Source organism: Gracilibacillus timonensis (assembly GCF_900086715.1).
GTDB lineage: Bacteria > Bacillota > Bacilli > Bacillales > Amphibacillaceae > Gracilibacillus > Gracilibacillus timonensis.
This window is the reverse complement of record NZ_FLKH01000009.1, coordinates 1-57671: the sequence shown is the minus strand read 5'-3', so window position 1 is coordinate 57671 and position 57671 is coordinate 1. Positions and strand designations below refer to the sequence as shown.

Here is a 57671-nt window from a genome sequence, read left to right as displayed (position 1 = left end):
CTGGCATTATAAGAATCGTGAATAAAATAAGGGTACATAAATGGCTTCCCTTGCTCATCCGTTAAAAAGGTGGACTTATAAGGCGGTTCTGCTGCCATTCCTTGAAAATCTGGATGTAGGAATTGCTTCGTGCGACCATACTCCTGACCAGCATGAAGAAATGACGTCCCTTGTGCCATCAGAACCATCAGATTGCCTAGTCGAATACGCTGATGAATTTCTACCGAATGATCTTTTGGATCCTTTTTTATCGATTGGGCAATCACATCGTGCAAGGTTAAATTATCATGTGCTGAGATATAAGACACAACATCGCCTGGATTCGTTACTTGAAAGTTGTTAGGATTAGCTGTCATATTGCGAAAGATCGTTCCAATATGGCGAGCGCCACCAGTTAGAAATCGAGGTTCTCCCTCACTACCATAACCCGACTTCAACTCATTACGGAATTCATCAGAAAATGAGCCGACACTGTTCGTATCCTGCATCCAATGTTGGTCGGCCGCCTGCACATCCGCATCGTCTTCGTCTCCGGCATATGTCAGCCAACCTTCCCCGATCATCACAATATGAGGATTCCGTTTTTTTGCTTCATTGTAGGCTAGTTGAATCGTTTTCGCGTCATGATCTCCCATCATATCAAAACGAAAACCATCGATTTTAAATTCCTCTACCCAATAAACAATCGAATCGAGCAGTAAGCGACGTGCCATTTGGTGGGTTGTACCTAATCGTCCTCCGCCAAAGCTTTCACGCGCTGTTCCATCGGCGTTCGTAAAATGATAATAATGAGGTTCTAAATCTTCCAGGATATGCAATTGCGCCGTATGATTATAAACGACATCCAACATAACCCCCATCCCTCTTGTATGGATTTCATGAATTAGACCTTTAAATTCTGCTATTCTTTTTTCAGGATCTGCGGGGTTTGTGGAATACATTCCTGATAATGAAAAATAACTATGTGGATCATACCCCCAATTATAATTGGCATAAGCAGCTTGCCAATCGGACATGCGCTTATTGTTATCTAATTCATTGATAAAATAATAATTCATAACCGGTAACAATTGGATATGAGTGACCCCTAAATCCTTTATATAATCCAATTTATCAATAAAAGAACAAAAGGTGCCAAATGGTGCTTGCAGCTCTTCACTAATCGAAGGATCAGAGGTAAAATCACGGACATGGATTTCATATATAATTGCGTCTTCTCGTTTTTCAAATCCTTCAATAGATGCATACATTAATTCAGGCCCTAATGCACTGGGATCTACAATCGCTGCCTTACCAATATGATTATCTGGATCATTGCTATTCCACGCAGCCATGGATTTAGCATATGGATCAAGCGTGAGCACCCTCTCTCCCTCACGTTCTATGGCAACATGATAAAAGTAACCCATCAACTCATTTATGCCTAATGTCTCTGCATCTAATTCTACTAGCCAAACTCCTTGTTTCAGACGCGTCATTGGTATGTCATCCCTCACGATTTGTTTGGGATTATCCTTATCATACAAGACGACTGCTACGTGATCTGCACTTGGAGACCATAGTCTCAAAGTGACATGCTTGTCATCATGTATTTCCAACCCTAATTTGCCTTTATAACCAAACTGATCGTCTTTTATCCTCCAGTTTGCATTTGCATCTGCTTTTTGCTCTTTATGCCCCACTCTCTCCATCGTTATCGCATCTGTTCTCATTATTGCCCCACCCTTTATTTCTACGCTTATTTAGTCAAAGTGGAAATCCCACTGTCGTTCTATAAACCGTTGTCACCAGTACTTTTATTATCATCAAAAGTTTACCCCTATTAAACAACTTTTAATCATTGTACATCTAGGATAAACAAGCCTGTACTACAGTAAATTCCAATGAAAATATGAGTCCTAAACGATTTTATCCGGCAAAATGTTTGTTATTTCCCAGGAAATGAACGGCATGATTTGCACTGTATCTACTTATATGCGAACTTGTTCTCGGTTTTTCTGCTTTATTACCATATCATATGCTACCAATAAATAATAGTTAATTGTTTTTTACATCCGCTCATCAAGAATGCTGACTCCAAAACAAGGAAGTCAGCAAGAATTGCCAATTTATTTGGTTGTTACTAAAGGGAGCTGGTTGCACCGCCATCGACAGGAAATTCCGCTCCTGTAGTGTACGACGAATCATCAGAAGCAAGGAACAGGACGGTTTTCGCTACCTCCGATCGCTTGCCTAAACGACCAAGGGGATAATCTTCACCCAGTTCTTCGGTCGTAGTTCCTTGTTGTTCTGCGCCGTAATCAGCCATTTGTGTATCAATATACCCTGGATGAATCGAATTAACACGAATTTGTTGCCTGGCTACCTCCATGGCTACATCCTTTGTCATGATGCGCACTGCTCCCTTGCTAGCGCCGTACAAGGCATGGCCTGGTGCACCTCGGAGGCCCGCTACCGAAGAAGCATTAATAATCGAACCACTATTTTGCTTTTGCATGACAGGCAGGACATGCTTCATTCCTAAAAAAGTGCCAGTCACATTAATAGCCATTAATTTATTCCATGTATCTAACTCCAGCTCTGTAATTGGTTTAATAATATAAATACCGGCATTATTGAATAAAACATCGATCGTTCCGAATTGGTCAACCGCCTTCTCAACGGCTTTCTGCCAGTCTTCTTCCTTACTCACATCATGTTTTATACTGATTGCCTCTGCACCTAATTCCTTTACTTCTTTTTCCGTTTCCTGCACCGCATCTACAGCCACATCTGTTAAAACTAATTTAGCGCCTTCCTTCGCAAATAACAAGGCTGTTTCTTTACCAATACCTGAACCAGCTCCTGTTATCAACGTTACTTTGTTTTTTACTCTCATATTGCTTTACCTCCTTGATATTTTCACTAATACCCTGTTATTCTTTCCAAGATATCCATGATTACTCATAAGAAGCAGCATAGAGTGTACAGTTAACAAAATAGAGAGAGCTTCTCTGAAAAAAGAAACACAACCAACAAGGACGACGCATAGAGTAAGCAATAGGTGAATTACCTAAAAATATTATATCAATAAATGAGGTGGCGCATTTGTATCATCCTAATTATCAGTACCAGCAGCAAGGGAATATGCATGCTGCGATGGATAATCAGCCAAATAGGAACCAAGGAAATGGGGCTCAACAAGTATTAGCAACGGTAGAGCCCGTCGTTCGGCATGGCCTAAATGAAGCTCAGCAGCTCGGTGTTCCCCATGCGATGACAGAAGCTGTTGCCATTGCCTATTTGATGGGGCAAGGTCAAGATTTTCAATCGGCGTGGTCTACGGTAGAATCCTGGTGGCGACCGCAATTCCCATCACAGCCCAATACTTTTTATTAAATAAGTGCGAGAGAATCATCGATATGCAACCAGACAAATATTCATGATCTTTGATCTTAATAACCCTTTACCATATCCACTTTGTTTGGAAGGGGGTGTTTGTTTTCAATATGCTGCAAAGTTTCAACAAAGCACGCCACCGCTTCTTCCGGAGTAGTTATCGCTGCAATATGAGGGGTCATTCTGATCTTTGGATGTCGCCAAAAAGGGTGATCTGCTCCCAATGGTTCGTGAGCAAACACATCCAGTATGGCACCTCGCACATGTTCGGAAGTTAACGCCTCCAGCAGATCCTTCTCACAAACAGACTCTCCCCTGCCTACATTAATAAAAAGCAGTTGAGAAGTATACTGAAATAAGGTGCGATTGAAGATTTGATCTGTTTTTTCTGTTAATGGCAACGTATTAATCAGATAATCCATTTCTGTTATCTTTGAAAAATGATCAGAAAAGGAAGTCACGGTCTCAAAATTCGGCTTGCTATTTCCACTTAAGGACACACCATATACCTTCATTCCTAGAGAAGATAATACTTTGGCAATATGTTGGCCGATCTTTCCTGTCCCATAGATCAGCACCTTGGCTTCTGATAAGAGCCTTGGTGCTTTTGGCTGCCATGTAGTTTGTGCTTGTAATTCACTAAAAGGAGTATGACATTGCAGATCTGCTAAGATATAACTAAGACAATACTCCGTAATCCGCTGGCCAAACGGGCCAGTCATTCTCGTTAACAATACTTGTTCATCCCATGACTTTTTATATAAAAAATGGTCCACACCTGCCCCAAGGGAGTGTACCCACTTCACCTTACTAAAATCATAATCCTCACTTAATTGGAAGCTGACAAAGGCATCCGCCCAATCTAAATCCGTTTCACTAAGCTCTGCTTCCGTCACAAAACGATACGACTGAGTCAGGTGGTAGCTGTTCAGGATGTCTTTTATTTGAGGATTCATCTCACTTACAAACAAAATATGGTTGATATCCATGTTGTAACTCCTTTTTATTTAACATATATCATGCCGCTGAAATCCGTTATCTCTATGAGCTTACATAGGATCCCCATCGAATAAATCCGTTTGAATGATTTGAAGTAACCCTGCTTTCAAGACGTTTTTTTCCTGATCACTTAGGTTCTGCAATACGGTTTTATCCATTTCAAGCGTTATCTTCTCAACGACATGTCGGATTTGCTCTGCCTTTTCTGTACTGTTTACGACCACATGCCTTCGGTTATGAGAGTCTACCTTCCGTTCAATCAACTCTCGTTTTTGCATTTTATCCAGTATACCTGATACCGTGGGTGCCTCCAGATAAAGCAACTCTCCTATTCGTTTGGGAGAAATCTTCCCCTCCGTCCACAAACAGTTTAAGACGCCATATTGAGCGGGAGTGAGGTTATATTCCTCTAAACATGTTCGAAAATAGGTAAATACTTTATGCTGTGATACGCTCAATAAAAAATTGATACATTGATGTAAATCCACGACAATCACCTCCATCTTGACAATGATATCATAACATGATACGTTCACTATAGAAATAGTTTTGTCACAAAAATATACTAGCATAAATTAGGAGGATATCATGGATTCCTTTCAAGCGATGGTTGTAAAAAAAACGAATGACGATGTCAAATATAACGTAGAAAACGTAACACTCGCTCACCTATCCGATGGCGAGGTATTAATCAAGGTTACCTATTCCTCGGTAAATTATAAAGATATGCTTGCCGTCCAACCAAATAGTGGTGTCGTGAGTGATTATCCAATGATTCCAGGTATTGATTTGAGCGGAACCGTCGTGAGTTCTGCTAACGATCAATTTGCAGAGGGGCAAGAAGTATTAATTACTGGCTTTGGAACGGGCGTTAATCATACAGGTGGGTTTTCTGAATATGCCAGAGTTCCTGCCGATTGGATAGTGCCACTACCGAAAGGACTGACTTTAAAAGAGGCCATGATTTTTGGCACCGCTGGCTTTACAGCAGCTTTATCCCTGCAGGCATTAGAAAATCAAGGGATGACACCTGAACACCACCCTCACATTTTGGTTACCGGTTCAACGGGAGGCGTGGGAAGTATCGCTGTACAAATTCTATCAAAAATGGGATATCCGCATATTAGCGCTTTAGTTCGTAAAGAAAAGCAAGTAGCTGTTGCCAAATCATTGGGAGCAACCGATGTTATATTTGCTTCTGAACTTGGAGATGGCAAGAAGCCACTAAACAAACAAACCTATGATTATGTGTTGGATACAGTCGGTGGAGATGTAGTGGCTCGTCTGATTCCACAAATTCGTTATGGTGGCAGTATGAGTATGTGCGGTAATGCCGGTGGGTTAAAGCTATCGACCAATGTGCTTCCTTTTATTCTTCGAGGTATCAACCTGTTAGGGATTGATTCCGTAAACGTCCCTATTACAGATCGCCCTGCCATTTGGAAAAAGTTAGCTAATGAATGGAATGTTGCCGCAACAACGGTAAGCAATGACGTAACGCTTCAGGAATTGACTGACACCATAGATGCTGTAAAAAATGGACAGCATTTAGGAAGAACGGTAGTAGACCTCTCATGAGTTTGCATGAGAGGTTTTTACTTTATTGTTTTTCATCTGATTGTTCCATATCATAACTCAAAAAAACAAAAACAAACACTTGTTCTTTTTAGTGATAGATGCTATACTAGTCTTAGAACTTCACCACGATCCATCCTCCTATAACCTCGCAAAGGACGTGCCATAATGACCGTACTCTCACTCGTTCGTGAAGCACCTCAGACCTACACCAAACATGACCAACTATTCAAAGAATTGATCCACCACTTTTTTGAAGAATTTCTGGAGGCCTTTTTCCCTGATGTCTATGCTTATTTAGACTTTGCAACCATCAAGCCCCTCTCGGAAGAAGTATTTTCCGACTTGCATGATGGAGACGCCCGTCGCCTGGATATTGTCGTAGAAGCCAAGTTGAAGGAAAGCGATGCCGTTCTGATTATCCATGTCGAACCACAGAGTTACCAGCAGTCGAATTTCCATGAGCGCATGTTTCTTTATTTTAACATGCTGTATAATAGGTATAGAAAACCAATTGTGCCGATTGCCGTTTTTAGTTACGAGGAAGACTGGGAATATGATCAATATACGATGGCTTTCCCTTTCCATCATGTGTTAACCTTTAACTATAGGATCCTTCATTTGCGCAAAAAAGACTGGCGCGACTATATTCAGTCGGACAACCCTGCAGCGGCAGCCCTTCTGAGTAAAATGGGCTATTCCGAAGAAGAAAAGGTAGAAGTGAAGAAAGAATTCCTGCGTATGCTGGTACGAATGAAACTGGATCCAGCCAAAGAACGCTTGATTTATGGCTTTTTTGAAAGTTATTTAACCTTAAATGAAGAAGAGGAGGAAGAACTAATGGAGGAAATCAAACGATCGGACGATGCCGAAAAGATTTTGGAGCTTCCTATTTCGTATGAGGAGAAAGGGAAGGAAATAGGGAAAGTGATGGAAAAAAAAGAGGTCGCCTTAAAGATGTTGAAGGAGGGCTCTGCTATTTCTTTTATTTCAAAAGTCACCGGTTTAGAAAAAGACGTGATCGAGGCGTTAAAAGAGGACCTCTAAATAATATGCCTATCCCAAGTTCATCATGATACTTGGGATAGGCGGAAACAACGTATATATGGACAAGGAGGGCTGTAATTAGCCAATAATTCATTTGACTGCATTATCAATCACCATTTATCATCTTTGTAAGATATCTGGATTAGATCCTTTCATTTCTATATTTTCAAAAGGCTCCAAGATATCTGACTATCGCGCGGAATAAACAGTAATCTACTAACATGGATCCAATTTTACCCCATTCTTATCTTTTTGAAGCTAATTATTTCAAGTTCCCTTAACGCTCGTCCTGATCACTCATATCTACCGCACCTGCTTCTTTCATTTTGGAAATCGCCTCTTGAACTTCTTGCATCTTGTCTTTATCTAATTGATAGAACTTCATCGCAATGATCGAAATCAACCAACCGATTATTGGTACACCAAATGAAGCAATCAATGTCATAGCAAACAAACCAGTCGTTAACGATTCGCCGATTTGCGGAAATTCATTGTGATAACCAATAAGCGCTACCAGAAAGCCTACAATCGCTGGTGCTAAGGAAGATACTACTTTATCTACCAAAGAGAATAAGGCAGACATCATACCGGGTACAAACCGTTTACTCCTATATGTTTCATAGTCTGCTGCGTCAGCAATCATCGGAATCACGATAGCTGGCGTTAACGACGCAACCCCGCGTCCTAAACTATACAACAATATAAAAATAATGGTTACCAGCCCGAAATTATCAAAATTTGCGATTGTTGGATCATCGACTAGCAGAAACATAACAATAAGAAGCGAGAATGCCACCACACCTATCCAAGAAAATCGAACTAAAGAAAGTTTCATTCCCTTTTTTCTAGCATAGCTAACGCCAAAGTATGTCATGATTAGGCTTGGTATAATAATAATCAAATTGAAATGCCCACTTAAGGCGTAATTTCCTAGCATAATACCAAAAAGCATCACATATACCGGTTGCTGCTGCATTACTTGTGAAGCCAGTTTATCTGTAGAAGCAGATAAGACAAGCATTTGCATTGGTCGGTTATTCTTTAAGACTGGCCAATAATCACGAAATCTTGTTTTCGCATTAACATTTGCGAGTCCATAGAACTCTTTGCGATCCTTCGATTTAATAGCAATCATCGAAAGAATAGTAAAAATAAACGAAGCAATGACAACAAACGTGTTTAACTCTAGAAATACCTCCATCGTGAAATCTCCGCCGTGTTTTGGGACCAAATAATTAGATACAACCACTTGACCTCCAGAAAATATAAACACGTTAAAAATGGAGTCAAACAAACTGAATATCGGTCTTTGCTTTGGGTGGTTGGTTAAAACCGTTTGCGCTGCTCTAGTGACGGTCGTTTGCATCGTATACCCCAAGATATAAATCGCGTGGATAACAATAAACGCTATGATGCGAAAGCCCTCTGGTAAATGATGCAAATTGTACATCGTAATAAAGGAAATAATTAATATAATATTTCCAATCAATTGGATAGGTCTGAATTTACCAAACTTTGATTCTATTTTATCCAAGATAAATCCGATAATCGGGTCTGTAATACCATCAAATACTCTCATCGTCGTTAAAATCGTACTTACTACAACAACTGTCAGACCAGCGATACCGGTTGCATAATAAGTAACAAACCCTATCGCAAACAGAAATAAATTGGTTGCTGTATTATTTAAAGTGAATAAGGCTATTTGCCAAATTTTTGCCGTATGATAATTTGAATTCATGGCTGCTTCTTGATTCGTCATGATGTAAACTCACCTTTCGCTAGTAAAGAATTACTTATTAGAATTCGCTTTCAATTACTTTTCATGATATTTTTTAAAAGATATAGCGCTTTCCAAGATAAAAAAAGACCGCTGAAAAACATATTCACGCTTTATTTAACAAGAAATAGTAATAAACCTATTCCTAGCGATGATTACATGAAATCTAAAAATGTTTTTCAGCAGCTCTTGGAGGCTTTGTCTTAAAACCAGTCCGCATATCCCATGTTGCGCAAGTTATCGGCAGAAATTTGTAAAGACTCAAATGGATCACGACCATATGTATCATCTTGTTCAATTAAGAAATATTGTGCTCCTGCCTCTAAACTGGCGTCTATAATAGCTGGCATATTCAGGTTTCCTTCTCCTACTTCAGCAAATTCAATCAGGTTAACGAATTTATCAAAGAATTTCCCCATATCTTTAAGATCATCGTCGGTTACGTTCAAATCACCAATGCGATAATCTTTGAGGTGAATCAAAGATACACGACCTTTATACTGTTTAATAAAGTCAACTGGATCTACCCCAGCTCGCTGGATCCAATGGACATCCAGTTCAAATCCTAGTTTCGACGTATTTTCTTTCATCAAATCTAATACATATTTTCCGTTTTGACGTTGAAACTCAATATGATGTGTATGGTAATAAAGTTGAATCCCTTCTTGTTCCAGCTTACCTGCCATTTCTTCCGCACGAAAGATAAAATCCATTATTTTATCCTTATCCCCCATGATACGCAAAGGTAACATACCAATGCGGATAAATTGACAATTTAATGCCTTACAATCGGCAATCATTTTGTCGAAGTGATCAGTAAGATTTTCAGCCTTATCTTCTGGATGATTTGGTTCCAACGGTGCAGAAATAGCTGTGATATCAATGGTAAAGTCGTCACTTGCTCTTTTTAATTCTGCAACATTTTCTGAAGTCATTGGAATTTGTGAAATCTCAACCGAACGATAACCTAATTCATGTATTTTTTTCATCGTTTCATAGGCACCTAGATCTTCTACTTTTCCTTTGAGCATCATCATTTGCACGCCAATTAATCCTTTACTCATTATAAAACCTCCATTTTTTACTTTATTATGCTTGTGCTAAGCATAGTCCTATCGCTCTTGGCTTCTTCGTTTATTTAATTCTTCTAAAAATAAGTCTTCATCAATCGGTAACGAAACTTCTTTATTTAACCAGCTAGACAAGTGGATGGCATTCGCTAATGCTACACCATGAATTCCATCCCTTCCTGGTGCAATTAGTGGTGTATTATGGAGGATATTTGCTGCAAAGTTTTCCAGTACTGCCACATGCTGACCTCCCCAAACACTTTCAAACTCTAAAACCTCTTCCTCATAAATCGAGTCTGGTCCATCTCCCTGAAATAAGTTCATGACATCTCCCATCGACATCTTATCGCTCATCTCATTCTCGGGTGTGTTTAAACGTTTAATATTTATGGTCTTACTATCGTTTACGACAATCTTTCCTTTATCTCCATGTATCTCCAGACGATCTGTGCCAATTACATCGTGCGTACATGTAATAAACACACCTGTTGCACCGTTTCCATAATCAAACAAAGCCGTTACATCATCTTCTACCGGTATGTTGCGTTGATAGCCATATTGTGCTTTGGTATATACTTTTTCAGGCATACCGCATATCCATTGCATTAAATCAATTTGATGTGGAGCTTGGTTAACTAACACACCTCCGCCTTCACCATCCCATGTTGCTCGCCAAGAACCAGCATCATAATAGCCTTGCGGGCGCCACCAAGTAGTAATAATCCAGTTCGTCCTGCGAATACCACCAATTTCTCCATTATCAATTACTTCTTTTACTTTTTGATAAAGTTGATTGGTTCGTTGGTTAAACATAATCGCATAGGTTAATTCCGGCTTGGTTACAGCAAAATCATTTATTTCCCGCACTTGCTTGGTGTACACACCGGCAGGCTTTTCTAATAACACATGAATATCACGCTTCAATGCCTCTATCCCCATGTTGGTATGATCATAATGTGGGACACAGGTGACAATTGCATCAATATCTCCACTCTCTAGCATCTCTAGATAATTATCGTAAAAAGGGGTACCTGGATACTCTTTCTCTGCACCCATTCTCTTTTTTGGATCGATATCACAGATCGCCCCTATTTCCATCTCAGAAACACGGCCCTCTTTAATAAATTGCGCATATGCGCCACCTTGCTGTCCTAAACCAATAATACCCAATCTTACTTTTGACATGTGTCATTCACTCCTTTTCTGTATTTGCCATTGATTCTCTCGATATTGTTTAGGTGTGATTCCTTCATTCCCTTTAAAAAATCGAGTAAAATGTGCTGCGCTTTCAAAACCGCATTCTTTTGCTATTTGTTGTAATGTCTTGTTCGTTTCCATCTCTAATAGTAACTTTACCTGCTGTAGTCTCACTGCCATCACATATTCCATTACTGCAAACCCTGTCATTTCTTTAAAAACATGAGAAACATAAGATGGACTTAATTGGACCTCGTTGGCAATCAACTCAAGTGATAGTTTATTTTGAAAATTCGCTCGAATAATTGATGTGATTTTTTCTGCTTGTCGTGCTTTGTCGTTGTGAGCAGAGGTTTCCTTTTGAGACGTTATTTGCCCTAAATGATTGACCTTAATTAAAACATGGGTGAGTAAAATCTTTAATACCCATTCTTCTTGCTGCGCAGTGCCTTCTTCAGACTGAGCTTCATTCATTTTCTTGAAAAGTGATTCTAAACCTTCCAACTTATTTTTTTCCGTTGGTCGTATGAGACAATGATGCAGCCGATGAAATACATTTAATAATTGTGTAGCTCCTAATGATTCTAAAATGGGTGCAATATAATTGGGATCGAAATGGATATGACTTCTGATATAGTCGCTATCGTCCGGAACATTTGGTTTGTGCAATGCCAGACCATCCATTAACAGAATGTCTCCCGACTTCAAATCATAAATATGATGATTGATTAAATAACGACAATTCCCTTGGTGAAAGAAAAAAATCTCATAATGTTGATGAGAATGTGATTTGATTTCTTCTTCAAATCCCTTCAACCGATAAGTAACGGTGATTGGATTGTTAAAATACTGCACTCCTTGCACAGTCATGGTCATCACCTAATTTCTTAAGATTGATTGTATTATAAACAATTAGATAATAAAATAGCATGGATTGTTCTATATTACCCTTATAATTGACTGGTTAAGCTTTCCTTAAAAAGTAAATTATTTTGGAACGAGTAAATTATTTTTCTCAAGATGAGGGTGTTGTTTCGATAAGATGGAATCACGCAGGGGATTTACTGGGAAAGGCATTATAAAAAAGACCCTTTCCGTGGATGAGTAACCAAAGAAAGGGCTTTTGCTGATTAAGTTTTTCAAACAAAAATGCGACTCATGTCTTTTTTTGTTCTATTCATTTACGTTTATTTCAACTTACCACCAAATACAGGCATATCACTCGCGTCACCATAATCTTCAATGCGCTCTACATTTTTCAAGAATTCCATATCTTGATCAGAAATAGTAAAGTCCACTTCGGCATTGTTTTTCATATGATCAGGTTTTGCCGTTTTAGGTAGTGGAAGCAGCCCAAGTTGTAAGGTATAACGAATACTTAATTGTGGGATAGACACACCATATTTTTCTGCGATTTCGGCAACTTTCACGTTTTTGAACAATTCACCGTGTGCAATTGGGGAATATGCCTCAACTAAGATATCTTGTTCTTGTGAATAGGCAATCAAATCAAATGGTGTGTTACTAATATGAGCTAAAATTTGATTTACCATTGGTTTAACCGTACCATTACTTATAAGGTTATCCAGATCCTCTTTTTGGAAGTTCGATACCCCAATAGCACGAAGTTTTCCTGCTTGATAGGCTTCTTCCAGAGCTTGCCAAGCTTCTTGATTTCCTTCAAAAAATCGGGCCTCTTCGCCAAAATCCATCCATGGTTGTGGGCTGTGAATGATCATCATGTCAATATAATCCAGACCCATTGTCTCTAACGATTGATTAATGGAGGCAACGGCTTCTTCGTATGATTTCACTTCTGCAGCAAGTTTTGTCGTAATAAATAAGTCTTCACGGTTCACACCACAGGCTTTAATCCCCTCACCAACACCACTTTCATTACCATATGCTTGAGCCGTGTCAATATGGCGATAACCAATTTGCACCGCGTCTACTACGGCCTGTGCAACATCGTTATTATTGATAAACCATGTACCCAGTCCAATTTTAGGAATCTCCACTCCATTAGCCAGCTGAAAATTTTCGTTTAATATCATATGACCATCTCCTTGTATAAATTTCCATAAAGTACATGTTGGTATTATATACTTTATGTTTATTCTAATACTTAAAGTTAACTCTAAGTCAACTGACTTCATCATTTTTATCCTGGTAACACCATTCATAATCCTTCACTTAAGCTGTGAGGTTTGGTTATTGGAGTATCATTTAAGGAGGAGTGCGGTACATATGCGTGAAACTCATGCTCTTCTATTGCAAAAAGCTACGTATGGGACTGTTGATAGGATAGCAGCATGGTCCTTGTTATGAATGTGGTTTCAACTATTCAAGATTAAAGCTGTTCTACTACTTATAGTAGTGCGAATTTTATACTTTTTTACACATCAAAAAAACCGCAAAGCAAATTGCTAAACGGTTCAATGATTTATTTATCATGGTCTTGACGCCATTTATTAAATTCCAGATATTCTTTGAATTGTTCCTTCGAGACTCCTGATTCCATTGCCTCTTTCACAATATTCATCCATTCACTATCTAACTCTTCATCAGCGATTGGACGGTCTTCATTTATCAATTCATTCACTGAAACTCCTAGTACTTGACTGATTTTTTCCATAAACTGGATTGATGGATTAGATTGAAGGTTTCGCTCAATTGAACTTAAATAGGATTTTGCTATTCCAGCTTTTTCAGCTAGTTCGGAAAGAGACATCCGCTTTTCATTGCGGAGCTGTTTTATTTTTTCACCAATCAAGTTCTTCACCTACCTTCTATGCGATTATATCATAATTTTGGTGAAGAGTTCTAATATAATTAGAGGATATTCAAAAAATGTTCGTTTATGGACGATTAACTGTCACAATAGAGGTATACCTACGCTTCACAAATAAATGGAGATCGTCATTATGGACTTCATATGTTAGCACAAGGATAACATAACAACGCTCCGGCAAACCACTCCGGAGCGCTTGTCTTGCACAGAAAAATAGACTCGTTCACAGCCACTCTCTTATTCAGAAGAGTGGTTCTACGTATCGTAAAGCCAGCCACTACTAGTCTTAAGGGTTTTCGTTGCACAAGACCTGTACTGGTGCAGGCATTGCGATTGTCGTCGCGGACTCCGTTTGTTTCTACATCCTCGACTAATGTTATCCCCGTTGTCCTCACTCATTTTTTATTCCTCTGGCAGCTTGAAGTGGGGACTCGAACGATTATAACACTGTGATAAAATGCACCTCCAACTTATATCAATTAAATGGCTTTATCAGAAACAAATGAGCAGTTACCCTTATGGAAATAATGAGGTAAAATGATGTTTAGTTTGATAGCGAATAATCTTGTACTCTTTTTGTCTGAAGAGCATTAAACACGCAAACCCAAACGATATCAACCAGGATTATTTAGGCTGTTAGCAAATTGGAGAAGCCAGCCAGAAAGATCTTTTACCTACCATCTATCTTTCTGCTTTCTGTGTTCATCAATAATTCGGAACATACTACAAATCCATGTAAAGCTGGAATGAGGACCATTCCTACTTTACACATCCTCCTATACTTCATTTACTTTTTACTTAAAGGCAGGAATGATTCTGGCTTATTAAGAAATTCCCTTATTTCTTCTTTAGTTATGCCAAGTTTATGTGCTTCTAAAATTAGCTCAGCCCATTCAGCATCTAAATCCCTTGAAAAAAGTAAGTTACTGCTCACGTGTCCCCCCTTTCTGTAGTCCAGCCACCATAGTCGAAAAACGTTAGGTCTGTGACTTTGCGTCTCAATCTTTAGATTGATTTGCCTTTATTTAGTTAAATTAATTTTATTACCGGTAAAGCGTTTCATTATATTTATAAGCATATCAAAGATATTGCTTATTTCATACTGAGGAATGTTAATAATTTGCTAACTTTTAAAAGATATGCGACAAACACCACAAAAATGACACGCAGGTTGACTGCTTCAGGAAATCTTTACTCTATGTTGGCTGCTGTCTTTAATCGAACCAGATTGATTTCAGGAGGATTAAACAGCCGGAATTTGCTAAAGGATAACGCGCCGCTGCTGCCAAGACCTGTACTCACGTATTGTTTCGTTCCTTTATACTCCCATAACCCCTTGACACGATCTTGTGGAGGAAAGATACCGTTTGGTTCATACCAAGGTTCTGGAACGAAGAGAGCGCCAACCAACGGTACACGAATCTGCCCGCCATGATAGTGCCCTGCCATGATCAAATCATAATCCCGCCATGTTAAATGAGGATTAGCTTGGATATGATCAACTCGAATATCAGGTATTGGATAATGATTTAGAGCAACCATAACATCCGCCTCTTTTCGTTGATCGAGTACGGATAATTCTTGCCATCGTGCTGCTTGATATAATTGATAGTTTTCATCATTTACGTACTCCGGCTGCAAAATACCTTGCACATTCGTTGCATACTGTGGAGTTTTTAAAACGGATAATTCAAAGTTAACCAAATATACCGTACCTTCCCCCGCCGTAAGGCCTTGAATAGACTCTAATAGTTCCACCCCTCTTGCTTCCATCCCACTGATAAACGGGCTTTTTTCTACCTTTTGTTCAACATGATAATTGGCAGGATCCGTATTTCCAGCTACATAGAACGCATTGTCTTTATTATCGATTCCTTCAATCAATGAATAGAAACGATCGTAATTAGTGCTTTCTGATTCATCCAGCATATCCCCCGTGAACACAATGGCATCATAATCAATTGAATTAATTGCGGTTACTAATCTTTTTTGATTTTTACCAAATTGTTTTTCATGTAAATCACTAACCTGAAGTATGCGGAATTCGTCTAACTCTTCTGGAAGAAGATCGATTATGATTTCTTGTTCGACAACCACAAATCGATGATTATCCCAAATCGTATATAATGTGATCACAAGGACGAGACAGCCGATTCCCTGAATTATTCTCTTTATTATTTTATCCATCAGACTTCCCCTACCTGACTGCTTCCATCTGGTTACGTAACAAATGGTGGAACATACTTTTCGTCTCTTGGGAAAGCTCGGCAAAACCACCTTGCTGAATGATCTGTCCTTCTTCTAAGACAACGACCTGATCGGCATGTCGAATCGTTGATAATCGATGGGCAATGATGATTATCGTCATCTTGCCCTTCAGCCGTTCCAAAGCAGATTGAATCTTGACTTCATTCTCCGTGTCTAGTGCACTGGTTGCTTCATCCAAAACAAGAATGGATGGCTTTCTTAAAATGGCACGTGCTAATACAAGCCGCTGCCTTTCTCCACCAGACAACTTAATACCGCGATCACCGATAATGGTGTCTAGTCCTTCTGGAAGCTGTTTGACAAAGGTAATAGCAGAAGAGAATTCCAGCGCCTGCCACATTTCTTCTTCTGTGGCACCTGCCTTTACCATGGTTAAATTTTCTCTGATACTGGTGTGAAATAGAAACGGTTCTTGTGGCACATAGCTGATAGATCTTCTCCAAGCAAATAGATTTTCATCAGTAAGTGGTACCCCATCGATTAAAATCTCTCCACACTCTGGACGATTCAGACCCATTAATAAATCAATTAAAGTGCTTTTACCTGCACCAGAGCGACCAACAATGGCTGTCATTTGATGAGAAGGAATAGTAAGATGGATATTCTTTAAGGCATAATATTCCTTTTTATGGTAGCGGAAATGGATCTGGCTACAACGAATATGTTGTTTCATCGTCATAGAGGTGTTGTCAGTCTTCTCATCGATGTTGCATTCCTTAGCCATTTTACATTCTTCCTGCAAGGCGATCACAGCATAAAAGGAAGGGACCGTTGTCGCTATTTGTTCCAGTGATGATTGAATGCCTGTCACCCTGGGCCACAACCTGGAAAACAAAATGATAATCAACATCAGTTGTGCTGCTTGAGCTTGGAACATCATTACCGCAACATATATAAAAAGAGCAATTAGAATCGCCGAGGCTGCTTTATAATATAATTGCGAAGTGGACTTCAACCTCATAAATTCTACTTGCTCTTTTTCTATTTCTTTTGTGATCATGCCAAACCAGTTTAACCGAGATCTTTCCAATGTATTGCTTTTAATGTCTTTAATTCCATCCAGATGATCGGTAATCCCGCTAATGTATTCCTTTGATAACTCGTAATTCCTGCCTCCCAAAGTCAACGATCGTTTTAAAAATTTACGATTAAAAAGAATAAGAACCAATCCACAGACAAGGATAAAGATTGTAATCATCGGAGAAAGGATAAAGGCAAGTACAATTTGGATAAATGAAAGCCCCAGAGAGGAAATAAATTGTAATACCGAATATGCCCCTACACTGGAACGAGCAATCTCGGATGTTAACATATTGATGAAATCTGATTTTCTATTTTTAAGGAACAGCTGCCAGTTGGCATATAAAAGCAATTGATAGGTTTCTACCCGCATATATCGTAAAAAACCTTGCTGTATCCTGGTGTTTTTCACATTTAATATTCTTTTGACCAAATTCTGCCCAATGACAATCACGACAAAGATAGCCAATATAACCGGCAACCCAAACGCCATTGGCATATCTGCAAAAGAACCAAACATATGCACAATCGGTATATCTGTTGTTCCCATATCAACAAGACCGCTGGTACTAAGCAATGGAACAAGTAACAGAATAGCCATACTATCCAATAAACCGATGCCTGTCACGGCCAATAAATTAATATAAACGATCTTTCCTGAGTAACGATGGATTTGTTTCAAGAAATAAATAATGGCTTTCATCTGTGTGTCTCCTTATGATAAGGCGTGTTTTCTCGTTTTTCTCCATGCCCAAAGAAAGGGACGGAGCGGAAAATAGAGAAAATGTAGCGATTTTGGTAATGGTAAGGTTTTGACATCATCTGGATATGGATACAGGAAGCTTAGTGTAAACAAAACCCGTTGCTCCAGCGACATTAATTCAATTAAATACCTTTTATGATACTTCACTACCGCTTCTGGTAAGGGTAAGGAATGAATATTAATCATTGATTCCAAGTAAAAAATCGATTTTATCGCTAATTTTTTGGAGCGGCGATTGATCAAATGAGACGCTGCCTCATTCGAAATCTTTCCATTTAATAATTCTGATACTAACACCAGACCTTGCCCTCCAACATGGAAATAACCATACTGCTTTAATCGCTGGCTTACCTTGCCCCAGTCTAAATCTCGATGGATGAGCTGCTTGATATCTACTAACCAACGTAATCGCGACCAGCCATGCTGGGAGCCATGTGTATTCAGATACCAATAAAGATCCTCATCACTTAGCATATTGACGTCATGGATCGATGGTACGTCTTGTCTTCTATTCCACAATTCATTAAATCGTGGTTCTTTCGCTGGACCAGTATTTAATCTCCAATGTATTTCGATGGTGATTTGCTTATCTGGATGATAATAATTAACATGTCGATGTCTCCATTTCCATTCATTCAACGCTTTATTGATCTCATATTCCTTTTGATAACCACGCTTGAAAAGCAGTTCCTCTGCCTGATCCAGCTGTTCAATTGGTATAAGAATATCAAGATCCCTGGATGTACGAAGGGAAATATCACCATATAATGTTTGTGCAAGCACCGGTCCCTTTAAGAAAAGTGTACGTATTTGATGAATCTTAAACAACTTGCTTACCTCTTGCATTTCTGCACTGAGGAAAAGCATTTTGATCGTATTTTTTCGATAAAGGTACGCCAATTGCTTTCGTACAGTGGAAGGGATAGCGTCACTCTCTATCTGCTTTAACTGAAGATACAGCAGGGAGTACACACGATGATGAATCGCTAAATCAATGAACCTATTCCAATCCAGGTCAAAGAAACGCACTTCAGATATCTGCCTATCATCATTATCCTTAAGTAAATCCATGATCAGCAACAATTCTTTTGGTATATGCTTTAAGTCTAATCTATTTTCCATTTTCGTCACCTTTTATCTTTCATCTCTATTGTTTTGGCGAATGTGCTAACCATCGTAAATCGCTCCATCCCTTCTGCTCCGGTTATACAAAATGGACCACTGCGCAGCCAGGCATGTGCCATCAATTTTCCCGCTTCGTCTTTGGCTGTTCCCAGGTAAAGCGTACTCTCAATCTTCCGTCTTTCTAACATTTTTAAAGCTGCAATCCCTCGGACCAGACATTCGCTTTCCCAAAAGGTATATTTGCTTATCATATCGATTGCTTGTGAGATTTCCATTAACGTTTTCTTATACCCATTATCGATATCCGTTGATGTTTCTTTCATTCTTTCTCCTAATGAAGGCGCTATTTTGGCAAAGGAAAACGTCTTTAACAGACGAGCCAGAGCAAGGAAAACAAATGCTTCCATAAGTAGACATTTCATTCTTATATTTAATGCCAAGAGTATTTTTACTTTTCTCATCCTGCTGCTCCTTTTTTAAGTGCTCTCTACTTTTATAAGCTCTTCTCTTGCTAAATGCTCGATAAATTGGAGAACTTGATCACTGCACGCCTGTTCTTCCACGTCATATTCCCTAACTAATCGATCAATTAAATCTTGTATAGCAATCGGTTCTTTCAGATAATCCCAAATCACCCCGCCTATTTCACCAAGGTTATAATACTTACCATTCTTCATGCTTAGCATGACCTTCTCCCCAGCCATATCACTTACAATATGATCCTCTAATTGACAGACAACATCACGATTGGAAATGGTTTTGTTCATATCAGCTGCTCCTCCTTCCTTGACGGATGGTGATTTTCTAAATTAGCACCACCGTTGATTAAGTGTAGAATATGATCGACTAATTCCTCGGCTGTAAACCGTAAATGGGGACGCACAATTTGATAAAAAACAAGCCGATTCACCAAATCAGCCGAAAAGGAGAAATGCCAATCTAGCAAACCAGCACGCTGAATCATAAAATGACGAAAGGTATGATAGTATAAAATAGGAAAGCAGGCCAGCTTTGGAATAGGAGCTATTTCAATTGTAGGCTGTTCGGCTTTCTCTAGTACAAATACCCCGGCTAAGGGGGCTGGTTTATCCATAAACCCATGATTAACCGGAATTTTATATTTTGTTTCCCGCTGATAGATAGGTTGATAGGAGTGAGAGGCTATCCCGAATTCGTCTAAGCTTTCCTGCCATAACTTCTGCTGTGGATAGGAAGGGATACCGAGCGGATGGCCATTTTTCGTCATCGTCACCGCAAGAATATCATCGGTTAGTAATCGAAAGCCTCGATTTAAAAAAGCAGACGCAAGCGTTGATTTTCCCGCACCTGACTCACCCACAATGGCATAAGCCTTCCCATCGATAATCACACCACTTCCATGCATAGGCAGTACTTTCCTTTGCATCAGTAATACACCGAAACACGTCCCAAGCAAGTAAAGTCGAAGCTGCTGATCATTGACACCCGCTATTGGTGAATACGAAATCACACTGCCTGCTTCCATCCTATAAATAGCCACACCTGAAACGTGAATCAGACAAAGATCCTTTTTTATGTAATAATAGGAATCAGGTTCTGCAAGTTGTGACCATAAAGCAGATAAATCGACTTTCTTAATCACTACATCGGGCTGTTCCTCGCCTCCACAGTGAGGCAATAATTCCGGCAATGACAAGTCGCTGAAAATATGGAGTCCGAATGCCTTATAGCAGGATATATTTGACGTTTTAGCCATCGTTTGTCACCTTCATTTCTAATGATTGATGAATTGATCAGGGTGTTTGCGTCCGTCATCTCACGCTTGAAAACGAGGCTTACGGACGCCTGCACCGGGATTAAACTAGTTCATTAGCTGATTTCTTCTTCTGGATTTGGATCGGGTTTGTTGTATCTGCCAATGAAAAATCCATCCCAAGAATCTCCTGACCAGCTGGCCATTGTTTCTTTAACATCCAACGATTCCAACTTTGGTTCTTTCCATTCCTTTTTCATAGGTATCACCTCCTTTAAAGGTTTTTAAGAATCGATAAACAATAATCCCACGCATTAGCAATCTCAACTCTGGCTTAAAGGCAAAAGCAGCTTTTGGCTGTTCTATGGCTGCTGACAAGGCCCTTCGAATGGAATCCATGTTCAAATAAGTAGCTGCTTCTTTATCTCTGAGCAATTCGTTTACCTCATCGATAAATTCCTGCCAATAAGGGATCATGCGATGAAGCCAATCCGCTGCTTGAATACCATAATTCGTTTGATTTAACCGTACCTTATCTGGCAAGTATCCTTTGGTGGCATGCCTAATTAGTGCACGATCCATGCCGCAATTGATAAACTGTTTTAATGGCAATGACATGCAATACTGAATCACTCGGACATCATTAGTAGGGTCCCGCATCCATAAACCGTATCGCAAGGAAAGCTTGGAGCTTGCTATCCCATTTCCATTCCAAATAAATTCACTTTCTATCACGTTGGTTCGTTGATTCACAAGATCAAGATCGGTAAACCCATTTGCATCCATACCATATACCTGCAATTTATCAAATACCTTCATCTTGTCAGCAAAGTGTGGATGGATAAGCATGGGGAAGGACGGATCCGTTTCCTTATCTAAAAAAGGAAAGGCTTGTTGACTGATAAGAGACAACAGTCTTTTTCTTCCTATTCCGATAGTTCTGCTGTATTGCTGCAATTCACGTCCTAGCTGCATCCATTTCAACCTTTTTAATAAATAGCCATAATATTCTAACGCTGGGCCCCAAGATATGGTGAAATTACCTCTTGCTCCACTTAATAAAATTCCGATGTCCTCTTGCCTTGCTTGTTCGAATATACCTTTCATCCAAAATGAATTCTCAAAAAACTTATAAGGAGACTCAAGCATGTCTAGCCAGTCATCGATATCATGGTAAGGATTTTTGTCAGCGAAACGAAGGTAGTGCTCTTCGATATTGCCTACATAATCAACCGTGGCCCGAATATAGGGACGCTCATCGGTGAAATAGTTCTTAGGCGTATAATCATGAAAATCTGCTTGAGGGATGGAACTATAGGTATGCAATGTTTTATGTTGCGTTTGCAACGTTTTTGCCGCAAAACTCGCCACTGCTCCGGAATCAAGCCCGCCGCTCAGGTGTGATCCTACTGATTTAAAGGTGCGCAGCCTGGCATCTGTTGCCTGTTGAAAAATAGCACGGAAACGCTCCGTATACTCTTCATTATGTTGGCATCTGATTTTTTCATTTAAAGATAATACGTGATATTTCCTTAGCTTCACGCTTCCGTTTGATACGGTAATCGTATGGGATGGCGGGACTTGCTGGATATCTTCCAGCACTGTATGGGATACGTCAACGGCATCGATAAAGGTGGAAATGGCTAAATACTCCGCCAGCCACGATTCATTCAATCGTCTCTGTACATAGGGCAGTGTCAATAACGGTTCCATAACGGTACAGAAGGCAAATCGCTGGTCCCCACGGAAATAATAGAGTGACCTTGCGCCCGAAAAATCCCTTGCTCCAAACAGCCTTTGTTTTTGTTCATCCCAGATCATAAAAGCAAAGTCACCAAGCAAATACCGTGGAACTTCCTCTTGCCATTTGTCGTATGCCAGTAAAATTAATTGACTATCCGGCATAACTTTTCTTTCCTTATGAACAATTCCTAATCTATCAAATAATACGTCGCGATTATCAATGATAGCATCAGACGTGATAACCAGCTGGCGTTCATCATCGTAAAAAGGAAGGGGTTCATTCATAGATTCAGGCGTTATCCACTGGGCGTGGCAGCCGAAGAACAAATTTTCTTGACGCCAGATTCGACGATCATCCGATGGAAATTTGTGTAATACATGCATCATTTGTTGTCCAAATGATGGCGGAACCGGATCTTTCATGTGATAAATGCCAGCAATTGCACTCATGCTATCTTCTCCTATTTCTTTGGATTAAAATTTTGTTCTTATTAAAGAACGAAATAGCGTAAAAAATCCTGAAGTTATCTAAATGCTTCGCATCAAAATTGGTTGAACAATTTCAGGAAAGCTACTATTACCATTGTTCTATATAAAGAACGATACACTATTTGTACTGATAATTCAATAGTTAATTTAAATTATTTCAAGACCATTGCACTTATATTTGAACTGCTGAGTCTTTTATCGTTTCTTGATAGGCTGTTAAGGCCATACTATCAGGCAATATAACATCATCAAAAGTGAGGATTTCGCCTACTTTCACTTCTCTTGTAACCACGGCATTCACCAATAAACCAATGGGCACATGTGCTTCATTTCCGGCTATTTTCACCGCTTCTCCCCTTACTTGAAAACTACCAATCCCCTTGGTAACTTGTTCGCCAATCTGTAAGGTTCGTTTGGCTACCGCTGCTACACTTACGGAAGGCGTTATGCCGTTATTTAATAAAATGCCGCCGCCATGAATGACTCTCTTGATCGTTTTCATGATTTCTAAATGACATAAGTGATAGTTTTGCAATAACGTATAATAAGGTCCTTCCCCCATTTTATAATAACGCAGAGCATCTTTTTGTCTGGGGTCGTGAGTTGCCATGATAAATACACCAGGAGGCGCTTTTGGCGCTATAACAAAGTCACTAATCGGATAACCTAAACGCTCTGCTGTCATTGCCAGTTCTTCCCCTACCTTGTTTAAATCATCTGTCTGTGGCGCAAGCAACCCATCCACGGCAATGCCCGCCCCCAGTCCGTTTGCAACGAAGGCCTGCTCTATCTGCACTTTCGTCCCATCAGTAAACGATGTCGTCATACCTAGACGCACCCCATTTTTCTTTGAGAAATATTCCATATCTTTTAAATTAGGATCTAATTTTAAGAAACCTTTGATATTACCATACACCAATGGTTCAAACCCCATCTGCACAACATTTTCATGTAACGCTGCCAAACAACCTGGTTGATCCCCTTCCGCTTCGGTAATAAACCCTCTCCTAGCAAAATAACTGCCTGTTGTCACTTGAAGCTCTGCATTCATCGTGATCACTGGAATGGCCGCTTTTATTGCTTGATCGATTACCTCTGTTCCGTAAAGCACATCTCCACTGCACTCTACTACTAGCTGACAGCTGTTTATCAATTCTTCTACGGAATTGGTTAAAACTTCGGGATACGGGTATGCCGACATCTGTTTTATTTCACGACGAGTAAGTACCTTTGTTAGCTCTAAATCGGATTGCTTTTTGATTTCGATGGCCAGTCCGTTACCAATTAAGCCAGTGCCAATAATGCCTATTTTAGTTACACTATCCATGACGTTAGCCTCCTTTTATAAAAAAAGATTGTAGAACCTCGAAGTAGTAGTTACAAACATACTATATAAGTTGAACGTATAAATCGTGACAAGCCAGTCTTTTCTCGCATATTTCCTGAGCATCCCTCGTTTGATTCATTCGTATAAATAGATCAAAAACACCTCGGATCCATGAGAAATTATTTCAACTTATATAATCGTTCATTTTTTCTGCTGAACAAGCGCTCGATCCTGCATTCGCCAAAAAACACCACTCACGGTGTCACATAATCATCTTCAAACACTTCCGCATGGATGAATGCCGGATGCTGCTTATCTTTCTCGGATAATATCGGCCGGCTCGTCGGCCAATCAATCTGAAGCGTTGGGTCATTCCAGATGATACCTCGATCTAATGCAGGATAGTAGTATTCATCCACTTTATAGATCACTTCTGTATTGGCTTCCAGTGTGCAAAAGCCGTGCGCAAAACCTTTGGGAATGTACAATTGCTTTTTATTTTTATCACTGATTTCGACACTAAACCATTTGCCGAAATTTACCGAATCTCTTCTAATATCTACGACAACATCAAAAATAGAGCCTCTGATCACGCGGATTAATTTTGCTTGTGAGCCTGGATTCAATTGATAATGCAATCCTCTCAATGTCCCCTTTTCCACAGATAAGGAATGGTTATCTTGAATGAAATGATCCTTGATTCCGTATGTTGTTAACTGTTGATAATGATAACTTTCCATAAAAAAACCCCGGTTGTCTTGCCATACTTTTGGGATAATCAGCTTTACTTCATCCCATATCGGTTGAACCTCTATCATGGTTTAACACCTGCCATCTTTTTTTAGTGTGGGCTTACTTATGCACGACTAATTTCTTTTTCATTTGGTTCGTCTCGACAATTTGCAGTAAATACGCGCCATAGTGACTCTTCTTCAGCGGCTCAGCCAGTTGCAATAACTCCGTTTCGGATATATATCCCTTGTAAAAGGCGATCTCTTCTAAACAAGCAATTTTCAAACGTTGTCTTTTTTCAATAATCTCAATAAACTGGGAAGCCTCTAATAACGCTTCGTGAGTGCCTGTATCTAGCCAAACAAAACCACGACCCAACAGCTCGACATTCAATCTGCCCCGCTTGACATACTCCTTGAGAATATCGGTTATCTCTAATTCCCCTCGAGCTGATGGCCTGACACGTTTGGCAAAATCAACAACCTGATGATCGAAAAAGTATAGACCGGTAATCGCATAGTTTGATTTCGGAAAGGCTGGTTTTTCCTCAATCGATACCACATGGCCATATTCATCAAATTCCACCACCCCAAAGCGCCTTGGATCTTTGACATTATAACCAAAGATCGTTGCCCCGTTTAATTCTGCGGACACTCTCTCCAAGTGATAGGTGAATTCATGTCCATGAAAAATATTGTCACCTAAAATCAAGGCAACATCGTCCTGCCCAATAAAATCTTCGCCAATGATGAAAGCCTCTGCTAAACCGTTCGGATGTTCCTGGACAGCATAGGAAATATGAATGCCCAGTTCGGCACCATCCCCGAGCAATTGTTCAAAACGAGGCGTATCATGTGGTGTTGAAATAATTAATATTTCTGTTATCCCCGCCAGCATTAAAACAGAAATAGGGTAATAAATCATCGGTTTGTCATAGACGGGCAGTAATTGTTTCGATATAGATCGCGTTAATGGGTAAAGCCGTGTCCCATTTCCACCTGCTAAAATAATTCCTTTCATAACTAGTCACCTCGCTTGTTTTATGTCAGTTGTCGTTTTTTCGTAGGAATATGGTTGATGCGCTCAAATAACGATGGATGGACGCAAAATATTACACACATCACCTTTTGCTTCCAGCCCATTTCTTTATGCAGCAAAAGATAAAACAAGGTTCGGTCAAACGAACGTTTCATCACCCTTAATGCTTGCCTCCTATCTGTTGAATCGGACTTCGCCAAAAAGTAATACCAAAAAAACTTCTCCATATAATGTTTTAGAGCTTTTTGATGTAACGAAGTTAGTTTTCTCTTTCGAAAATAAACTTCTCTATCCTTTAGTGCCGATACCGCGCCGAATCGTATCGAATAAGAAAGGGAATGAATTTGACTATCCTTGCGCTGAACATAATAATATAATGCAGTCTGAATATAGGTTGTTTTTTCACTCTTATCAAGCAGCTTATGCACAACCGTTTCATCGTCATTGATATTGCCAACCTCATATCTAATATCTTGAAATACCGATTCTTTATAAAGTTTATTCCACGGACAGATAAACGTAAGAGCATTCGTTCCATAGATTTGGTGTAAAGCCTCTATATTGGTAAAGTGCTGTATCTTATAATCGTCCGATGCACATTTCCTATCAACAAGCTGGTCTTCGTTCACCTTGACAAAATCACAGGCGACCATATCGGAATTATTCTTCATCGCATTGGTATATAACAGTTCCAGCATCTGTTCATTGATATAATCATCATTATCGACAAACCCTATATATTTCCCTTTTGCCATATCTAAGCCTGCATTTCGTGATGACGCCACTCCGCCGTTTTCTTTATGAATCACCTTCACTCGCTTGTCTCGTTTAGCATATGCATCGCATAGTTCACCGCTAGCATCGGTAGAACCATCGTTAACTAGAATCAACTCAAATGCTTGGAACGTTTGAGCTAAGATCGAATCTATACATTTTGGTAAGAACTTCTCCAGATTATACACAGGGACAATCATACTTATTTCTATAGTCATCACTTGCCTCCTTCTGTGGTTCACACCGTCTTTTTCTTGGGCACCCACACTTGCTGTTTGTCACTCGTTCGCTGCGCTAATTTTCTGCCCATTTTTTGTGCGGGGTTTTCAATGGCTAGCCAGGCGAGCGCTGCTATACCAAAACTCAACTTCATCGCTATGACCGATATCATCCATAATGGCAGCAATCCCTGAAGCAGGTATAAGCAGGTTAAAATAACCGGTAAATGAAAGAGATATAAGCTATAAGATATTCTTCCTAAAAAAAGAAACGGTTTAAGCTGCAGCACGCTTGTTAACTTAACTGAACCAAGCGCACATACAACTATGCCGATACAACCAAGAACTATGCCATATTCTGATATCGTATTAAAATGAGTGGAGAAAAAACTAATTCCTGTCAGTTGATAGGCAACATGCAAACCAAAATTCGAGAACTGAAACAACCCTAAGGACATAAAAAGCAGGGCACATTTAGATGAAAATTTTCTATGATGAAAGAATACTGTTAGCTCTTTTCGATGTTTAGCCATTAAGGAACCAAACAGAAAAAAAGCGGTGTATTGCAACGTTTTAAAATAGTCTGTATGATATCCCACGGATTCCTGCCAATGATACATCGTATTTAACGCTGAAATGCCAGATAGCAGAAGAGCTATCGTAATGATTATTTTCCAGTTCAACCGCTTCACTACTAGCATTAGAAAAGGGAAAATCAAAGATATACGTAATTCATGCACCAAGGACCAGATCACACCATTAAATGCATTGGTATGATAATTACCTAAGAATAAAAGATGTTCCGTCATTAATGGCATACGGATGGATTCCTTCCATAACAGGTTCCAGTCACCAATAGCCGCAATGTCTTGATTCAAAAAAATTTGCGATAGTATCATCGCAAAGACAATCGCAGACAAGTAGGGAAGATAAATTCTAAACAATCGTTTGATTACATAAGGCAGATAATCCAGTTTGTCTTTTCTTAGGAAAGGGAGTGACAACACGAAACCACTTAACAGAAAAAACAACATCACAGCACGGTAACCATCCGTAAAACCTAACCATACAAGAGCCTGATAGACGACAGGGGGCAGCGAAAACGCAAAATACGGGATATGACTAAATAGAACGACTAATGCTGCTAAACCACGAAGCGAGTCTAATTGTTCCATGCGATTGCTCATTATTTTTTACCACCTTTAGCCTCATTTCTGACTGACTATGATTTTAGATTACTGACTGCTTCCATTCATGATGAACGGAGACCACCTGACCGTCGCTAATTTCGAAAACAATATCGCAATTTTCAATCGTACTTAATCGATGAGCAATGATAATGAATGTCTTCTCACCCTTGAGTTCATCAATCGCCTTGATGATATCCTTTTCGGTCTCATGATCCAATGCAGATGTTGCTTCATCCATGAATAATATTTCTGGGTTGTGATACAAAGCCCGGGCAATGCCAATACGTTGGCGCTGTCCACCAGACAGTCTCAATCCCCTTTCTCCTACGGTTGTTTCTAATTGATTTGGCAGGGTTTCCACATACTCTTTTAATTGTGCTTGTTCTAGTGCTTGCCAGACCATGGCATCATCAATTTCTTCTCTTTCCATACCAAAGGCTACATTGCCGCGGATCGTATCATCTGATAGAAAAATCGTCTGCGGGATGTAACCTATTTTCTGCTGCCAACTATGTTTTTGTTCGAAAATATCTTGGCCATCTGCCAGCACACGACCGTTTGCCGGCTCAAACAGCCCGAGTATAATGTCCACTAATGTCGTTTTCCCTGAACCAGATTCGCCGATAAACGCAATCGATTGGCCGATGGGGATTTCTAACGATATATTCTTGATCGTGTCCATCGTTTGATTCGGATAACGAAACGAGACATTATTTAGCTGTATGGAATCAGTATACGTCTTGGATCCCGAATTCTTGTATTTTTGTTTAAGTTGATGGGCATACGCCGTTTCTTCTTTATGCCATATTAAATCTTCATAAACGACATTCAATGCTGGTTGACTGTAACGAATGGTTGTGATCAGTGCGACCACTCGTGTAATGGACGGCATTAAACGAAAGGCGGCCATAGCAAATAGTGCCATGGTCGAGATCAGTTGTGTTGTTCCTGTTCCTTGAAGCACGATAATCAGCATGGTAATCAAGACAATCGAGACCAACATTGTCTCAATAAACAGCCTTGGTACTGTCTCCAGCATTTTCATATACCTGCTATTATTCGCCTTGATCTGGCTTTGAGCGGCGTAGGAATCAATAAAGAATCTTTCCTTCCCTGATACCTTCACTTCTTTGCTTGCTCCTAATCCTTGATTGACCCATTTAATCATTTTTCCGCCAACGATTTGCTGTTCTTGTCCTAAGGTACTAATCTTCTTGCGCAAGATGGTAAAGAACAACACCACACTTCCACCTAATAAAACAGCAGCCGTTAATGTAGCGACTGGTGCTGTAATAAGCAGCAAGATCAAGATACAAAGGATAACCAGTATTTCAGTAAATAATTGAAAACTCGACATGATAATACCTTGAAACACCTTGGGCACCTCTTCATTTACATTACGGAGAAGATCTGCTGAATTCCGTTGCAGATGAAAAGTATAAGGTTTAGTTAGATACGCCTTAAATAGATTGCGTGATAACTTTACTTGTTGATTCAGGATAACCCTAAATTGGGCATAGTTGAAAAGCAGTAGATATAGATTTTTCAAGACAAATACGATAAATAACAGGATAACGGCAAATAGGATAAATGCAGTAGTTGTTTGAAAGGAAAATAGTTCATATATCTTAGCTAAAATGGCTTGTTCTTGAATCATTTCTGGATTCGTCACCATACCAACAAAAGGAACGATTAATCCTATTCCAATGGTTTCTAGCAAGGCGGCTATTACCATCATAAAAAAAAGAAGCACCAGTCGTTTCTTTTCCCGCCGCTGAAAGAGTGCTGCTATTTTTTGTATCGTTGTTTTCACATTCTCACTTCCTTTCTATAGGGCATTCACCCATGGGAGATAGCTACTATACAATCCCGTATAGCTACTCGTGAACTATTGAATTTTCGTCCACCATTTTACTCACTTCACTCGAATTTTTGGCCGTCATTTTCGTGATGACGACCATTTTTTCCGCTTCCCACGAGATTTTGGCCGTCATTTCCATGATGACGACCATTTTTTCCGCTTCCCACGAGATTTTGGCCGTCATTTCCATGATGACGACCATTTTTTCCGCTTCCCACAAGATTTTGGCCGTCATTTCCATGATGACGACCATTTTTTCCGCTTCCCACAAGATTTTGGCCGTCATTTCCATGATGACGACCATTTTTTCCGCTTCTCACAAAATTTTGGCCGTCATTTTCGTGATGACGATCAACCGTGTTTTCATATATACCAAGATAGTTTCTTTCATAAAAATAGCTAGGTGGAAGCCGCCGATGGAAGATCGTTTCGCTCTATCATACGTTGCACTGCTGCATATATTTGCTGCTCATCAACGTCTACGATTATACTGTTTGCATGCTGTGACAACTGTTCATGGGCACCGGTAAAATTAGTCGTAATAATCGGATTAGAAAAACACCTGGCTTCTGCAAGGGTAAGGCAATACCCCTCATGACGAGATGGTTGAACGTATAGATCACATTGCTTCATAAACGGATAAGGATTAGACATGGCACCTAACAGGATAAAATCGGATTCCAACTGATATTTTTTTATCAGCTGTTCATATGCTTGTTGGGCACTTCCTTCTCCAATGCAATACCACCTTACAGGAAAGCCGCTTTCTTTTAATTTTGCTAATACGGGAATAATGAGATCCTGACCTTTCTCTTTACTCAAACGGCCGACCGTTAAAATCCTTACACCAGGAAAATGATCTGTAAATCCTTTACCTTCCTCGGCCTTCTCCGTTATCCGTTCAGGCTCTATTAGATTGGCACAAAAATCGATTTTCGCTTTTAATTTCGGGAGTTTATCGATTAGTTTATCTCTCCCTTCCTGAGATACTGCATAAACCTGATCGAATTGCCGATAAATTTTTGCAGCAAAGGATACATCAAAATCAATCTTGGTCACATCAAAATGAATCCACTGTACTTTCTTCTTGGCATTTATTTTGTGACAAACAAAATAGCTTATTAGATCCATAGGACCTGCATAAGCTACCGCCACATCATATGCTGTTGGTAAGTTTGGCGTGTTTTTCAACACATAGTTTAAGAAATATCCTCTATTCCTCATAAATCTTGCTCCTAACTGTCTAAAAAAGGGACGCCAATCGTTGATCCTTTTATCCTTTTGAAAATTATTACGCAGCATTTTCCTGAGTGGGCTGTTTAACATCTCTTTGATTGTTGGATATTCATCGATAGAGGTAACCTTTACATGAGCAGGGATGGACGCTAAAAAACCACCACGTTTCTCCAACATCAGAATTGTAATATCATATTGATTCTCCGGCATTTCAGCAATCCTATTCAGCAATGACCGTTCTGTCCCACCTACATTCATATTAATGACCATAAATAATATGCTTTGCTTCATTTCGAAAACCATCCTTTATGTGGATTCAATCAACTGATAAAAGTTCTCTATTTCTTCCACATTTCCTTTTTTCTCATGGATTAAGTATTGAATGATACGGCTTTTTAACGGTTGATTATCTAGAATTTGTTTAATTGCTGCCGAAACATCATCCGCATTTCGTTCCACGACTAATCCATTTTTCTCGTTTACCATTTGATTATATACGGCATCAAAGATTGAGGTGACGACGGGAATATTCAGCATTCTGGCTTCTGCTATAGCGAGGCCAAACCCTTCAAAACGCGAGGTCTGAACATAAATATCCGCCTGTTTAATAAAAGGATACGGATTCGCCTTTACCCCCAATAAAATAAAATGGTCGGTTAATCCCATCTTTTTTATCTTTTTTTCAATCTCTACTTGCAAGGGACCTTTTCCCAGTGCATACCATTTAAAATGTACGCTAGCTTCTTTCAGCTTTTTACAGGCCTCCAGTGCCAGATCATAACCTTTTTGATGAGCTAATCTTCCAATGGTTAACAGCCTTACACCATCAAAATCATCTTTATAACCTTCTCCAATTTCCGCCATTTTAGTAATAAAGACAGGATTATTAATATCATATTGTATGGCTAGTTTCTTTTGATAAAAAGGAAATGTTTCTAAAAAAACTTCTTTTGCTGCATCCGACACAGTAATGATTTTATCGTATCGATCATAATAATATTGTTGAAACTGTCTCTCACGTTGATCCAATCGATAACTAACATTAACCCAGGCCAGTTTTCTTTTCGCCGTTATTTTCTCTGCCACATAAAAGGTAGGTACCCCTTGTGCATAACTGATCGCAACATCATATTGCTTCGGGTTATCCTCAATCACGCGTGCTGCACTTTCCCAGTAAATTCTAGCCTTCTGGATATTGCCACAATTCTTACTGCGAATTTGGTATGAATATCTGACTCGTGAGACAAGCATCGTATAGTCTGTTGTGGTCATCGATTGCATTAGCGCCGATGTCCAACGCTTCCCTGTAAAGCTTGTATAGCTCAATGGTTTTAATAGATGGACTTGCTCGGGAACCAATTGCTCCAGTGGATTACCATAAGCGAATAATTGCAAATCGACTTCATACTGATGATAATCCAATAAATTTAACAGTGTCACCAGACTTTTTTCAGCGCCGGCCACATCCAATGAATCAATCACAAACAATAGCTTCTTTTTCATCGTTTCACCACCTGTATATTTTCTTTATGACAGGCCCAACGTTTGCTTTAATCGGCTGGAGAATAACAATAAAAAAATATTGTAGCGAATCATCGACACAATATATTTATATTTATAAGACAAGATGTTATTTCTCATCATCTTCCTGTAGTGTTTACGACTATAGCGCCGAATCTTCAGCAGATATAATTTCTTCTCTCTTCTATTCATTGTTTGATTCAATACGTAAAAAATATTATCTACACACCAATAACCATAACAGGCATACACATCCGTCAGCAGAGAAGAATCATACTGCTCAATAAATTCCAATATGTCATTCCAGGCAATAAAGGCATCCAGTCTGCCCTGATGAAACCGCTCATTTAAAATACTATGACTCCTTTTCACATAGACATAGCCAGCAAAATTGGAATAAGTAACCGTTTCTGCATTGGCGAACAACTTGTATGTGGTCGATAAATCTTCATGGATACGTCCTACCGGAAAAGATACGCCCGTAAAACAGCTTTTTTTAAATAACTTATTGCATAGAGAGAAACGAAATAAGCGTCCCTTAAAAAGTTCCGACATTGCTTCTTGATTGGTCATCACTTTTTGATAAGGCGGATCGTTACGGGAATCTATGCGTTTTCCATCTATTTCTCTTCCTAAATCGCAAACAGATATGGCACACCCTGTTTCTTCGCAAAGTTGATAGAGTCGCTGATACATATCCTTTTCAATATAATCATCGGCGTCCACAAAACCGATATATTCCCCAGTGGCTGCCGCTACTCCTGCATTTCTTGCTGCACTAACACCAGCATGTTGCTGATGGATCACCTTCACCCTGTTATCCTTGCTGCTAAATTGGTCACAAATAGCTCCGCTGCCATCTGTCGAACCATCATTAACAACCACCATTTCCATACTCGTAAACGCTTGGGCGAGAATACTATCTAAACATTTAGCCATATAGGCTTCCAAATTATATACTGGCACGATAACGCTGATGATAGGTTTCAACGATGACACCTCCCTTTTTACAGCTTAATCTTCTCTTTCATCAGCGATGACGACACCCCTTTGGTATAGGGAAAATAGATAATATCCACCCCCACTTGTTGGAACTCTTTCTCCAACGCAGTAAATAGAGGATCTCCTTCCCAATCATCGCCAACAAACATCACATTAAAAAGCAAGAAGTCCCAGGCAGCCATTTTATCCCGATTGTGTTGGGGGATGACTTGATCCACGTATTTCATCCCTGCTACAATTTCTTTTCGTTCTTCATAAGGAATGACTGGCCGTTTGGCTTTGTATTCCTCCACCAGTTCATCGGTACTAACACCTACAATCAAGAAATCACACTGCTCTTTTGCCTTGCGTAAGATATTCAAGTGTCCTACATGAAATAAATCAAACACGCCTGTTGTATATCCAATTTTATACCGTTTCATAATATGTCACCCCTCGTTTTATAATCAAAACAGACTTCCTCTAATCGCTTGACTAACCTCTCACTTGCTCGACCGTATTCGTAAGAACCGACTTCATCGAGAAATGTCACTACATCCTGTTGATAGACCTCCGCTTGAAAGCTGATTATGTTACCGTACAGCCCTTGATGATTCGTTGCATAGGTAAAAGGTAATTGCGTAATAGTAAAATAAAGGCCTCTCTCTGCATTGGCATATTGTTCTAAGTCCGGCGTGTAAAGGAAACACGGTCGTTTGGTAATAGCAAAATCAAACATAAGCGATGAGTAGTCCGTTATTAAGATATCGGCAAGCAGCAGCAATTCCTGTACATCATCATACGAGGTCACATCGATTACCTGCTTACCATCATGAAACTGCTTGGTTGCAGCGCTCAAATGCGGATGTAATTTCACCAAAACGAGCCATTCTCCTCCAAACTTCTCCTGCAATACCTGCGACAATGGTTGATAATCCAAATCATATACGACCTCATGGTTGCCCGCTCGAAAGGTAGGTGCATACAGTAATAATTTCTTCCCTTTGGGCAGCTGTAATCTTGCGAGTATATGATCTCGTTGACGGGAGCCGCTTTGATACAATAAATCATTGCGCGGGGTGCCATGCTCAAAAATTTCTCCGTCATACCAAAAAGCCCTTTTAAAAATATCCGTACTAAATCGACAGCCTGATAATACCAAATCACATTTTGCTGCGTCTTGCTTTGCCATCTGCAGGTAGCTCGCAGGCAAGGTATTCTCTGCGTCCTTTTCAATTTGCTTTAAACGTAAGGAACTATGCCAGGTTTGAATATAATACTGATTTTTTCTTTTGATAAATAAGTCGGTTGTGCGGTAGTTTGTAATAACTACCTTTGCCGTGCATACTTCATAAAAATATCGCCAAGACATGTTCTTTACTTTTCGAACGTGGGGTAATTCCAGCTTCGATTCTGGTTCGTTGAAAGCCCAGACCAAATCAAAGGAATTAGCTGTATGTTCGCTGATATATTGCGAAATATACTTGGGATTACAGCCATAGTTACTGCCGTAATAGCTAAACAACACTATTTTATTTTGCTTGATCGGCAACAGGTTACAAAAATATATCCACACGAATCCGATCCATTTCTTGATTTTTTTCATCATTTCACTAACACCTCTTTTGTCACTTCTGTCAATCCAGTCGGTGTACGTAGCAGTTTCATTTGCCGTAATCCTTTTCTCCATCCGAGGTAGCCCATATACAAATAGGGATGCCATAAGAATAATCGTAAGTGAAGACGTAATGATTTGTCCCCGCTAATTGCTTGTTTCAGCTCCTTGGCGTTGTTCCGTATATACAACGCAATGGCTTCTCTATGTAACTTATTGCTATCGATACTTCTGTTCAACGTGCACAAGTTGTAATGAATCAGACTCGTTTTTAAAATCAGTTTGTACGAGGTATCCATCAGTTCCGGGTAATGGGATTCAACAAAGCGATGTCTTTCCTTTAAACCCTTCAGCATATCTAAGCTTCTAGTAGTGTAAGTTGCTGCAATACTGTCATCACGCTGATAGTAATAATACATAGGCTGATGCAGTATGAGATATCGATCCACTTGATGCATGACGTGATGGGCCCAGAAGACATCCTCAAATAAAACACCTTTTTTAAATGGAATATTCCGAATGAAGGAAGTTTTATATAACTTTCCCCAGGCAAAATTTTTCACTTTTTCATTTGCGATCAATTCATACATCAACCGATCCTGTTGTAATAGAACCGGTCGATCGTGTTCCTTGAAGTAGCGTTGATCCACCAGCAACTTGTCTTGATAAGCATAATAAAAAGCGGTTTGGACAACATCCGCTTGATAGCGGATCATATAGGTCATCATCATCTCCACCATGGTTTCCTTGAGCCAATCATCACTGTCCACAAACATCGTATAGTCGCCCGTCGCACGCTTCACTCCCTGGTTTCTTGCGTCTGACAAGCCAGCATTTTCCTGATGAATGACGTGTACTCGACAATCTGTTTGTTGATAATCATTCGCTATTTTTCCGCAATCGTCTGGGGAGCCGTCGTCTACTAGGATGATTTCCAAATTGGAATAGGTTTGATGAATAATACTATCCAAACAGCGATGAATATATGGCTCAACGTTATAGATCGGCACAATGATGCTCACTTTAGCTTCTCCCCACATCCAATTCCTCCTTTTTAGACGATTTGATAAAGCTTCTCTAACTCCCGTTCATTAGCATAATCGGTATTGGCACATGCCGCAGCCAACTGGTTTCTTTGTTCTGGATGCTCGTATAACGTTTGAATACCCGTTGCAATTCCAGCAATGGATGACTCACAGATCCTGCCATCCTGTCCATCGTTTACTTGACTTGGTGCCGTTGGATAATTCGTTATTAAGACCGGTTTGGCGAGTATTTGCGCCTCCCCAACTGTCACGGCTTTTCCTTCATAGCGTGATGGCTGGACATACAAATCAGCAGCCTTGATGAAAGGATAGGGATTGACCTTTTTTCCTAGGAGAATAAATGCTTCCTGCAAGTCAGCGTCTGCTATCAGCTCCCTTAGCATGCGTTCATCCCCGCCATAACCAACCACATACCAGGCAAGATTCCGATAGCCCTTTTCCTTTAACAGCTTCAGTGCTCGAACCGCTTGATCTATCCCTTTGGCATGAGATAAACGTGCCACAGTGATTATTTTAAATCGTGTATCATGCAGCATGGGATTTTCCAGCTGTACGGCGGCCAATGACCGGATCAAATCAGGCGATGTGATATTTTCCATCACAAGCACCTTCTGCTGGAGCAGTGGATATTTATGAATAAACGACTTTTTACATTCCTCCGAGACGGCGACAATGTGATCAAACTTCCTCCACATCTTGATATCGATGTCCTCATTGGTATCGACCGAAGAGAAGTCGGTGTGTATCCAAGCGATTTTCACCTTTGCTGCTACTTTTTCCGCTACAAAGTAATGCGGCCACAAATAACTAACCGCAACATCATAGGTGGTGTCTAACTTCGGTAAGAAAGGCAAGGCATACTTCCACATATACTGCATTTGCTGATAACCTGTTTCTGCCGAATCCTGCCAATGTGTCCGCAGTTTGGCTAATAAACGAGCAACCCCAATGGCGGGATACCCTGATTGGAATATTTGCTTGATAGACATTCGAAACGTTTTATAACGAGCTGATTCTTGCAATAATTCTGGTTCGGTTGGTAATTGCTTCAAAAAATCACCACTATGGCTATACAGCATTACATCCACCTTATATTGCTGATAATTAAAATGATGTAACATACTGATGAGACTGCGCTCCACTCCTCCTACTTCCAGATCAAAAGTAGCGATCAATATATTTTCCATGTTCACCGCCCTCCTCATATTGATAGATTTTCATCAGCTTCGCCAGGGCCTGTTTGACGGAATAACCGTTGTACTCCAATCCATTGCTGATTTTCGTTTGGTTATATTCCTTTTGTCCTGCCTTTTCGATAATTTTGTCAGCCCACAGGCTTGGCTTATCTGACAAGGATAATTTGGTAAATAGGTCCACTTGCAGGTCTGCTTCTGGCTGGATGGCTTCAGAAACAATACACGGCACTCCACTCGCCTGTGCCTCCAGCAATACTAAACCTAAGCCTTCGTAAATCGATGGGAAAACAAACACATCCATGCTGTGCAGCATCGTAGGAATGTCATCCCTTACACCGATAAAACAGATATAATCCGACAGCCCCTCTGTTGCAGCGACCGCCTCTATCTCTTCGCGCAAATCGCCATCCCCTACCAATAATAATTTCGCCGCCGGCTCCTTCTTGATCACTTCTTTCATTATTTTCAACAAAAATTTATGGTTTTTTGCCTCCATAAAGCGGCCAATGTGTCCAATAATGATATATTTATCAAAACCTTGTTGAGTGATAAACTGTTGCACTTGTGTTTCTGACTTGTGTAAATAGGGATAGTAATCAATCACATTGGGAAAATAGGTGTACTTGGCATCACCAAGAAGCTTTTTACCATATAAATATTTCCCAGCTTCCTTGCTGCAAGCTAATAGATGAGTAGAATACTGTGTGATAAAGTATCGCATCATCTTTAAATAAAGCTTTCTGATGATTCCTTCACTATCGTCCAAGGTGGTATGGGCATGGGAGATTCTTATCTTCACACCCGCTAACCGCGCAGCCATCATCGAGATACCACAATGAAACAACGTATGGGCATGAATAACATCATAGGGACCATATTTTTTGATCACCTGATAGATAGCTAAACTAGAATTTGTCTTGCGAAGTCGAATGACGTTGCCACCAAGTTCTCTAATTTCTTGATCATAATGGGCCTCCTTCTGGCTATACGAGATAAAATCAAATTGGACTTTTTGATAATCAATGTTGCGATAGACATTCATTAACATCGTTTCCGTTCCAGCCCGATTCATGGCACCAACCACGTGTAATACCTTTATTTTCTTAGGAGTTTTCATGTTTATTACCCGCTTTATCGTTTTTATCGAGATTCTCCTTCTGCCATTTCGCAAACTCAATGACTGATTTGAAGTCTTGTAAATCATTGGTTTTTACCCCCGAATTCTTCAAATCAGTAACAAATTGCACCCATTTCGCTTCAGGGTTCTGCTCGGTTGATGATTCTTTGCTAACCAATGTATTGACATCGACATGCAATACCTTTGCGATCTTCTCGATAATTTGCAAGGAGGGGTTCTGATTTTGATTGCGCTCGATATTACTCAAATAAGATTTGGATATATTCGCTCGCTTGGCACACTCGGATAATGTGAGCCTTCTTGTCTTACGTATTGTTTTAATTTTCTCTCCAATCATCTGTTATACCTCGTATTCTTGTAATTTCATCTCATCCCTTGTTCCGATCGCACTATCAAAATGACTCCTTACGCTCCTTATTACTCGATGTTGTTCTACTTCTGTCAGATTGGATCCTGACGGAAGACAAATCCCTGTCTCAAATAATTGGTCAGATACCGACAGGCCCATTCCATGCGCATAATACCTTGTTGTTTGGAAAAGCGGCTGTAGATGGAGCGGTTTCCAAACAGGTCGTGCTTCTATGTTTTCCTCATGTAAAGAAGCCAAGATTTGCGTCGCGGTAACCCCTGCTTTGCTTGCATCGATCGTTAATGTCGTCAACCAGCGATTGCTATGTGTATCTTCCATCTCTTCCATAAACGTGACCCCAGGCAAGTCTGATAAGGCATGAACATAGGTGGCAAATACCTTTCGTTTCAGCCTCACCCTCTCATCCAGTACTTGCAGTTGCGATCTACCGACACCAGCTAGCAAGTTACTCATCCGATAATTAAATCCCATCACACTATGCTGATAATGGACGGCCGTATCTTTCGCCTGTGACGCTAAATATCTTGCTTTCTCTAAAGCCTTCGTATTATTGGAAACAAGCATACCGCCACCAGAAGTTGTAATAATCTTATTGCCATTAAACGAATAAATGCCGAACTCGCCAAACGTACCACTTGCCTTTCCTTGGTAAAGAGAACCTAGCGACTCTGCGGCGTCTTCAATCATCGGAATGTCATATTCATTACATAAACGAAGAATCTCGTTCATGTTGGCACTTTGTCCATATAAGTTAACTACAATCACTGCTTTCGGAAGCTTTCCTTGCAGTGCTGCTATCCTTAAAGCCCTTGCTAATGCTTGTGGTGACATATTCCAAGACGATGGTTCCGAATCAATAAACACGGGAGTTGCTCCCTGATAAAGAATCGGATTTGCGCTTGCGACAAACGTCAATGTCGAACAGAAAACGAGATCTCCTTTGCTGACTCCTAACAAAGCGAGAGATAAATGGATGGCAGCCGTTCCAGAACTTACGGCAATCGCTCCTTTTGCCCCTACTTTTGCAGCTATTTCCCTTTCAAACCCATCGACATTCGGTCCTATCGGTGCAACCCAATTCGTTTCCAATGCACGTTGTATATAATTAATTTCTTTTCCGCTCATGTGTGGCGGTGAGAGATAGATTCTTGCTTGGGTCAACGAAAACACCACCTTTTTTTAAACATCCTTTTTAATGCTTTATTAGATTTTTTTGCGCACGTACAACAGCTGCCGTGCTGTCTTTGGTCATTAATTGTTTCAAGATAAAATCGTTAATCAAGGTGTATTTCTTTCCCTTCACTTCAATAAAAGCCCCATTATATGGCGGAAACCAAAACGCTCTAATTTTCAAATCAATATCGTCGTTGATTAAATCTATTCTTTTCATTTCTTCCATCTCTAGTCTTGTAATATATCTTCCCTGATTTGGCCCTTGTTGGATCGAAGGGAGTCTCCCATTGGTTAAGATGTCTAAGAGCACACTCTTGTATAGTTCCACTTGTATTTCTTGTGTTTTCTTTTCTAAACTAGCAGCTGTCTCCATTCGATAATCAAAGTTAAAGGAAAAGGTACGGATGATATCCCCTGTGTCAATTTCACGATCCACATAATGTGCCGTTGCTCCCCACTCAACAAGCTTATTCAAAATCGCCACATTATATCCGGCAGTACCTTTCCACTCCGGTAATAACGCTGGATGAAAGTTAATACAGCCATATCGAGGTCCACTAATTAGTGGTTCCTTTATCTTTTTCCAATATAAATAAGAAATAATGACATCGATCGAATGATACGGGTCCATTAGCATTTGCTCCACATCTTCCATGGTTATAACGGGTATTCTTAATTCAGAAGCTTTTTGTGCCGTTGGTGAGTTAGGAAAATGAGAATCGGTAACGACGGCGACAATCTCCACCCCTTGACTTAACGTCCACTCTAACAACTCTGCGGCATACTTTTTTCTTCCCATAAATATCATTTTCATTTTATACATCCTCCGAATTCCCTGCGAAGTATTGAACCGTTGCTTGTTCTTCCTGATGGATCCCTTCTTTTAAAAATACACTTTTGATAGTGGTTATGATAATTTTCCAATCTAATGCGAAACAGACATGATCGACATATTCAACATCCAATCGAAACTTTTCCTGCCAGCTAATGGCATTTCTTCCATTGACCTGAGCCAATCCTGATAACCCCGGCCTTACTTCATGGCGCCGTCGCTGCTGCTGATTATATAGAGGCAAATACTGTACCAGTAGCGGACGCGGTCCAATAAGTGACATGTCGCCTTTCACAATGTTAAATAATTCCGGCAGCTCATCTAGAGAGGTTGCCCGAAGCAAGCTGCCAAACCTCGTTAATCTCCGATCATCAGGAAGCATATTTCCTTTTTCATCTCGCGCATCGGTCATGGTTCGAAACTTATACATCCAAAAGATTTCTTCCTGCAAACCAGGTCGTTCTTGTTTAAAAAGGATGGGACTACCTAATTTCGTTTTTACCAAAATGGCGATCACTAGGAATACCGGGCTTAGCACGATAATGGCAAGGAGTGATAAGATCAAATCCATCGGTCTCTTGAGATAGGTTCGATAGATAGGTATTTTGAGCATACTCATGGCGCTGATCACCACCTAATGCATTAAAAACACCGATGTTGGCTTTTGCAACGGTGTTTTTTCGCTTATGATGCGATATCCAGTTGGATTATTTCTTTGCCAGCGCCAAGCATCGGCGCACATTTCCTCGATTCCTCTCATGGCTTGCCAAGCTAACTGTTTTTTCGCTTTCGCAGGATCGGCAAAACAACTGCTAATATCACCTGGCCGTCGCTTGACAAAGGTGTAAGGAATTTGATTTCCTGACACCTTCTCAAAGGCGTCCACTACCTCAAGTACACTATAGCCCTTGCCTGTACCTAAATTATAGGCTTCTATGCCATGATTTTTTTGCATGTATTCCAACGCTTTTAAGTGTCCCATTGCCAGATCGATGACATGGATATAATCTCGTACTCCAGTTCCATCCGCTGTGGGGTAATTATTCCCGAATATTCGAAGTTGTTCCCTTCTGCCAATCGCAATTTGCGAAATATACGGCAGGAGATTATTCGGTGGTCCCTCCGGATCTTCACCGATAAGCCCACTTTCATGTGCCCCGATTGGATTAAAATAACGTAATAAGGCAATACTCCATGACGAATCCGCATGGGCTGTATCGAGTAATATTTCTTCGATCATCTGTTTCGTTCGGCCGTATGGATTCGTAGCCCTCAGCTCTGCATCTTCTGTGATGGGCACTGTTTTCGGGTTACCATAGACCGTAGCCGAAGAACTAAAGATTAGTTTTTTCACGGAGAATTGCTCCATTACCTCAAACAAGATTAGACTGCCTTTTACGTTATGTTGATAATACTGTAAAGGGACTGTCACGGATTCTCCGACCGCTTTTAGGCCTGCAAAATGAATCACAGCGTCTATTTGATGATCAAGAAAGACCTTTTCTACGCTTTTTTTATCTAAAAGATTAATGTAATACGTCTGGAATGTCCTTCCTGTGATTTGTTTTACTCTGTGCAATGATTCTGGACGACTATTGGAGAAGTTATCGACAACAATAATGTCATATCCGTGTTGGAGGAGCTCGACACATGTATGACTCCCAATATACCCAGCCCCACCCGTTACAAGAATCGTCATTTGTTTCCCTCCCTTAAATTCGTTAGAAAAAACCAGACAAAAGACAGCCCGGTCCATGTAAAACACTAGGTTGTTATTTTTAGAAAATATATGTGCGATCACCCAATCCCTTCACTTTTATCCACAGAGCATAAGTTAACAAGCGATTCAGGCAAAGAACATCTTCATCGAGTTTCCTATACTTAGAAGTGAAGCCTGTTTCCAAAGCGGTCAAAAACGATCCACTTTACGATATGGGATAGTTGAACTAGCTCGTCTTATCATTACTCAGGTTCATTCCAGGTTATCAAGTGATCTTTTGCTCACCAGGTTAAAAATTCGCTGATATACTCGATATTCAACGTCACAACCGACTCATAGTAATAAAACATAAAATAACTAACGATCAACAGCAAATAAATAAGCTTCTGATCTTTACTTCGAAATAACTTAGGTATCCATGAAATAAGAATCAGCTGATAAAGCTGAAAATAGATCGATACCCTGGCAAAAATCCATTCTTGCGTAGAAATAACCATAAAAACTAAGCCTACTAACGCCATATTCACAACAAAATCACTGTGGCGGAAAAGATGTTTCAGCTTCTTCCTCCCTAAAAAGGCAACAAAAAGCGGGCTTGCCTCTACTGCAACCCGAATAATATTGGCCCCACCTTCTGCAAACTCATCATATGCACTGTACTGTGAATCCTCCAAAGCAGTAAATAATAAAGCAGAAAATTGTTCATATCCGATGACGACCACAACGGAAAATATAATTAAGGCAATCGTCGCCTTTGACCATGCCTTCAATCGGACCAAAAAATACATAGGAAGCAGAATGAGTGCACTCTTGTGAAAGAAGGAAGCAAACATAACAATCAGCGCATATTTTAAAAAATGACCACTCATCAAAAACTTGATGGCCGTAAAAGCAATCGCTGCCGCCAATAGTTGTCTAATCCCATTCATCGAAATTAAAAATAAGCCGCCCGTAATATAGACATATAAACTGAGTTCCAACAGCCGGGAATATTTGTATAAAACCATGATAATCAGTACATTTGTTACAAGTGCCGTGATAATAAGCAGGACTTGTGAATCCTCCGAAATATAGTTTTTGATTAGGACTTGAAGAAGCCCAAACCCGATGTCACCTTCCGAAGTGATATATTCCCAGGTGAAATCCTTTGTTTCAAAGATATTTCGATAATTGTAGGTATCACCTATCCCACTTCGGAGACCAGAAATTAGAATAAGTGACAAGCATGCACCAAATACCAACAGCTTATTTGGTTTTAAATAAGCCGACCGCCCCATATCTGGTACCGTTTTGGCAAAATATCTTGCAGACACAGAAAAAAGAAATACAACAACAAGGTTGATCCAAAGTAAGGTCATGGGTTATATCCTTTCAGCTACTTGCCTTGCTCGTCTTTGAAGCAACATATACATATAATAAAAAACCCAACGGAATAGCGAATGTCGTTAGGGTTTTAGCAGGTGTTTCTTGTAAAAATGCTTTGTTTTTACTTATGAGATTACTGGATACATAATGAACCGCCTGCCTGAATTTAAATGTCGTATTAGCAAAAGGCAACTGCATAAGTGCTTTACGATAAAAAGAAAAGCCAAGTGGATTTTTGCGATATTGTCTTACCATATTTAAGGATGAACCATCTGCTAGATATTCGACATGACAGAGAACGTCATTCATAAGTAATAGTTCATAATCCTTGTCTAACATATAATATTTGTAGGCTAATCCGACATATTTTTCGTCTTTAAAAATCGGATAGGGATATTTCTTAGTTAGCTCGGTGCGATAAACTAACTTCTTATCACCTGTTACAGCATGTTTATAATAGACATCAAACAGTGTCGCCTGCATTAAGCCTTGCGGAAATGGCTTGCCAATGATGTTACCTTCTTTATCAGCATCAAGCCCAGCCATGCCACTCACTTTTTCATTCCCATGTACAGCCCAAAAATAAAGGATTTTTGCAACGCCATCATCGGGCATATAATCATCGGAATCGATGCACACGTTCAACTCCGTTTCTATTTTTTGATAGGCTGTATTATGAGCACCGTGCATACCTTGATTTTCTTGCCAACAGTAGTGTATTTCCAGCTCCTCCTCATGCTGCCATCTTTTGACCAACTCCCTTGTATTGTCGGTGGAACCATCATCGATCACTAACCAAACAAAATCTTTACAAGTTTGTCTTTTCAGGCTTTCATAACAGTGGTGCAGACAGTAGGCCCGATTATACGTAGGGGTAAACACAGTCAGTTGCTTCATAGCACACCTCCTTTTGTTGTTAGATAATGTTGTTGTAGTGTTTGAGCGATCTTCTGAATGTCAAAATCTTCTGTTAGCACTCCTCGTTTGGCCAATATTCGAGAAACCGGTTGATTGGTAATGTCGATCATCTTTCGTGTCCATGAAGCTTGGTCCACTAACGGCAAGCGGTGTACTAATCCCAAATCCATATCCACTTCCTCCGTAATCGAATCAGAGATGATACATGGCAATCCGGCAGTTTGAGCCTCAATCAGCGTAACAGGCAAACCTTCAAAGAAAGACGGAAAGACAAACAGGTCAAACATTTGCAACAAGTCAGGAATATCGTCTCTCACCCCAAGGAACTTCACTTTACGTTCCAGTTTTAAATCCTTTACCTTGGTTTCCATTTTTGTTCGATCAGGACCATTACCAACCAAGATAAGCAAGGTATTGGTTATTTCTTTGCTTACTTGATGAAAAAGCTCGATTAAAAAGGTGTGATTCTTTTGTGGATGGAACCTGCCGACATGGCCAAGAACCAGTGTGTCATCAGCAATAGCAAATCTCTCTCGCATCAATCTTCTTTTTTGCTCAGAATAAGTAAATTGCTCGATATTAATCCCATTATTTACGATGAAGGTGTGTTGTGACTTCGACCGAAATAGCCATTCCGCCGCCGCTTGGGAACAGGCATATTGCTGAGTGGTATTGGATGAAATCAAAAGACCGGCATACCACTTATACAATTTGATTAAAAAATGTCCTTCACTTCTCGTATTATGACTATGAGCAATTCGCACGGGAATACCAGATTTTTTGGCAGAGCGCATCACCAAGCCGCTCATCTTATCCATATGAGCATGGACAATCTGATACGTCTTATGTTCAGCAAAAAAATGATCCAATGCCTGTAGATAACCAGAATGACCCGCTTCCGTCAGATAAGGGATCCGGTGAACTTCCCCGCCAAGTGCTTCAATTTCTTTGTCGAATACGCCTTCTTTACAGGTTAGGAAATCGAATTGGATTTTTTCTCGGTCGATGTTTTGGTATATGTTCATAAGAAGCGTTTCCGCACCACCACGATTCATATTCACAACTACATGCAACACTCTTAATGGACTGCCCACCGCATCCCCCTCCATTCCTCCATGTACTTTTCGTACACTTTCCTTTTTTCCATCAGTATTCTATCTACGGTATATAACGATTCGATTTTTTCTCTGGCATACTTGCCAAACATCAACTCGGTTTCTGCCATCTTGGACACATCAATTAATTGGTTCGCAAAATCAAGGGCATGAGGACTTGAAAGCAGCCAACCAGACTTATTATGATCAATCAGTTCTCGGTGCCCGCGATTATCAACTGCCACAACCGGTAAGCCACAGGCCATCGTCTCCATGATATTAACAGGCAAACCTTCCCTTAAACTGGAGGCCACCCCTACATCACACATGGGCAAAAGCTGATCGATATCCTTGCGAAAACCAAGGAAATCAATCCTGTCGACAACACCCAGCTCACTCGCCAGCTGTTGACAGTGCTCGAATAACGGCCCTTCTCCTGCAAGCAATAATCGTGCGTTTGGCACTTGCTCTTGCACGAGTGCCATGGCATGTACAAGTAATTGCTGATTTTTATTTTTATTAAATTCTGCTGCATAAAATAATAAAAAGTCATCGGCTTGATATCCCAATGACTTGCGCAACTCTCTTTTTTTCTGCTTATCTATAGGCTTATATTTCTCGGTATCCACACCAACTCCGTGTACATGTTCAATAGATGTCGCATGGAATTTATGTTTTTTTGCCAACTCATAGTCTTCTTGATTAATGAGGATAAGTGCATCGGTATATCTTGACAAATATTTTTCAATCGGATAATAGAACAGCCAATTTGCTACTGGTGCCCCTTTACAAAAATGAAATCCGTGTGCCGTATACAAAACTCTCGTTCCCTGTTTCCTAGTCTCTCTTGCCGCTAGTCTGGCGAGTACCCCACCAAATGGAGTGTGACAATGAATCATAGTATAATGATTTTGATCGATAATTTCTTTTAGTTGCTTATAAGCTGCTAGATTCGATCGATGAAAAGGAGATCGCTGAATCGCAATACGGTATTGTTGATTGGTGTAGGGCAAATTGATATTTCCTGCTGCTGCCACATGTACTTCCCAGCCCTGCTTTTGAAACCACTGCATATACGGTAAATGAAACGCCTTAAAATGATAGTCGACGGTTGCACAAAATAATATTTTATGAGCCATGTAAAGCTCCCCCTTCCACCGTTTTATGTCAGATATTCACAACTGCTAGCTCTTTTGTCACCAAGTTGTTGGCTAACGTCAATAATTGCTCTCTCACTGTATCGGCATCTAGTGTGTCATAGCTGGCAATCAATTTTGTGATTTCATCGATATAGAGATTCGTCGTTTTTCCAATATAAATGTTGGGATACATTTGCTGGTTATGCACTTCATTCTCCTGCAATAACTCCTCGTAAAGCTTTTCGCCAGGACGAATACCAGTGTAGCTAATTCCAATATCATCAACGGCATATCCTGATAATTTGATCAGGTTCCGCGCCAAATCAATAATCTTTACTGGCTCCCCCATATCAAGAACAAACACCTCACCGCCATTCGCTAAGGCACCTGCTTGCATAACAAGCCGGGATGCTTCTGGAATGGTCATAAAATAACGGACCATTTCCGGATGGGTTACCGTCACCGGTCCGCCATTCTTGATTTGCTTCTTAAATAAGGGAATCACACTTCCACGACTGCCTAGCACATTACCAAAGCGCACGGTTACGAATTTCGTATCACTTCGTTTATTCATATCTTGGACAATCATTTCTGCGAGCCTTTTGGAAGCACCCATGACACTCGTTGGATGAACCGCCTTATCCGTTGATACCATAACAAAGATACCAACATGCGCTTGATCAGCCGCCTGAGCAGCATTTCTAGTACCAATCATATTATTTTTGATGGCTTCCTCAGGATTACGCTCCATCAAAGGTACATGCTTATGCGCAGCCGCATGGTAAACCACATCTGGCTTATACTTTTCCATCACGCGCAGCATTTTCTTGGCATCTTGTACATCGGCTATTTCTGTCATCACCTCTATCGAACGATTCGGATATATTTCCTTTAACTCCATCTCGATTGAGTAAATACTATTTTCACCATGACCCAATAGAATGAGCTGAGAAGGGGTAAAACGGGATACTTGTCTGGTAATTTCAGAACCAATCGATCCCCCTGCACCAGTAACCATCACTACCTTACCTGTTATATATTCAGAAATACTTTCCATATCCATCTCCACTGGGTCTCTCCCTAATAAATCTTCCACTTGCACATCACGGAACTGATTCACTGATACTTTGCCCGTAATTAAATCTTCTAGAAAAGGTAGAATTTGTGTTTTTGCCGTTGTCTTTGCACATTCTTGAAAAATAATAGTTAATTCTTTCCTTGTTAAAGAAGGAATAGAAATAATTATATGTTCAATTTCCCATTTCTTTACTACTGTTGCTATTTGACTTACACCACCGACGACTGGAAGGCCTAAGATATCCAAATGATGTTTCTTGGGATCGTCGTCAATAAAAGCAACAGCCAATAAATGACCTTCGTTTTGCTTTAATAATTGTCTGGCCACCATGGTCCCAGCAGAGCCAGCTCCAACAATCAAGGTACGAATTCTATTTTCTGATTTATTCAGGATCGTGTCGCGATATATCCTCCACACCAAACGTGATCCACCAATAGAAAACAGGTAAAGCAGCCAAGTCACTACAAACAGCTTTAAAGATAATGCTTGTGTAAAAAAGTAATGAATAATAACAGCTGTCAAAGTGGAGTAAGTCACGACTTTTAGGATAATTAATAATTCTCGAATACTCGCATATTCCCAAACCTTTTTATAAAGTTTGTACTTTATAGAGAACAGATGGTGCGCAGATAATATAGCTAGACAACTTATCATAATGGACAGGTAGATCGGAGAAGCCACCACATCAATCAGCTGGGTACTAATAAATAAGACTGTTAAAATAAGACAAGAATCAATAATAATAAATAACGATATGCGCTGGCGATAAGTCACTCTTCTCACTCCCCTTTCTCTAAATAGGTTGAACTTATAAATGTAACAAAAACGTGTGAAAGCAAGTCTTTGCTCGCATGAGTTTTTGATCATACCTCGTTGGATCCATTCGTGTGAATGGTCATTCACACGCCTTTCAGCTCTGCTGAAAGGTAGCAGTATGATGATCGTTGCTATAAAAGTCTACTTCATTTATGTATAAACGGGCATCTAACCCGACCTCACACTACACTATTGACAACGAACGCGTCTAAGGTTGATGGCAACCCACAGCATAGCCGAGTACCTACATTGATAACGGTAAGTATGATATCACCACATATCGATAATCAATTCTTAATAACGAACGATAAAACAATAAAAAACGACTAATTCAGAATAGCCCCAATTAAATTGGCATTCGCTAGATCCAGTACTTGTTTTGTTTTTATGGCTTTTTCGATTTCTGTTTTGCCTTGTTTTAATACAAGTACTACTCCCTCACATTGATTAGCAATCACCCTTGTTTCGGTTGTTTGTAATACAGAAGGCGAATCGATCAGCACAATATCATACGGATGATCCAATTCATCGAGCAGCTTTTTCATCGCATGGCTCTCCAGAATTTCTGCTGGATTAAACACCTCTGGTCCTGCTGTAATAATATCTAACTGATGAATATCCGTGTGACGTATGGCTTCTTTTACGGTCGATAACCCCCTAAGCACATTTGATAAACCGTTTTCATTGGATAGGTTGAACAGCGAATGCATAATCGGTGTTCTTAAATTGGCATCAATCAACAGTACTTTTTCATTTTGCTGTGATAGAGAGACCGCTAAATTTGCCGCCATGGTTGACTTTCCTGTCCGCTCTTCCGGCGAAGTAATCAGTAAGATTGAATGATTCTTCTTTTCTCGTAAAAATTGGATATTGGATCTGATTTCTCTAAATTGGTCTGCTATGACTGAATCTGGATAGGAATAAGTTAATAGATGGATAGGAGTAATTGGTGCATTACGTATTTTGTTTAACATATACTTCCCCTTCCTTCATCTGTTTGAGCATGGGAGACTGTTTTTTAACAGCGAATTCCCGTTTATTCATGTTCGATACGGTGCCTAATACCGGAACTCCTAATAACGCTTCTACTTCACTTTCTTTTCTAATTTTCGCGTCTAAAGAATCGATCAAAAAGATAATCCCTAAGCCTACAATGAGACCAGATACAAAAGTAATGATTGTTAAATTACTAGAGGCTGCATTGATCGAGGCTGTGTTCGTTTTTGCCTCTGATAACAATTGTACTTCGGTAAATCCTAGTATATCTTTTATTTCGGTTTTGTAGGTAGCAGCCGTTGCGTTCGCTAGATCAGCCGCCATCTCTGGATCAGAATCCGTTACAGATATCTGTACCACCTGCGATTCATCCACTTGCGAAACCGTAATTTGGTCTGCTATAGCACCTGCAGATCTTTCTAATTGTAGTTCTTCGACAACTTTTTCCATGACAATGGGATCTTTGATCATAACCATTAGTGTACTCATGTCTTCACTGCCTGATCCAAGAATCATTCTTGTAGAAGATTCATAGATTGGCGCATTATTATAATGGCTGTAATAGTATCCTGCTAGTGTGGAAATGACGGTCATCACGATAATAATCCAGAACCTCTTTTTAATTAACAGAAAATATTGTTTGAGGTCAATCTCTTTGATGTTTGTTTGCTCCTCGTAATGAGAAGCATTATTATGATTCATTTACATCACCTTCACCCTTATTTATAAAATCTATTTTGAAGTGACTTCCATTCTTTATAAAGAACGATTGAGTAAAAAAATTAGCTTATATAACTTATAATAGTTCTTTATAAAGAACATGTCAATAGCTAATTTGATAATTACGTATTTGTTTTTTGTTGGCCTTTCGCACGTGTACTATAAGTGAAGAAAAACAGTTGGTCGCTTGTGCAAATAATATATTACACTACCGATAAAATGGGGGATCACTTTCCTGAGCCATGAGCGTGACTGTTTTTTTATGCTGAGCGAACACTTCGGGAATATGCTACGCTAGGTAGTAGCTCAACACTGATTATCACTGCAAGGATATCTTACATCATCCGTCTTATCGGTAGTCCGTATCTACTGTTGATTAGTAATCAAGGTCAGCTCGGGTTTTTCCAAGTTTTTTATACTGCATGTTAAAAACCACTATGCGAATCGCGATGAAACCTTCCGTTAGCTTGGTACAAATACTTTTCAGGTACAGCTTGTTCTATAAGTGGAAACAGTTGACGTTCCTCCAAACGCACATGGTTGTTTAATAGTTCGCCTAACTCATTCATTTCTTTATAGGAAGTCTGCCTGTCTTCTCTCAAATGTTGAATACTGCTTCTTATTTGAGCATGCTGATAGAGTATTTCTTTTACTAAATCCATCTCTATTGAATCAGCATGTTCCAAATATAAGGGGATGAGGACTTCTTCTTCATCACGAAAATGATTATTTCCATCCCTTTCCCAAAAACCAATCAAATCACGCAGTAATTCCGTATAGCCTTTCTGACTTTTCTCAGTACCAGCCCGTTGCAGCTCCAATGCTTGCGTTAATGTATGATGATGGTGATGCGATAAAGGATTTAATGCTTCATGTCGTTTCATTTTTTACCTCCTCAAATGATTTGTTGGCTGTTTACTGTTACTTTACACCATTCTAGCGTCATTCAAACCAGTTTCATTCGTCTTTATTACTTTGCAAATACTTATTTAATGCCTCTTCCTCTCGTTTGAAGTAAAGATACCAGCCAAACCAATATAGCACATACATCAGAATAAAAATCACACTAAACCATAAAACGGACCAGCCACTGATAGGAATCCAACCGGCCATACCAGCGATAATAAGGCAAGCAATATACGTAAGGATAAAGTGGCTAATCGACTTTTTGATAAGATGATTACCGCTGTTCCCAAAAATAAGGGAAGATATGCCAAAATAAACGCCTAAGAACATGCTGGCCCCCATATGCAGCCATATTTCTGATACAGAAGCCTCCCATGCATTGAGTTTCATAATCGTGAGGACAATAAAAGTTGCGATAGCTCCGAAAGCGATACCCAACGTTGAACGCTTTAACATTTCAAGTATCATGTTACTGCCCTCCCTGCATCAGTTTTTCTTTAATGGCACTGACATATTTCCGTGTAATGTATTCCTTGTTGCCGGATTGAAAATAAACACATAGATTTCCATTAAAAGACGCCTCGAACTTTTCAATACGATGAAGGTTTCCGATCACCGATTTTGAAAAGCGCATAAAACCATGTGGAGCTAAGAATTCTTCCACCTCATACAGCTTCATCCTCAATTCAAAACGCCAATCTTTGGAGACCGCATATATCTTGCGTTTTTCCGCATGAATAAAATCGATCTCCTTTGGCTCCAGCAGAACGGTCTGGTCTTCATCCATACCAAATAAGCACTGCTGTTTCTCTTTTTTAATCACGTTGACAATCTCCTCCAGCTCCCTCGTCCATTCCTTCGCCTGAATGGTGATTTGCGTCTCGTCATGGTTAGCATCGATATCAATGTTTATTTTCATTCCAACCCCTCCACATACAAACCATATCTCCTGCTAGCTCACAGCTCGTTTTAGAAAATAGGGATACCGGACCATAGCGATAATAAATGCTAGTAATCCCATCGCTAATAATACCCCTAATGTTTGGAATAGCTCCACGATTTGTGTGGTCCCAGCCATCGCATCCTGAAAAGACTGGTTTGCCCAATACTGCGGCAAAAAGCGAGCGATTGTCTGCATAAAGTCCGGTAGCATGTCAATCGGCATCCATAACCCGCTCAGCATCGCCCCACCCAAAGCAACAACCTGGGTAATAGCAATTCCCATATTTTCTGTATTCACAGTAAGCGACATCGCTAATCCAATTGCGGTAGCTGTAAACGTCATAAACAATGACACAACCAACAGAATCAGCGGCTCACCAAACGAAATATCGTAAACCATTCCTCCAAATAAAAATAACACAATAATCTGAAAGAATACAATAAACATAAAAGGAATCCACTTTCCGAATAGATAAGCATAGCTTTTAAGTGGTGTGCTTGCCATACGTGCCGTCGTACCTTTATCCCTGTCTTTGATAAATACCTGCACCATCGAAATCATAATAAAAAAGACAAACATCACAATATATGCTGGAACAATTGTCTGAATAACCTCCTGTCTCTCCGCGTCTTCCACACCTGCCGTAAAAATGGCAATAAAGATAATCGTAAATAAAATAGGCAAAAGAAGAATCCAGAAAACCAGACCTTTATCCTGTATATGCTTTTTCAATTCTACTATCATAATAGCATTCATCATCTACACCTCCAACTTTATTATTCTCTCAAGTTACTTCCTGTCAACCTAAAAAACACATCTTCCAATCGAGGACGAACCAGCTCCAGCCGCTCTACATCAACCTTATTCTTGCGGCAATAGAAAATTATCTTTTCCATTACAGGTAAGGCTTCTTCGGTAAAAATGACAAATGCCTCCTGCCGTTGTTGAACAGAACCAAATGCCTCCAGTTGTTCTGGCGCCATCCCGTCTGCTTTGATATAGATGGAAGGAACCGCATATTGCTGAAGCAGCTTATCGATCGCACCATTCTCTATCATTTTCCCCTTATCGAGAAAAGCGACATAGTCACAGAGCCTTTCTACTTCCTCCATATAATGACTGGCATAGACAACGGTCTTTCCGGTAGCTTTCAACTCTTCAATCATCTGAAAAATATACTGTCTTGATTGCGGATCTATACCGACGGTCGGTTCATCCATAATGATAAGCTCTGGATTATGCATTAGCGCACAGCCTATATTCAACCTTCGCTTCATTCCACCTGAGAAAGTGGCGACTTTATCCTTACTCCTTTCGCTAAGTCCAATTAACGACAGCACCTCTTTTGTTCGTTGTGCCAATTTGCTTCCTTTCAAGCCATATATTCTACCAAACAGATATAAATTACCGATTGCAGTGATATTTTCTTCCAAAACAATATCCTGTGGAACATATCCTGATTGCTGTTTGGTTTGGTCAGAGATTGGTTTATGGTTAAATGCAATATCTCCTTCATAACCACGGATAATCGATGTAATTATTTTAATAAGGGTGGACTTCCCTGCACCATTTGGACCAACCAGCCCGTAACAAACTCCACTAGGAATTGTCACGGAAACATCGCTTAATGCCTCTGTTTTATCATAATATTTCGTTACCTTTTCGATCGTCAACATGCTTCTCATCTCCTTTGTTCTCCATTATCGCAAAGGAATAGAAGGTGGTGATAAAAAACGGAGTAACATGTAAGAATAAGTGTATGACATGCTGCGTTCATTGTTTAAGAATAGTGGAGCTGGCTGTGCGTGGCTTTCATTGCTCATCACTTTTCATCGCGTTTATTGTAATTGCTGTAATAAATAGGCTTAAGCTGATAATACCTGTGGAAACGACCATTACTGTGGGTAACGTCATGATTTATTCCTCCTTTCCCTGGTATTATCGCAAAGGAACAAGGATTTGTATGGAAAGAGAGAATAACTTGCAGGAGGATAGGTATGAAGTGACAAAGCGGATGTGTAACATGTAGGAGCAAGTAGAGGAAAATAAATATTTCATAAGTGGGGACCATCTCTCCCCAGTGACGACTGAAAATCGAGGCTTGAGCCTCATCTGTGAAATATTTATCGATTGGTGAGCCATTGTTCTACCGCCAAATAACGTGCCGATGGACAAGCCAGAAGCCGCTTATCCATCAGATACCAATTCATTTTACAAAAGCAACTTTTACCACGGCGATTGCCTGATCGGTAGTGGATCAATGGTTTCCACTATTCGATCGCATAAACATTGATAAAGTGATAGCTTGATAGTTTGATAAGCAGGGTGATCCCAAACGTTAGTCGATTCACTTGGGTCCACCTTCAAGTGATACAGTTCACCTGTTTCATCACCATGATATGCAACCAACTTATGCTCATCCGTTCTTATCATGGTGGCGTATACTCCCTTTTCATCATGCTTGAAATTTGCATTATAGTGTTCACAATAGACGGCTTTACGATAGGTGTACGTAAGATCATTCCCTGTAAGCACAGGCCATAACGATTGTCCTTGCATACCTGCATATACCGGTTCACCCGCCGCTTCTAATAGAGTCGGTGCAAGATCAATCAGTTCGATGAAACGATCCACCTTCTTATTTTCTCGTATCTTTTCAGGCCAGCACATAATTAATGGCACGTTTACAGATTGCTCGTAAAAATGAGGTCCTTTTAAATAGACACCATGATCTCCCAATAATTCTCCGTGATCAGACATAAAAATAATCATGGTGTTATCCAATTGCCCCGTCTTTTCTAATGCCGTTATCATTCGTCCTACCTGTTCGTCAATAAGGTCGACCATCGCCCAATAAGCAGCCCGAAGCATGCGGTGATCATGCTCGGTCATATCCGAATAAGCAAGATGTCCTTTCATTCCATAAGCACCATGATGATCCATCTGTTGATAGATTGGCTTATTGTTCAATTCACCCTGCTTATAATGAGGTAATGGCAGCTCCTCTAATCGATCTAAATAACGCTGTATATATTGTTTGGGCGGGTCAAATGGATGATGTGGATCAAAGAAATTCACAGAGAATAACCATGGCGTTTCACTGGCCTCATTCGCTTCCATAAATTGAATCGCCTTCTCTGCACACCAGGTGGTTTGATGATATTCCGCATCAGGCCCGTATTGAACATATGAACAGTTTTCTACTGATTCTGGTTTAAATTCCTGTCCCTGTTCTTGGAGCCACTGTGTATATTCATTAGCAGGCCAATCCGGACTTGGATGATGCGACCAATGAAAAGTTTCATACCCATCATCCACTCTTGCTTCTATCTCTGGTGCAGCAGATGGGTAACAAGGTGAGATATGCAACTTTCCCGATAAACCACAAGTATATCCTGCATCCGCAAGTAATTTCGTGACCAATACCTCGTCATTTGGAATCGCCTGCCCATTCTGACGACAGCAATTAGTTCGCGGATAGCGTCCTGTCAGAAAGCTGGCACGACTAGGGGTACAAACCGGACTCTGACTATAAGCATTTTCGAATAATACTCCTCGCTCAGCCAGACGGTCAATATTAGGCGTTTTGACAAACTCATTTCCGTAACAGCCTAATGAATCCAAGCGTTGTTGATCGGTACAAATCCATAATATATTCGGTTTAATAATGTTCACCTCTCCTTTTTCATTTAATACTTATAAGAAAACGATTACAAAACAGTGTTACTATCAACTATCTTGTGTGTATACTCATGATTGATTTATGATGAGTAGATTAGGAAGCACTTTTCATCAATCAAATAACATGTCACATGTATTTTACCAAATACAGAATAAAATACAATGGAATGGCGCGTTTTTCCATTTAATAATAAGTAATTTCAAATGGTAGCCATCCAAGGTTAGAGTGCTGAGAGATAACAATGATCGAACGCTGCATTTTCTTGAAAAAATAGTAACATTTCATTTTAAAGATCTGTTTCTCAGCAAAAATCATCAAATAGCCAGGCACTATTCCGATTATCTCCCCTCTACACCTCATGAAAATCCACTTTTACCGTTTTGCCTTTCCCGCCTTAAAGCGATAAGATGAAAACAAATTTATGCTAACGAAAGGATGTGGTATACTAATGTTAACCGCAGTAAAAGAAGATACGCATGATTATCGCTCGGCACCTCCCGATTATGATGGCCTATGGAAAAACATTATTCAAGAATTGTTTCAAGAATTTATGGCCTTTTTTGCGCCCGATTTGTACCCGGACATTGATTTTGACAAAGGCGTCGACTTTGAAGGTACAGAGCTTCTCCCGCATATTTTGAGACAGGCAAAAGGGAAAAGATATACGGATAAGCTAGCCAAAGTAACACTAAAAAACGGGGAAAATCAATACGTCCATATCCATATTGAAGTGCAGGCAGTTGAGAATAAAAAATTTGCCAGGCGCATGTTTCCATATTTTTACCGCATCTACGAAAACCATACAGAACCGATTTATGCCATCGCGCTGTTAACGGATGCCAGCGAAGCAAACTATGAAAATCAGTTTCATGATGCCTTTTATGGCACGGAAATCACGTATCGTTACAACACTTATCACTTTTACGGGAAAGACGAAGAAGAACTGAAACAATCGCCGAACCCCTTCGCATTAGTGGTGCTTGCCGGTATCTATGCCAGTAAAAAAATCAAAATAAAAGATGAACACAAAAAGAGTAAGGAACAAAAGAAGCAAGAACGCGAGGAAACC

56 protein-coding genes and 1 riboswitch (1 of these 57 running past the window's edge) are annotated in these 57671 nt (G+C 40.0%); of the genes, 4 read left to right on the top strand and 52 right to left on the bottom strand.

Features of this window, described 5'->3' with window-relative positions; translation table 11 throughout:
* Both BN6556_RS02515 and BN6556_RS02510 read right to left on the bottom strand, forming a co-directional pair.
* Positions 1–1712, bottom strand: partial view of a pullulanase gene (locus BN6556_RS02515; protein WP_078059893.1) — the 5' portion only. It extends 439 nt beyond the left edge of the window; the window shows 1712 of its 2151 coding nt (coding positions 1–1712); its start codon is at positions 1710–1712; the stop codon falls past the left edge of the window.
* 410 nt (positions 1713–2122) lie between these two features.
* Entirely contained in the window at positions 2123–2878 is a 756-nt protein-coding gene (locus BN6556_RS02510; protein WP_066186770.1) for an SDR family NAD(P)-dependent oxidoreductase, read from the bottom strand.
* A 209-nt stretch (positions 2879–3087) separates the two neighbouring features.
* Between BN6556_RS02510 and BN6556_RS02505 the strand changes: the two genes are divergently transcribed.
* Positions 3088–3378 (top strand): hypothetical protein, encoded by a 291-nt coding sequence (locus BN6556_RS02505; RefSeq protein ID WP_235817439.1) that lies wholly within the window; start codon positions 3088–3090, stop codon positions 3376–3378.
* Between the two features lie 56 nt (positions 3379–3434).
* On the opposite strand, the gene BN6556_RS02500 is transcribed toward BN6556_RS02505, so the two are convergent.
* Together BN6556_RS02500 and BN6556_RS02495 are read right to left on the bottom strand one after the other, a co-directional pair.
* A complete protein-coding gene (locus BN6556_RS02500) occupies positions 3435–4367 on the bottom strand; it encodes a D-2-hydroxyacid dehydrogenase (RefSeq protein WP_066186767.1) in 933 nt (310 codons plus the stop codon).
* A gap of 60 nt (positions 4368–4427) precedes the next feature.
* The gene (locus BN6556_RS02495) at positions 4428–4865 is read right to left on the bottom strand and encodes a MarR family winged helix-turn-helix transcriptional regulator (protein ID WP_066186765.1); all 438 of its coding nucleotides are present in this window, start codon (positions 4863–4865) and stop codon (positions 4428–4430) included.
* A gap of 100 nt (positions 4866–4965) precedes the next feature.
* On the opposite strand from BN6556_RS02495, the gene BN6556_RS02490 reads away from it, so the two are divergent.
* Together BN6556_RS02490 and BN6556_RS02485 are read left to right on the top strand one after the other, a co-directional pair.
* Complete coding sequence (locus BN6556_RS02490) at positions 4966–5955, top strand: YhdH/YhfP family quinone oxidoreductase (RefSeq protein WP_066186762.1); 990 nt, start codon at positions 4966–4968, stop codon at positions 5953–5955.
* Between the two features lie 165 nt (positions 5956–6120).
* Complete coding sequence (locus tag BN6556_RS02485) at positions 6121–6999, top strand: RpnC/YadD family protein (protein ID WP_066186759.1); 879 nt, start codon at positions 6121–6123, stop codon at positions 6997–6999.
* Between the two features lie 277 nt (positions 7000–7276).
* Here the strand turns inward: BN6556_RS02485 and BN6556_RS02480 are convergent, their stop codons facing one another.
* From BN6556_RS02480 to BN6556_RS02255, 48 genes are all read right to left on the bottom strand, one after another.
* Entirely contained in the window at positions 7277–8761 is a 1485-nt protein-coding gene (locus BN6556_RS02480) for an MFS transporter (protein WP_078059892.1), read from the bottom strand.
* Between the two features lie 221 nt (positions 8762–8982).
* The gene (locus tag BN6556_RS02475) at positions 8983–9843 is read right to left on the bottom strand and encodes a sugar phosphate isomerase/epimerase family protein (RefSeq protein ID WP_066186756.1); all 861 of its coding nucleotides are present in this window, start codon (positions 9841–9843) and stop codon (positions 8983–8985) included.
* A gap of 48 nt (positions 9844–9891) precedes the next feature.
* Positions 9892–11034, bottom strand: a complete 1143-nt coding sequence (locus BN6556_RS02470) for a Gfo/Idh/MocA family protein (protein ID WP_066186754.1) — start codon at positions 11032–11034, stop codon at positions 9892–9894.
* A gap of 3 nt (positions 11035–11037) precedes the next feature.
* Positions 11038–11916: a helix-turn-helix transcriptional regulator gene (locus BN6556_RS02465; RefSeq protein ID WP_161485667.1), complete on the bottom strand. Its 879-nt coding sequence runs from the start codon at positions 11914–11916 to the stop codon at positions 11038–11040.
* Between the two features lie 317 nt (positions 11917–12233).
* Positions 12234–13100, bottom strand: a complete 867-nt coding sequence (locus BN6556_RS02460) for an aldo/keto reductase (RefSeq protein WP_066186748.1) — start codon at positions 13098–13100, stop codon at positions 12234–12236.
* A 389-nt stretch (positions 13101–13489) separates the two neighbouring features.
* Positions 13490–13819, bottom strand: coding sequence for a helix-turn-helix domain-containing protein (locus BN6556_RS02455; RefSeq protein WP_066186745.1), 330 nt, complete (start codon positions 13817–13819; stop codon positions 13490–13492).
* Positions 13820–14624: 805 nt separating this feature from the next.
* The gene (locus tag BN6556_RS21460; protein ID WP_130858658.1) at positions 14625–14771 is read right to left on the bottom strand and encodes an anti-repressor SinI family protein; all 147 of its coding nucleotides are present in this window, start codon (positions 14769–14771) and stop codon (positions 14625–14627) included.
* Positions 14772–14782: 11 nt separating this feature from the next.
* Positions 14783–14867: riboswitch (cyclic di-GMP riboswitch) on the bottom strand.
* Between the two features lie 161 nt (positions 14868–15028).
* The gene (locus BN6556_RS02450) at positions 15029–16024 is read right to left on the bottom strand and encodes a metallophosphoesterase (RefSeq protein WP_066186742.1); all 996 of its coding nucleotides are present in this window, start codon (positions 16022–16024) and stop codon (positions 15029–15031) included.
* Positions 16025–16034: 10 nt separating this feature from the next.
* Positions 16035–17828, bottom strand: coding sequence for an ABC transporter ATP-binding protein (locus BN6556_RS02445; protein ID WP_066186739.1), 1794 nt, complete (start codon positions 17826–17828; stop codon positions 16035–16037).
* 12 nt (positions 17829–17840) lie between these two features.
* On the bottom strand, positions 17841–19010 hold the full coding sequence (locus BN6556_RS02440) for a nucleotidyltransferase domain-containing protein (RefSeq protein ID WP_066186737.1): 1170 nt from the start codon (positions 19008–19010) through the stop codon (positions 17841–17843).
* Between the two features lie 5 nt (positions 19011–19015).
* Complete coding sequence (locus BN6556_RS02435; RefSeq protein ID WP_066186735.1) at positions 19016–19474, bottom strand: lasso peptide biosynthesis B2 protein; 459 nt, start codon at positions 19472–19474, stop codon at positions 19016–19018.
* Positions 19475–19489: 15 nt separating this feature from the next.
* A complete protein-coding gene (locus BN6556_RS02430; protein WP_066186732.1) occupies positions 19490–19780 on the bottom strand; it encodes a lasso peptide biosynthesis PqqD family chaperone in 291 nt (96 codons plus the stop codon).
* The gene (locus BN6556_RS02425; RefSeq protein WP_066186729.1) at positions 19777–20748 is read right to left on the bottom strand and encodes a hypothetical protein; all 972 of its coding nucleotides are present in this window, start codon (positions 20746–20748) and stop codon (positions 19777–19779) included. The genes BN6556_RS02430 and BN6556_RS02425 overlap by 4 nt, the downstream gene beginning before the upstream one ends.
* 113 nt (positions 20749–20861) lie before the next feature.
* Positions 20862–21005 carry a paeninodin family lasso peptide gene (locus tag BN6556_RS21855; RefSeq protein WP_130858654.1) on the bottom strand — a complete coding sequence of 48 codons (144 nt, stop codon included), beginning with the start codon at positions 21003–21005 and terminating at the stop codon, positions 20862–20864.
* On the bottom strand, positions 20959–22938 hold the full coding sequence (locus BN6556_RS02420; protein WP_066186726.1) for an asparagine synthase-related protein: 1980 nt from the start codon (positions 22936–22938) through the stop codon (positions 20959–20961). Before BN6556_RS02420 ends, BN6556_RS21855 begins: the two co-directional genes overlap by 47 nt.
* A 211-nt stretch (positions 22939–23149) precedes the next feature.
* Entirely contained in the window at positions 23150–24304 is a 1155-nt protein-coding gene (locus BN6556_RS02415) for an NAD(P)-dependent oxidoreductase (protein WP_066186723.1), read from the bottom strand.
* 254 nt (positions 24305–24558) lie between these two features.
* Positions 24559–25122, bottom strand: a complete 564-nt coding sequence (gene rfbC, locus BN6556_RS02410; RefSeq protein ID WP_187374471.1) for a dTDP-4-dehydrorhamnose 3,5-epimerase — start codon at positions 25120–25122, stop codon at positions 24559–24561.
* Positions 25123–25156: 34 nt separating this feature from the next.
* Positions 25157–26056, bottom strand: a complete 900-nt coding sequence (gene rfbA / locus BN6556_RS02405) for a glucose-1-phosphate thymidylyltransferase RfbA (RefSeq protein ID WP_066186721.1) — start codon at positions 26054–26056, stop codon at positions 25157–25159.
* A 20-nt stretch (positions 26057–26076) separates the two neighbouring features.
* The gene (locus BN6556_RS02400) at positions 26077–27066 is read right to left on the bottom strand and encodes a glycosyltransferase family 2 protein (protein WP_066186716.1); all 990 of its coding nucleotides are present in this window, start codon (positions 27064–27066) and stop codon (positions 26077–26079) included.
* Between the two features lie 20 nt (positions 27067–27086).
* Positions 27087–28253: an acyltransferase family protein gene (locus tag BN6556_RS02395; RefSeq protein WP_066186713.1), complete on the bottom strand. Its 1167-nt coding sequence runs from the start codon at positions 28251–28253 to the stop codon at positions 27087–27089.
* A gap of 43 nt (positions 28254–28296) precedes the next feature.
* The gene (locus BN6556_RS02390; RefSeq protein ID WP_066186710.1) at positions 28297–30069 is read right to left on the bottom strand and encodes an ABC transporter ATP-binding protein; all 1773 of its coding nucleotides are present in this window, start codon (positions 30067–30069) and stop codon (positions 28297–28299) included.
* Between the two features lie 64 nt (positions 30070–30133).
* On the bottom strand, positions 30134–30421 hold the full coding sequence (locus tag BN6556_RS02385) for a hypothetical protein (protein WP_066186707.1): 288 nt from the start codon (positions 30419–30421) through the stop codon (positions 30134–30136).
* 95 nt (positions 30422–30516) lie between these two features.
* Positions 30517–31644 carry a glycosyltransferase gene (locus tag BN6556_RS02380; RefSeq protein WP_066186704.1) on the bottom strand — a complete coding sequence of 376 codons (1128 nt, stop codon included), beginning with the start codon at positions 31642–31644 and terminating at the stop codon, positions 30517–30519.
* A gap of 15 nt (positions 31645–31659) precedes the next feature.
* The gene (locus BN6556_RS02375) at positions 31660–32856 is read right to left on the bottom strand and encodes a glycosyltransferase (protein WP_066186701.1); all 1197 of its coding nucleotides are present in this window, start codon (positions 32854–32856) and stop codon (positions 31660–31662) included.
* A 24-nt stretch (positions 32857–32880) separates the two neighbouring features.
* Positions 32881–33864: a glycosyltransferase gene (locus BN6556_RS02370; protein ID WP_066186699.1), complete on the bottom strand. Its 984-nt coding sequence runs from the start codon at positions 33862–33864 to the stop codon at positions 32881–32883.
* 17 nt (positions 33865–33881) lie between these two features.
* The gene (locus BN6556_RS02365; protein ID WP_066186697.1) at positions 33882–34298 is read right to left on the bottom strand and encodes an adenylyltransferase/cytidyltransferase family protein; all 417 of its coding nucleotides are present in this window, start codon (positions 34296–34298) and stop codon (positions 33882–33884) included.
* On the bottom strand, positions 34295–35464 hold the full coding sequence (locus BN6556_RS02360; RefSeq protein ID WP_235817438.1) for a CDP-glycerol glycerophosphotransferase family protein: 1170 nt from the start codon (positions 35462–35464) through the stop codon (positions 34295–34297). The genes BN6556_RS02365 and BN6556_RS02360 overlap by 4 nt, the downstream gene beginning before the upstream one ends.
* The gene (locus tag BN6556_RS02355; RefSeq protein WP_066186694.1) at positions 35461–36510 is read right to left on the bottom strand and encodes a glycosyltransferase family 2 protein; all 1050 of its coding nucleotides are present in this window, start codon (positions 36508–36510) and stop codon (positions 35461–35463) included. Before BN6556_RS02355 ends, BN6556_RS02360 begins: the two co-directional genes overlap by 4 nt.
* A 14-nt stretch (positions 36511–36524) precedes the next feature.
* Positions 36525–37703, bottom strand: a complete 1179-nt coding sequence (locus tag BN6556_RS02350; protein ID WP_066186690.1) for a glycosyltransferase — start codon at positions 37701–37703, stop codon at positions 36525–36527.
* Positions 37675–38829 (bottom strand): glycosyltransferase family 1 protein, encoded by a 1155-nt coding sequence (locus BN6556_RS02345; RefSeq protein WP_066186687.1) that lies wholly within the window; start codon positions 38827–38829, stop codon positions 37675–37677. The genes BN6556_RS02350 and BN6556_RS02345 overlap by 29 nt, the downstream gene beginning before the upstream one ends.
* The gene (locus BN6556_RS02340) at positions 38816–39187 is read right to left on the bottom strand and encodes a helix-turn-helix domain-containing protein (RefSeq protein ID WP_066186684.1); all 372 of its coding nucleotides are present in this window, start codon (positions 39185–39187) and stop codon (positions 38816–38818) included. Before BN6556_RS02340 ends, BN6556_RS02345 begins: the two co-directional genes overlap by 14 nt.
* A gap of 3 nt (positions 39188–39190) precedes the next feature.
* Positions 39191–40345 carry a DegT/DnrJ/EryC1/StrS family aminotransferase gene (locus BN6556_RS02335; protein ID WP_066187354.1) on the bottom strand — a complete coding sequence of 385 codons (1155 nt, stop codon included), beginning with the start codon at positions 40343–40345 and terminating at the stop codon, positions 39191–39193.
* A gap of 67 nt (positions 40346–40412) precedes the next feature.
* Positions 40413–41207 (bottom strand): methionyl-tRNA formyltransferase, encoded by a 795-nt coding sequence (locus tag BN6556_RS02330; RefSeq protein ID WP_066186682.1) that lies wholly within the window; start codon positions 41205–41207, stop codon positions 40413–40415.
* A 1-nt stretch (position 41208) separates the two neighbouring features.
* Positions 41209–41844, bottom strand: coding sequence for a sugar transferase (locus tag BN6556_RS02325; RefSeq protein ID WP_066186679.1), 636 nt, complete (start codon positions 41842–41844; stop codon positions 41209–41211).
* 15 nt (positions 41845–41859) lie between these two features.
* A complete protein-coding gene (galE, locus tag BN6556_RS02320) occupies positions 41860–42924 on the bottom strand; it encodes a UDP-glucose 4-epimerase GalE (RefSeq protein ID WP_066186674.1) in 1065 nt (354 codons plus the stop codon).
* A 302-nt stretch (positions 42925–43226) separates the two neighbouring features.
* A complete protein-coding gene (locus tag BN6556_RS02315) occupies positions 43227–44303 on the bottom strand; it encodes an EpsG family protein (RefSeq protein ID WP_066186671.1) in 1077 nt (358 codons plus the stop codon).
* A gap of 13 nt (positions 44304–44316) precedes the next feature.
* Complete coding sequence (locus BN6556_RS02310) at positions 44317–45207, bottom strand: glycosyltransferase family 2 protein (protein ID WP_066186668.1); 891 nt, start codon at positions 45205–45207, stop codon at positions 44317–44319.
* Positions 45204–46322 (bottom strand): glycosyltransferase family 1 protein, encoded by a 1119-nt coding sequence (locus BN6556_RS02305; protein ID WP_066186665.1) that lies wholly within the window; start codon positions 46320–46322, stop codon positions 45204–45206. The genes BN6556_RS02310 and BN6556_RS02305 overlap by 4 nt, the downstream gene beginning before the upstream one ends.
* Positions 46307–47461, bottom strand: a complete 1155-nt coding sequence (locus BN6556_RS02300; RefSeq protein WP_066186662.1) for a glycosyltransferase family 4 protein — start codon at positions 47459–47461, stop codon at positions 46307–46309. Before BN6556_RS02300 ends, BN6556_RS02305 begins: the two co-directional genes overlap by 16 nt.
* A gap of 28 nt (positions 47462–47489) precedes the next feature.
* Positions 47490–49313 carry a polysaccharide biosynthesis protein gene (locus BN6556_RS02295; protein WP_066186660.1) on the bottom strand — a complete coding sequence of 608 codons (1824 nt, stop codon included), beginning with the start codon at positions 49311–49313 and terminating at the stop codon, positions 47490–47492.
* A 368-nt stretch (positions 49314–49681) separates the two neighbouring features.
* Entirely contained in the window at positions 49682–50329 is a 648-nt protein-coding gene (locus BN6556_RS02290; protein ID WP_066186657.1) for a CpsD/CapB family tyrosine-protein kinase, read from the bottom strand.
* Positions 50310–51053, bottom strand: coding sequence for a YveK family protein (locus BN6556_RS02285; protein ID WP_066186655.1), 744 nt, complete (start codon positions 51051–51053; stop codon positions 50310–50312). Before BN6556_RS02285 ends, BN6556_RS02290 begins: the two co-directional genes overlap by 20 nt.
* A gap of 443 nt (positions 51054–51496) precedes the next feature.
* Complete coding sequence (locus BN6556_RS02280) at positions 51497–51955, bottom strand: hemerythrin domain-containing protein (RefSeq protein ID WP_066186652.1); 459 nt, start codon at positions 51953–51955, stop codon at positions 51497–51499.
* Positions 51956–52028: 73 nt separating this feature from the next.
* The gene (locus tag BN6556_RS02275) at positions 52029–52445 is read right to left on the bottom strand and encodes a DUF3021 domain-containing protein (RefSeq protein ID WP_066186649.1); all 417 of its coding nucleotides are present in this window, start codon (positions 52443–52445) and stop codon (positions 52029–52031) included.
* A 1-nt stretch (position 52446) separates the two neighbouring features.
* Positions 52447–52896 (bottom strand): LytTR family DNA-binding domain-containing protein, encoded by a 450-nt coding sequence (locus BN6556_RS02270; protein WP_066186645.1) that lies wholly within the window; start codon positions 52894–52896, stop codon positions 52447–52449.
* 33 nt (positions 52897–52929) lie between these two features.
* On the bottom strand, positions 52930–53679 hold the full coding sequence (locus BN6556_RS02265; RefSeq protein ID WP_235817437.1) for an ABC transporter permease: 750 nt from the start codon (positions 53677–53679) through the stop codon (positions 52930–52932).
* 17 nt (positions 53680–53696) lie between these two features.
* Complete coding sequence (locus BN6556_RS02260; protein WP_066186640.1) at positions 53697–54596, bottom strand: ABC transporter ATP-binding protein; 900 nt, start codon at positions 54594–54596, stop codon at positions 53697–53699.
* 550 nt (positions 54597–55146) lie between these two features.
* A complete protein-coding gene (locus BN6556_RS02255) occupies positions 55147–56595 on the bottom strand; it encodes a sulfatase family protein (protein ID WP_235817435.1) in 1449 nt (482 codons plus the stop codon).
* Positions 56596–57050: 455 nt separating this feature from the next.
* On the opposite strand from BN6556_RS02255, the gene BN6556_RS02250 reads away from it, so the two are divergent.
* Positions 57051–57671 (top strand): Rpn family recombination-promoting nuclease/putative transposase (locus tag BN6556_RS02250; protein WP_187374470.1); only part of this gene is annotated, 621 nt, incomplete at its 3' end.

What these genes read in the sequence shown, in the direction of transcription:
- BN6556_RS02510 (WP_066186770.1), bottom strand. Translation starts at nt 2,878, where the DNA reads ATGAGAGTAAAAAACAAAGTAACGTTGATAACAGGAGCTGGTTCAGGT.
- BN6556_RS02500 (WP_066186767.1), bottom strand. Translation starts at nt 4,367, where the DNA reads ATGGATATCAACCATATTTTGTTTGTAAGTGAGATGAATCCTCAAATA.
- BN6556_RS02490 (WP_066186762.1), top strand. Translation starts at nt 4,966, where the DNA reads ATGGATTCCTTTCAAGCGATGGTTGTAAAAAAAACGAATGACGATGTC.
- BN6556_RS02485 (WP_066186759.1), top strand. Translation starts at nt 6,121, where the DNA reads ATGACCGTACTCTCACTCGTTCGTGAAGCACCTCAGACCTACACCAAA.
- BN6556_RS02480 (WP_078059892.1), bottom strand. Translation starts at nt 8,761, where the DNA reads ATGACGAATCAAGAAGCAGCCATGAATTCAAATTATCATACGGCAAAA.
- BN6556_RS02475 (WP_066186756.1), bottom strand. Translation starts at nt 9,843, where the DNA reads ATGAGTAAAGGATTAATTGGCGTGCAAATGATGATGCTCAAAGGAAAA.
- BN6556_RS02470 (WP_066186754.1), bottom strand. Translation starts at nt 11,034, where the DNA reads ATGTCAAAAGTAAGATTGGGTATTATTGGTTTAGGACAGCAAGGTGGC.
- BN6556_RS02465 (WP_161485667.1), bottom strand. Translation starts at nt 11,916, where the DNA reads ATGACTGTGCAAGGAGTGCAGTATTTTAACAATCCAATCACCGTTACT.
- BN6556_RS02460 (WP_066186748.1), bottom strand. Translation starts at nt 13,100, where the DNA reads ATGATATTAAACGAAAATTTTCAGCTGGCTAATGGAGTGGAGATTCCT.
- BN6556_RS02450 (WP_066186742.1), bottom strand. Translation starts at nt 16,024, where the DNA reads ATGGATAAAATAATAAAGAGAATAATTCAGGGAATCGGCTGTCTCGTC.
- BN6556_RS02445 (WP_066186739.1), bottom strand. Translation starts at nt 17,828, where the DNA reads ATGAAAGCCATTATTTATTTCTTGAAACAAATCCATCGTTACTCAGGA.
- BN6556_RS02440 (WP_066186737.1), bottom strand. Translation starts at nt 19,010, where the DNA reads ATGGAAAATAGATTAGACTTAAAGCATATACCAAAAGAATTGTTGCTG.
- BN6556_RS02435 (WP_066186735.1), bottom strand. Translation starts at nt 19,474, where the DNA reads ATGAGAAAAGTAAAAATACTCTTGGCATTAAATATAAGAATGAAATGT.
- BN6556_RS02430 (WP_066186732.1), bottom strand. Translation starts at nt 19,780, where the DNA reads ATGAACAAAACCATTTCCAATCGTGATGTTGTCTGTCAATTAGAGGAT.
- BN6556_RS02425 (WP_066186729.1), bottom strand. Translation starts at nt 20,748, where the DNA reads ATGGCTAAAACGTCAAATATATCCTGCTATAAGGCATTCGGACTCCAT.
- BN6556_RS21855 (WP_130858654.1), bottom strand. Translation starts at nt 21,005, where the DNA reads ATGAAAAAGGAATGGAAAGAACCAAAGTTGGAATCGTTGGATGTTAAA.
- BN6556_RS02420 (WP_066186726.1), bottom strand. Translation starts at nt 22,938, where the DNA reads ATGAGTGCAATTGCTGGCATTTATCACATGAAAGATCCGGTTCCGCCA.
- BN6556_RS02415 (WP_066186723.1), bottom strand. Translation starts at nt 24,304, where the DNA reads ATGGATAGTGTAACTAAAATAGGCATTATTGGCACTGGCTTAATTGGT.
- rfbC (WP_187374471.1), bottom strand. Translation starts at nt 25,122, where the DNA reads ATGATAGAGGTTCAACCGATATGGGATGAAGTAAAGCTGATTATCCCA.
- rfbA (WP_066186721.1), bottom strand. Translation starts at nt 26,056, where the DNA reads ATGAAAGGAATTATTTTAGCAGGTGGAAATGGGACACGGCTTTACCCA.
- BN6556_RS02400 (WP_066186716.1), bottom strand. Translation starts at nt 27,066, where the DNA reads ATGACTATAGAAATAAGTATGATTGTCCCTGTGTATAATCTGGAGAAG.
- BN6556_RS02395 (WP_066186713.1), bottom strand. Translation starts at nt 28,253, where the DNA reads ATGAGCAATCGCATGGAACAATTAGACTCGCTTCGTGGTTTAGCAGCA.
- BN6556_RS02385 (WP_066186707.1), bottom strand. Translation starts at nt 30,421, where the DNA reads ATGGTCGTCATCATGGAAATGACGGCCAAAATCTTGTGGGAAGCGGAA.
- BN6556_RS02380 (WP_066186704.1), bottom strand. Translation starts at nt 31,644, where the DNA reads ATGAAGCAAAGCATATTATTTATGGTCATTAATATGAATGTAGGTGGG.
- BN6556_RS02375 (WP_066186701.1), bottom strand. Translation starts at nt 32,856, where the DNA reads ATGAAAAAGAAGCTATTGTTTGTGATTGATTCATTGGATGTGGCCGGC.
- BN6556_RS02365 (WP_066186697.1), bottom strand. Translation starts at nt 34,298, where the DNA reads ATGAAACGGTATAAAATTGGATATACAACAGGCGTGTTTGATTTATTT.
- BN6556_RS02360 (WP_235817438.1), bottom strand. Translation starts at nt 35,464, where the DNA reads ATGATGAAAAAAATCAAGAAATGGATCGGATTCGTGTGGATATATTTT.
- BN6556_RS02355 (WP_066186694.1), bottom strand. Translation starts at nt 36,510, where the DNA reads ATGTGGGGAGAAGCTAAAGTGAGCATCATTGTGCCGATCTATAACGTT.
- BN6556_RS02350 (WP_066186690.1), bottom strand. Translation starts at nt 37,703, where the DNA reads ATGGAAAATATATTGATCGCTACTTTTGATCTGGAAGTAGGAGGAGTG.
- BN6556_RS02345 (WP_066186687.1), bottom strand. Translation starts at nt 38,829, where the DNA reads ATGAAAACTCCTAAGAAAATAAAGGTATTACACGTGGTTGGTGCCATG.
- BN6556_RS02340 (WP_066186684.1), bottom strand. Translation starts at nt 39,187, where the DNA reads ATGATTGGAGAGAAAATTAAAACAATACGTAAGACAAGAAGGCTCACA.
- BN6556_RS02335 (WP_066187354.1), bottom strand. Translation starts at nt 40,345, where the DNA reads ATGAGCGGAAAAGAAATTAATTATATACAACGTGCATTGGAAACGAAT.
- BN6556_RS02330 (WP_066186682.1), bottom strand. Translation starts at nt 41,207, where the DNA reads ATGAAAATGATATTTATGGGAAGAAAAAAGTATGCCGCAGAGTTGTTA.
- BN6556_RS02325 (WP_066186679.1), bottom strand. Translation starts at nt 41,844, where the DNA reads ATGAGTATGCTCAAAATACCTATCTATCGAACCTATCTCAAGAGACCG.
- galE (WP_066186674.1), bottom strand. Translation starts at nt 42,924, where the DNA reads ATGACGATTCTTGTAACGGGTGGGGCTGGGTATATTGGGAGTCATACA.
- BN6556_RS02315 (WP_066186671.1), bottom strand. Translation starts at nt 44,303, where the DNA reads ATGACCTTACTTTGGATCAACCTTGTTGTTGTATTTCTTTTTTCTGTG.
- BN6556_RS02310 (WP_066186668.1), bottom strand. Translation starts at nt 45,207, where the DNA reads ATGAAGCAACTGACTGTGTTTACCCCTACGTATAATCGGGCCTACTGT.
- BN6556_RS02300 (WP_066186662.1), bottom strand. Translation starts at nt 47,461, where the DNA reads ATGGCTCATAAAATATTATTTTGTGCAACCGTCGACTATCATTTTAAG.
- BN6556_RS02290 (WP_066186657.1), bottom strand. Translation starts at nt 50,329, where the DNA reads ATGTTAAACAAAATACGTAATGCACCAATTACTCCTATCCATCTATTA.
- BN6556_RS02285 (WP_066186655.1), bottom strand. Translation starts at nt 51,053, where the DNA reads ATGAATCATAATAATGCTTCTCATTACGAGGAGCAAACAAACATCAAA.
- BN6556_RS02280 (WP_066186652.1), bottom strand. Translation starts at nt 51,955, where the DNA reads ATGAAACGACATGAAGCATTAAATCCTTTATCGCATCACCATCATCAT.
- BN6556_RS02275 (WP_066186649.1), bottom strand. Translation starts at nt 52,445, where the DNA reads ATGATACTTGAAATGTTAAAGCGTTCAACGTTGGGTATCGCTTTCGGA.
- BN6556_RS02270 (WP_066186645.1), bottom strand. Translation starts at nt 52,896, where the DNA reads ATGAAAATAAACATTGATATCGATGCTAACCATGACGAGACGCAAATC.
- BN6556_RS02265 (WP_235817437.1), bottom strand. Translation starts at nt 53,679, where the DNA reads ATGATGAATGCTATTATGATAGTAGAATTGAAAAAGCATATACAGGAT.
- BN6556_RS02260 (WP_066186640.1), bottom strand. Translation starts at nt 54,596, where the DNA reads ATGTTGACGATCGAAAAGGTAACGAAATATTATGATAAAACAGAGGCA.